The 41,599-nt window shown below is 45.1% G+C and carries 40 protein-coding genes and 2 pseudogenes (1 of these 42 only partly in view); 28 read left to right on the top strand and 14 right to left on the bottom strand.

Annotated elements, in window-relative coordinates; translation table 11 throughout:
- Positions 1 to 190, bottom strand: a pseudogene (locus tag ACST13_RS07615) (hypothetical protein); the annotation flags it as partial.
- Positions 191 to 249: 59 nt separating this feature from the next.
- On the bottom strand, positions 250 to 603 hold the full coding sequence (locus ACST13_RS07610; RefSeq protein ID WP_459522600.1) for a transposase: 354 nt from the start codon (positions 601 to 603) through the stop codon (positions 250 to 252).
- A gap of 154 nt (positions 604 to 757) precedes the next feature.
- Here ACST13_RS07610 and ACST13_RS07605 point away from each other — a divergent pair, with 154 nt between their 5' ends.
- The 9 genes from ACST13_RS07605 (at position 758) to ACST13_RS07565 (ending at position 10,168) form a co-directional block, all read left to right on the top strand.
- Complete coding sequence (locus ACST13_RS07605) at positions 758 to 1,678, top strand: helix-turn-helix domain-containing protein (RefSeq protein WP_459522599.1); 921 nt, start codon at positions 758 to 760, stop codon at positions 1,676 to 1,678.
- A gap of 76 nt (positions 1,679 to 1,754) precedes the next feature.
- Positions 1,755 to 2,834, top strand: coding sequence for a Fic family protein (locus ACST13_RS07600; RefSeq protein ID WP_459522598.1), 1,080 nt, complete (start codon positions 1,755 to 1,757; stop codon positions 2,832 to 2,834).
- Positions 2,835 to 2,963: 129 nt separating this feature from the next.
- Positions 2,964 to 4,148, top strand: a complete 1,185-nt coding sequence (gene uxuA, locus ACST13_RS07595) for a mannonate dehydratase (protein ID WP_459522597.1) — start codon at positions 2,964 to 2,966, stop codon at positions 4,146 to 4,148.
- Positions 4,149 to 4,157: 9 nt separating this feature from the next.
- On the top strand, positions 4,158 to 4,916 hold the full coding sequence (locus ACST13_RS07590) for an SDR family NAD(P)-dependent oxidoreductase (protein WP_459522596.1): 759 nt from the start codon (positions 4,158 to 4,160) through the stop codon (positions 4,914 to 4,916).
- Entirely contained in the window at positions 4,916 to 6,181 is a 1,266-nt protein-coding gene (locus tag ACST13_RS07585) for an MFS transporter (protein ID WP_459522595.1), read from the top strand. Before ACST13_RS07590 ends, ACST13_RS07585 begins: the two co-directional genes overlap by 1 nt.
- A gap of 4 nt (positions 6,182 to 6,185) precedes the next feature.
- Complete coding sequence (locus tag ACST13_RS07580; protein ID WP_459522594.1) at positions 6,186 to 7,121, top strand: 3-keto-disaccharide hydrolase; 936 nt, start codon at positions 6,186 to 6,188, stop codon at positions 7,119 to 7,121.
- Positions 7,121 to 8,368, top strand: a complete 1,248-nt coding sequence (locus ACST13_RS07575; protein ID WP_459522593.1) for a YeiH family protein — start codon at positions 7,121 to 7,123, stop codon at positions 8,366 to 8,368. The genes ACST13_RS07580 and ACST13_RS07575 overlap by 1 nt, the downstream gene beginning before the upstream one ends.
- On the top strand, positions 8,352 to 9,413 hold the full coding sequence (locus ACST13_RS07570) for a formylglycine-generating enzyme family protein (RefSeq protein ID WP_459522592.1): 1,062 nt from the start codon (positions 8,352 to 8,354) through the stop codon (positions 9,411 to 9,413). Before ACST13_RS07575 ends, ACST13_RS07570 begins: the two co-directional genes overlap by 17 nt.
- A 50-nt stretch (positions 9,414 to 9,463) precedes the next feature.
- Positions 9,464 to 10,168, top strand: coding sequence for a DUF2490 domain-containing protein (locus tag ACST13_RS07565; protein WP_459522591.1), 705 nt, complete (start codon positions 9,464 to 9,466; stop codon positions 10,166 to 10,168).
- Here ACST13_RS07565 and ACST13_RS07560 read toward each other — a convergent pair.
- Both ACST13_RS07560 and ACST13_RS07555 read right to left on the bottom strand, forming a co-directional pair.
- Positions 10,165 to 11,646, bottom strand: coding sequence for a DUF1593 domain-containing protein (locus tag ACST13_RS07560; protein WP_459522590.1), 1,482 nt, complete (start codon positions 11,644 to 11,646; stop codon positions 10,165 to 10,167). The two genes, ACST13_RS07565 and ACST13_RS07560, sit on opposite strands and share 4 nt — an antisense overlap.
- A gap of 1 nt (position 11,647) precedes the next feature.
- On the bottom strand, positions 11,648 to 12,208 hold the full coding sequence (locus tag ACST13_RS07555; RefSeq protein ID WP_459522589.1) for a pentapeptide repeat-containing protein: 561 nt from the start codon (positions 12,206 to 12,208) through the stop codon (positions 11,648 to 11,650).
- Positions 12,209 to 12,257: 49 nt separating this feature from the next.
- Here ACST13_RS07555 and ACST13_RS07550 point away from each other — a divergent pair, with 49 nt between their 5' ends.
- Together ACST13_RS07550 and ACST13_RS07545 are read left to right on the top strand one after the other, a co-directional pair.
- On the top strand, positions 12,258 to 13,364 hold the full coding sequence (locus tag ACST13_RS07550) for an alpha/beta hydrolase family protein (protein WP_459522588.1): 1,107 nt from the start codon (positions 12,258 to 12,260) through the stop codon (positions 13,362 to 13,364).
- Between the two features lie 5 nt (positions 13,365 to 13,369).
- Complete coding sequence (locus tag ACST13_RS07545; protein WP_459522587.1) at positions 13,370 to 13,990, top strand: alpha-ketoglutarate-dependent dioxygenase AlkB family protein; 621 nt, start codon at positions 13,370 to 13,372, stop codon at positions 13,988 to 13,990.
- On the opposite strand, the gene ACST13_RS07540 is transcribed toward ACST13_RS07545, so the two are convergent.
- Entirely contained in the window at positions 13,936 to 14,751 is an 816-nt protein-coding gene (locus ACST13_RS07540; protein WP_459522586.1) for a 1-acyl-sn-glycerol-3-phosphate acyltransferase, read from the bottom strand. The two genes, ACST13_RS07545 and ACST13_RS07540, sit on opposite strands and share 55 nt — an antisense overlap.
- 44 nt (positions 14,752 to 14,795) lie before the next feature.
- On the opposite strand from ACST13_RS07540, the gene ACST13_RS07535 reads away from it, so the two are divergent.
- Complete coding sequence (locus ACST13_RS07535; protein ID WP_459522585.1) at positions 14,796 to 15,650, top strand: bile acid:sodium symporter family protein; 855 nt, start codon at positions 14,796 to 14,798, stop codon at positions 15,648 to 15,650.
- Here ACST13_RS07535 and ACST13_RS07530 read toward each other — a convergent pair.
- The 3 genes from ACST13_RS07530 to ACST13_RS07520 are packed head-to-tail and all read right to left on the bottom strand — an operon-like array spanning position 15,647 to position 16,910.
- Positions 15,647 to 15,892 (bottom strand): VF530 family protein, encoded by a 246-nt coding sequence (locus ACST13_RS07530; protein WP_459522584.1) that lies wholly within the window; start codon positions 15,890 to 15,892, stop codon positions 15,647 to 15,649. The two genes, ACST13_RS07535 and ACST13_RS07530, sit on opposite strands and share 4 nt — an antisense overlap.
- Positions 15,889 to 16,410, bottom strand: coding sequence for a gamma carbonic anhydrase family protein (locus ACST13_RS07525; protein WP_459522583.1), 522 nt, complete (start codon positions 16,408 to 16,410; stop codon positions 15,889 to 15,891). The genes ACST13_RS07530 and ACST13_RS07525 overlap by 4 nt, the downstream gene beginning before the upstream one ends.
- On the bottom strand, positions 16,401 to 16,910 hold the full coding sequence (locus ACST13_RS07520) for a KdsC family phosphatase (protein WP_459522582.1): 510 nt from the start codon (positions 16,908 to 16,910) through the stop codon (positions 16,401 to 16,403). Before ACST13_RS07520 ends, ACST13_RS07525 begins: the two co-directional genes overlap by 10 nt.
- Positions 16,911 to 16,944: 34 nt before the next feature.
- Between ACST13_RS07520 and ACST13_RS07515 the strand changes: the two genes are divergently transcribed.
- From ACST13_RS07515 to ACST13_RS07470, 10 genes and pseudogenes are all read left to right on the top strand, one after another.
- Positions 16,945 to 20,901: a hypothetical protein gene (locus ACST13_RS07515; protein WP_459522581.1), complete on the top strand. Its 3,957-nt coding sequence runs from the start codon at positions 16,945 to 16,947 to the stop codon at positions 20,899 to 20,901.
- An 85-nt stretch (positions 20,902 to 20,986) separates the two neighbouring features.
- Positions 20,987 to 21,691, top strand: a complete 705-nt coding sequence (locus tag ACST13_RS07510; RefSeq protein ID WP_459522580.1) for a lysophospholipid acyltransferase family protein — start codon at positions 20,987 to 20,989, stop codon at positions 21,689 to 21,691.
- Positions 21,681 to 22,358, top strand: a complete 678-nt coding sequence (gene recO, locus ACST13_RS07505; RefSeq protein WP_459522579.1) for a DNA repair protein RecO — start codon at positions 21,681 to 21,683, stop codon at positions 22,356 to 22,358. Before ACST13_RS07510 ends, recO begins: the two co-directional genes overlap by 11 nt.
- A complete protein-coding gene (locus ACST13_RS07500) occupies positions 22,358 to 23,728 on the top strand; it encodes a M61 family metallopeptidase (RefSeq protein WP_459522578.1) in 1,371 nt (456 codons plus the stop codon). The genes recO and ACST13_RS07500 overlap by 1 nt, the downstream gene beginning before the upstream one ends.
- Positions 23,729 to 23,809: 81 nt before the next feature.
- Entirely contained in the window at positions 23,810 to 24,145 is a 336-nt protein-coding gene (locus ACST13_RS07495; protein WP_459522577.1) for a helix-turn-helix domain-containing protein, read from the top strand.
- A 62-nt stretch (positions 24,146 to 24,207) separates the two neighbouring features.
- Positions 24,208 to 25,179, top strand: coding sequence for a porphobilinogen synthase (hemB, locus tag ACST13_RS07490; RefSeq protein ID WP_459522576.1), 972 nt, complete (start codon positions 24,208 to 24,210; stop codon positions 25,177 to 25,179).
- Positions 25,180 to 25,191: 12 nt separating this feature from the next.
- On the top strand, positions 25,192 to 26,361 hold the full coding sequence (locus ACST13_RS07485; RefSeq protein WP_459522575.1) for an AIR synthase related protein: 1,170 nt from the start codon (positions 25,192 to 25,194) through the stop codon (positions 26,359 to 26,361).
- A gap of 120 nt (positions 26,362 to 26,481) precedes the next feature.
- Positions 26,482 to 26,796: a 50S ribosomal protein L21 gene (gene rplU, locus ACST13_RS07480; protein WP_459522574.1), complete on the top strand. Its 315-nt coding sequence runs from the start codon at positions 26,482 to 26,484 to the stop codon at positions 26,794 to 26,796.
- Between the two features lie 56 nt (positions 26,797 to 26,852).
- Positions 26,853 to 27,110, top strand: a pseudogene (gene rpmA / locus ACST13_RS07475) (50S ribosomal protein L27); the annotation flags it as partial.
- Positions 27,111 to 27,403: 293 nt separating this feature from the next.
- Positions 27,404 to 27,997 carry a NifU family protein gene (locus tag ACST13_RS07470; protein ID WP_459522573.1) on the top strand — a complete coding sequence of 198 codons (594 nt, stop codon included), beginning with the start codon at positions 27,404 to 27,406 and terminating at the stop codon, positions 27,995 to 27,997.
- A 187-nt stretch (positions 27,998 to 28,184) separates the two neighbouring features.
- Here the strand turns inward: ACST13_RS07470 and ACST13_RS07465 are convergent, their stop codons facing one another.
- Positions 28,185 to 28,865 carry an HAD family hydrolase gene (locus ACST13_RS07465; protein WP_459522572.1) on the bottom strand — a complete coding sequence of 227 codons (681 nt, stop codon included), beginning with the start codon at positions 28,863 to 28,865 and terminating at the stop codon, positions 28,185 to 28,187.
- 186 nt (positions 28,866 to 29,051) lie between these two features.
- Positions 29,052 to 29,813: a triose-phosphate isomerase gene (tpiA, locus tag ACST13_RS07460; protein WP_459522571.1), complete on the bottom strand. Its 762-nt coding sequence runs from the start codon at positions 29,811 to 29,813 to the stop codon at positions 29,052 to 29,054.
- A gap of 135 nt (positions 29,814 to 29,948) precedes the next feature.
- On the opposite strand from tpiA, the gene ACST13_RS07455 reads away from it, so the two are divergent.
- The 6 genes from ACST13_RS07455 to ACST13_RS07430 are packed head-to-tail and all read left to right on the top strand — an operon-like array spanning position 29,949 to position 38,409.
- On the top strand, positions 29,949 to 33,062 hold the full coding sequence (locus ACST13_RS07455) for a glycoside hydrolase family 3 N-terminal domain-containing protein (protein WP_459522570.1): 3,114 nt from the start codon (positions 29,949 to 29,951) through the stop codon (positions 33,060 to 33,062).
- Position 33,063: 1 nt separating this feature from the next.
- Positions 33,064 to 33,954: a TIGR01777 family oxidoreductase gene (locus ACST13_RS07450; protein WP_459522569.1), complete on the top strand. Its 891-nt coding sequence runs from the start codon at positions 33,064 to 33,066 to the stop codon at positions 33,952 to 33,954.
- The gene (locus ACST13_RS07445; RefSeq protein WP_459522568.1) at positions 33,947 to 34,528 is read left to right on the top strand and encodes an LOG family protein; all 582 of its coding nucleotides are present in this window, start codon (positions 33,947 to 33,949) and stop codon (positions 34,526 to 34,528) included. Before ACST13_RS07450 ends, ACST13_RS07445 begins: the two co-directional genes overlap by 8 nt.
- Positions 34,471 to 36,270 carry an OmpA family protein gene (locus ACST13_RS07440; RefSeq protein WP_459522567.1) on the top strand — a complete coding sequence of 600 codons (1,800 nt, stop codon included), beginning with the start codon at positions 34,471 to 34,473 and terminating at the stop codon, positions 36,268 to 36,270. The genes ACST13_RS07445 and ACST13_RS07440 overlap by 58 nt, the downstream gene beginning before the upstream one ends.
- 1 nt (position 36,271) lies before the next feature.
- Positions 36,272 to 38,008 (top strand): single-stranded-DNA-specific exonuclease RecJ, encoded by a 1,737-nt coding sequence (recJ, locus tag ACST13_RS07435; RefSeq protein WP_459522566.1) that lies wholly within the window; start codon positions 36,272 to 36,274, stop codon positions 38,006 to 38,008.
- A gap of 35 nt (positions 38,009 to 38,043) precedes the next feature.
- Positions 38,044 to 38,409, top strand: a complete 366-nt coding sequence (locus ACST13_RS07430; RefSeq protein WP_459522565.1) for a hypothetical protein — start codon at positions 38,044 to 38,046, stop codon at positions 38,407 to 38,409.
- Here ACST13_RS07430 and thrC read toward each other — a convergent pair.
- The 4 genes in view from thrC to ACST13_RS07410 are tightly spaced (at most 3 nt apart) and all read right to left on the bottom strand, a layout consistent with a single transcriptional unit that may run on beyond the window.
- Positions 38,401 to 39,705, bottom strand: a complete 1,305-nt coding sequence (gene thrC, locus ACST13_RS07425; RefSeq protein WP_459522564.1) for a threonine synthase — start codon at positions 39,703 to 39,705, stop codon at positions 38,401 to 38,403. The genes ACST13_RS07430 and thrC overlap by 9 nt on opposite strands.
- Complete coding sequence (locus ACST13_RS07420) at positions 39,702 to 40,406, bottom strand: 2-phosphosulfolactate phosphatase (protein ID WP_459522563.1); 705 nt, start codon at positions 40,404 to 40,406, stop codon at positions 39,702 to 39,704. Before ACST13_RS07420 ends, thrC begins: the two co-directional genes overlap by 4 nt.
- A 1-nt stretch (position 40,407) precedes the next feature.
- On the bottom strand, positions 40,408 to 41,493 hold the full coding sequence (gene gcvT, locus ACST13_RS07415) for a glycine cleavage system aminomethyltransferase GcvT (protein ID WP_459522562.1): 1,086 nt from the start codon (positions 41,491 to 41,493) through the stop codon (positions 40,408 to 40,410).
- A 3-nt stretch (positions 41,494 to 41,496) separates the two neighbouring features.
- Positions 41,497 to 41,599 carry the 3' end of a M28 family peptidase gene (locus ACST13_RS07410; protein WP_459522561.1) on the bottom strand. It continues 893 nt past the right edge of the window, so only the last 103 of its 996 coding nucleotides appear in the window; its start codon lies off the right edge, out of view; its stop codon occupies positions 41,497 to 41,499.

The raw sequence follows: 41,599 nt of genomic DNA, 5'->3' as shown, positions 1-41,599 counted from the left end.
CTAATTCAACCACCAGGTTCTTTTGCTGTGAGGGAATCACATTCCAATGACGCCTGCCACAACGCTTGTTAGGACTTAGCCCATCCACCCCAAAATCACTGTATAATTTATACCATAGATAAAAGGTACTTTTATTCAAACCCAATTGCTTGAGTGTTCGATTAATCCCTATATCTGATCTTGTGACCATGTGAATGATTTCTTGTTTTTCTGATGCTGTCAATCGCATATATCGTTTGAGCTTTTCGCTTATTCCAAGGCGTTTAAACTTTTTTTTACGATGTCATAGCGAAGAACTAAATCAGCTAAGGTCTCTTTAAGTTTAAGGTTCTCTTTGCGAAGATCAGCGACCTCATCACTGGTGGCTTCTCGGGTTAGATCTCCTGATAATCGCTTCTTGCCCGCTTCCAAGAATTCTTTGTTCCACTTGTAAAAAGTAGACTCTTGGATCGAATGTTTTCTACATAGTTCCGCTATCGAACTCTCGGCTCGTAAAGCCTCCATAATGATTTGAATCTTCTGCTCGGAACTAAACAGGCGACGTGTCTTTCGACGGATGTCTTTGATGTAATTTTCTGCTGATTGTTTTTTTCTTGTTTCCATTTTGTTAAGTTAATAATTGTTTGGAAACACTCCCTAAGAAATAACCTCTATCGGTCCACTTTTTGCTGACGATTTACACTTTACCTTGGTTTACCATTTGTCGCCTTTAATTGTTCTCCAGGGGCCCTTCTTTCTTTACTATCTGAAGAGTATTATGAAAGGGGAATTTGTTTGGGATAAGTACTTGCTGCTACTTTCAATCCCTTCACTCATTTTTCTGATTAATTTAATTCCATTCTACTTTTTACCCTTTGAAAATAGGGTGGATTATTTTAGTACACCTATTTTTAATCAAGACCTCAATGCCTACTTTTTTCTCACACTTAAACAACAGTATTTATTTATATCTATTTATAATACGGCCTTTATTATTTATGGTATCTGGTTTATCAATCAATTGAAAGCAGCTGGTGGAATCTATATTAAAAAGAAAGTGACCGTCCTTTTCACGCGTATTTTTATTGTGACCTTATTGACGATTATTCCTAGTTTATTCGTCGTGTTTATATTGAGTTTGAATTCAAAACAACCAGGGATGATCAATTTTTTAAACTCTGATGCGGTCAATACGAATTACCTATATTTTCAATCGCTGGTATTGCCTTTAAGTTTCTTTTTTGTTCCTAACTGGTTGTATAATGAAAAGGAGCCCTTGTCTTTTTTAGATAATTTTATGCTGACCTGGAAAAGAGTAACTTCTGAGAATGCCAAAACCTCAACGGAAGATTCCTTCGAAAAATCATCCGACTACGAGCGCATCATTGCCTACATCGAAACCCAAAAACCCTACGTCAAAACCCAATTCTCCCTGCACGACATTTCGCAGGCATTAAACATCCCCCATAACCGGGTCACGAACTTTTTCAACAAGCAATTAAAAGTCCCCTTCCCCACCTACCGCAACAAATTACGTATCGAACACGCGACCTCCTTGTTGCGCTCCGGAACCCACCTAACCACGTCCATCGAGGGAATCGCGGAGATGTCTGGCTTTAAGAGCAAATCCATTTTCTACAAGACCTTTAAGGAGGAATACGGGACGACGCCGGTGGATTGGATTAGGGAGAATTTGTAAATGAGTCGATTAATTTCGCTAATCGACTCAAAATTTAACTATATTTGAGGCGATTAGACTTATTAATCGCCTCATCGTGTACAACTGGCAACGAGATTCTTGGCCCCATTTTGAGTTTGATACGAATCGTATCGAGCCACAAATCTTTGCATTTATGCAGAAATCAGGTGAATTGAGCGGTAAATTAGCCGCTTTGCCTCTGGAGGATCGGACGGAAATGATGATTCAATTGATGGTAGCGGAGGCTTTAAAGACGTCCGCCATTGAGGGGGAACACTACAGCGAATTAGATATTATGTCTTCGGTTCGCCGGAATTTAGGTTTAGCGAGTCCGCACTTGCCCAAAAACAAGGATGTCATTGGGCTGAGTGAGATGTTGATGGATGTGCGGAATTCGTTTGCTGAGCCATTGACGGAGGAGCGGCTGAAGCTTTGGCATACAAAATTAATGGGAAATACGCCTCAAATAAATGCTGGCGAATGGCGGACGGATGAAGCGCCCATGCAGATTGTTTCTGGGTCTTTCGCTCGGCCTACCATTCATTACGAGGCTCCACCGTCTTCGCGTGTTCCACCCGAAATGGCGCAATTTTTACAGTGGTTTAACGAGGCCGCTTGGATGGCGCCACCGGTTAAGGCGGCGGTCGCTCACTTGTATTTCGAGGCGATTCACCCATTCGAGGATGGCAATGGCCGGATCGGTCGCGCCATCGTGGAGAAAGCGCTTTCGCAGGGTCTTCAATGTCCTTTGCCTTTTAGTATTTCCAAAGCCATTGAGGCAAACAAAAAGGCCTATTATCAGGCCCTCCAGCAAGCAGAAAAAGGCCTTAACATCACAGATTGGATTGAATGGTTTGTGCAAACATTGTTAGAAGCCCAAACCTTCGCCGACAAACTCATCCAGTTTACCATTTCGAAATGGCACTTCTTCGCGGTCTTCGAACACCAACTGAACGAGCGCCAAAACAAAGTCATCAACCGCATGCTAGCAGCCGGCCCCGACTCTTTCCAAGGCGGAATGAATGTCCGCAAATATGTGGGAATCACGGGAACCTCCCGTGCCACCGCCTCGCGTGATCTTCAGGAGCTCGTTTCAATGCAGGTGTTTACGCCAGTGGGAGCGGGGAGGTCGGCGAGGTATGAGTTGGTGTTTTGAGAGAAAAATATCCGCAAATATCTGATAATATATCCGCAAATACGCTTCCAACTATCCCTCTAACCCCGCAGGTTTTTCAGTAAATTTTGTGCATTTTCGCTTTACTATTTAGTTTCTAAACTAATTTACATGATACACACGATGCGTTGGTTCGGTCCGAACGATCCGGTTTCCTTGATGGATATTCGTCAAGCCGGATGTACAGGAGTCGTTACCGCATTGCACCAAATACCGGTGGGGGAAGTTTGGCCTATTGAATCCATTCAAGAACGTATTGCGATGATCGAAACGGGGAATCAGGATTGGACGCCTTTGCATTGGTCAGTTGTGGAATCGCTTCCGGTACACGAGGGGATTAAGAAAGCCTTAGTGTCACGCGGTCAACTCATTGAAAATTACAAGACATCTTTACGAAATCTAGTGGCTTGTGGCATCAAAACGGTGTGCTATAATTTTATGCCTGTGCTCGATTGGTCGCGGACAAAATTGAACTTTGAGATGCCCGATGGGGCACGCGCTTTGCGTTTTGTTTGGACGGATTTCGCGGTGTTTGATTTGCATATTTTGCAGCGACCAGGCGCCTCGAAAGATTATACGCCAGCGGTTCAGGCTGCGGCTGCTCAGCGTTTCGCATCTATGTCAAAAGAGGAAAAAGCAGAGTTGAAAAACACCGCATTATTAGGCCTTCCCGGCTCAGAGGAAGCTTTTCATTTAGAAAATTTCCAAAGTTTATTGGATGAATACAAAGACATTTCAGCGGATCAATTACGTGAAAACCTGCACTATTTTGTGCGATCGATCGCGCCTTTGGCACAGGAATTAGGGATTAATCTTTGCATCCATCCGGATGATCCTCCATTCCCCTTATTGGGCTTGCCGCGGGTGGTGAGTACAGAATCGGATTTGGCATTTTTAATGTCCGCTTCACCAGAGCGCGCGAACGGAATTACATTTTGCACGGGTTCTTTAGGAGTTAGAGCGGATAATGATTTGCCTGGGATGGTTCGCCGCTTCGCTGATCGCATTCACTTCTTGCATTTGCGCACGACTTTTAGAGAACAGAATGATCCGTTGATTTTCCATGAGGCGCCTCACTTAACAGGTGATGTGGATATGTTCGAGGTGGTGAAAGCGGTGGTGGAAGAAGAGAAAAGAAGAGGAGGCGAACAGATTCCGATGCGCCCAGATCACGGTCACCAAATGTTAGATGATTTGAAAAAGAAAACCTATCCAGGCTACTCGGCAATCGGAAGATTGCGCGGTTTGGCAGAAATACGTGGACTCGAATTAGCGATTCGCACCACTTTAAATTAGATAAAAAAGATGCAACAACCATTCTCATTGCAAGGGCGCGTGGCGCTCATCACGGGCGGCGGAACCGGAATCGGATTCGATATCGCGAAATGCTTTTTAGCGTCCGGCGCCACGGTCGTGATCACGGGTCGCCGCGAAGAGGTGCTGAAGGAGGCGGTTGCGAACTTAGGGGCTGGGGCGCATTATGCGGTGAACGATGTGGCTGATTTAAGCTTGACAGCTCAGCTCGTAACGGGTCTCGTAGCGAAACATGGCGCCATCGACATCTTGGTAAACAACGCGGGCATCAACATGAAACGCCCGGCCGTAGAAGTTTCAGATGACGATTTTGCAAACATTATTAACGTGAATTTGAACGCCGTTTTCTCGCTGACGCGGGAGGTAGGAAAACATATGTTAGAACGCGGAAAGGGTTCGATCATCATGATTTCTTCGATGGCAGCATACTACGGAATCGATCGTGTAGCAGCTTATGCTTCGTCTAAAACCGGTATTTATGGTTTAGTGAGAGTGCTCGCATCTGAGTGGTCTGGCAAAGGCGTTCGTGTGAATGCGATTGCCCCAGGATTTATCGAAACGGCGATGAGTAGAACCGCGATGAATTCGGATCCGGATCGCAAACACAAGGCGATGGATCGCACGCCGATGGGCTATTTTGGGAAACCAGAAGACATCGGTTGGGCGGCAGTTTATTTAGCCTCAGATGCAGCAAATTACGTTACAGGCGTCTCAATCCCGGTTGACGGCGGGAATTCAATCGGATTCTAATGAAAGGAAATTACCGCTGGGTGGTAGTCGCCCTCTTGTTTTTTGCGACGACGATTAACTATTTAGATCGCCAGGTGATTGGCTTGTTGAAGCCCACGCTAGAGAAGGAATTGAACTGGTCGGAGACGGATTATAGTTTCATCGTGATGTGTTTCACCGCGTCCTATGCGATCGGATTGTTGGCTTTTGGGAAGGTGATAGATAAGATAGGTTCTAAAACGGGTTATGCCATCTCCATCGTCATCTGGTCCGTCGCGGCGATGGCGCACGCTTTGGCAAAGACTACGTTTGGGTTCGGCGCGGCACGCGCCGCTTTAGGAGCCGGCGAAGCGGGGAATTTTCCGGCGGCGATTAAGACGGTGGCGGAGTGGTTCCCAAAAAGAGAACGCGCCTTAGCGACTGGTATTTTTAATTCCGGCGCAAACATCGGCGCGATGGTCGCGCCCATTATGGTGCCTTGGATTTTAGGAGCGTATGGTTGGGAGGAAGCCTTCCTTATAACTGGAGCGATTGGATTTATTTGGTTGATTTTATGGTGGGTATTTTATGAAATTCCTTCGAAGCATACTTCTGTCACGAAAGAAGAATTAGCGCATATTCAGTCGGAGGATGAGACGACCGACGTGAAGCCCATCGCGTGGAGCAAATTATTCGGTTACCGCCAAACCTGGGTATTCATCGTAGGTAAGTTCTTCACGGATCCCATCTGGTGGTTTTTCTTGTTTTGGTTACCGTCGTATTTCTCCACGACTTTTGCATTAGACTTGAAAAAGCCCAGTCTACATTTAGCGGTTCTATTTACTTGCACCTCTATCGGGAGTATTGGCGGAGGTTATATTTCAGGCTGGTTAATGAAGAAAGGCTGGCCGGTGTACAAGGCTAGAAAATACTCTTTGTTCTTTTTTGCGCTTTGTGCGGTGCCCATTATTGGGGCACGCTGGGCGACGGATATTTGGCAGGCCGTATTCTTAATTTCCATCGCAGCATCCGCGCACCAGGCGTGGTCGGCGAACATATTTACGACCGTGTCAGATATGTTTCCCAAACACGCCGTTTCCTCTGTCGTGGGGATAGGTGGTTTGGCTGGTTCGCTGGGCGGTGTTATTTTTCCGTTTATCATCGGAGTGGTGTTGGACGCGTACAAGGCAGACAATGCATTATCTGAAGGATATAATCTTATATTTGCAACATGTGGCTGCGCGTATTTGTTTGCGTGGTTACTCATTCATTTCATCTCGCCTAAAATGGAGGCGGTTAAATCGTAAGACTATGAAAAAATTACTATTTGCTCTATTCGCTTTTGCTTCAAGCGCCTATGCTCAGGATGAGCACCATCCTCTAGAAGGAGCGTGGGATTTAAACGTATCCATGGAAAACCGCAATGGCGGAGTTTCTACCGCACCCTCTTGGTTAGAAGTGCGTCACTCAGGGCTTAAAACGCTTACCGGACGTTTTGTGGGAGATGGCGGTTCTGCTAGACCTATTTCAGAAGTCTTTTTTAAGGACGGACACATCTCCTTTAAAATTCCACCACAATGGGATAAGTTTGATCCCTATATGTCCTTTGAGGGAGATCTAAAAGACAGGAAATTGTCTGGAACGATTGTAAAACCAAACGGTAAAGCGATGGCCTTTACGGGCGTTCGCGCTCCCTCTTTATGGAGAGGTGCGGAACCGGTTTGGGACAAACCGATCACCTTATTTAATGGAAAAGATTTAACAGGATGGAAAGCTTTAGGGCCTAAGAACCAGTGGATCGTAGAAAATGGGTCATTGAAAAGTCCAGAATCCGGTGCCAATATTTGTACGGATCAAAAATTTAACGACTTCAAATTACATATCGAATTCCGTTTGCCTCCGGGAAGTAATAGCGGCGTGTATTTACGCGGACGCTATGAGGCTCAAGTAGAAGATAGTTACGGAAAAGCGCCATATAGCATCTATTTAGGCGGCATTTATGGCTTTATCGATCCACTTTTCCAAGCCGCAAAATCGGCTGGCGAGTGGCAAACCTATGACATTACTTTAGTGGGTCGCAAGGTTTCAGTGACTTTAAATGGCCAAAAAGTCATCATCGAACAAAACATCCCCGGCATCACGGGCGGCGCAATGGACAGCGATGAAGCAGCTCCAGGTCCCATCATGATGCAAGGCGACCACGGTCCGGTGGAATATAGAAACATTGTGTTGACTCCAGCTAAATAATGAAAAAGAGCATTTTAACGGAAGATTGGACGGTAGTCCTTTTGGGTTTTTTAATCATCGGAGTGGCCCTTTTAGGGGTGAAAATTCCATCCCCTTCTTTCGGCTGGGAAACGACTAGTGACTTAACGGAAAAGGTAATCACGTCCGGCAATCTATTAAAGCTGGGTCAGATCTTCCTTTTCTCGTATGTGATCGCCATTCTCGCAGCTAGTGTATTAGGTAAAAGTGTCGCAGGTACTGCCAAAGGTTTCCCCATTGTTTTCGTACTTACCTCGCTGGCTTTAGTGCTAGCGGGCAATGCCTTCTTGAAAAATTGGAATTTAGAAGCGGTGATTTTCAGCTTGACTATCGGGCTAGTTTTGAGTAATTTCTTCACGCTTCCGGCGTGGTTAACGGAATCTCTTTCGACGGAATTGTTCGTGAAAATCGGTTTGATCTTATTAGGTACGAGCGTGATTTTTGGCGACATTTTAAAGGCTGGATCACTCGGCTTGATACAGGCTTTGATAGTGGTTATTTCGGTTTGGTATTTCGCTTTTTGGATCTCCAAAAAAATGGGCATCGACGAAGAATTTGCCATCATGATCTCCAGTGCGGTATCGATTTGCGGTGTTTCAGCGGCGATTGCAACCTCTGGAGCCATTAAGGGCGATTCTAAAAAGTTATCTTATGTGATCTCGATTGTGTTGATTACTGCCATTCCGATGATCATCTTTTTGCCATTTATTGCGCAGGCTTTGGGTCTTTCGCAGGCGGTTACGGGTGCTTGGTTAGGCGGAACGATTGATACGACGGGAGCGGTAATTGCGTCCGGAACGATGGTGGGTGAGGAGGCTTTGAAGATTTCGACGATTGTTAAATTCTCCCAAAACGTTCTTCTAGGTTTCGCCGCTTTCGCGATTTCTATTTACTGGACAATGACAAATAACCAGTCGTCAACAGTGAAGGAAGCCAAGCCAACTTGCGCCGTGATCTGGGAGCGCTTCCCTAAATTCGTCTTGGGTTTCATCGCAGCATCGCTGCTTTTTTCCTTCGTGATTTCCCCGGATAAAATCGATGAAGTTAAGGGAGGTTTCAAGGCTTTGCAAGGACTTTGGTTTGCCTTGGCATTTACGAGCATCGGTTTGGAAACCAAATTTTCAGATCTGTTCTCGAAGGAAGGCAAGAAGCCATTATACGCTTTCTTAATCGCCCAGTTATTTAATGTGTTTGTGACACTGGCGGTGGCTTATGTACTATTTAACTAGTTTTTTAACATTGATTAGTCTGGCTGTTTTCAGTCAGGCCAAAATCCCTGTTTGCCACGTTCCTACCCCCACGCGGCTAAAACAACTTAGCAGCCCTAAGCCTAAACCGACCTTGAAATCCTATCAGGGGATGAAGCGAATTCCTGCTGGAATCTATGCCATGGGTTCGCATGATGCACAGGGTCGTGTAGATGAATATCCGGTACATCATGTTCATGTTAATGCTTTTTGGATGGATGAAACCGAGGTGACGAATGCGGCGTTTGCTGCTTTTGTCAAAGCCACAGGCTATATCACGACCGCAGAAAAAGCGATTGATTGGTCCGAATTAGCTAAGCAGGTTCCTGCCGGAACACCTAAGCCAGCCGATTCGCTTTTAGCCCCCAGTTCTTTGGTCTTTGTTCCCACAATAGGTCCAGTTAGTTTGACTGATTATAGCCAATGGTGGACGTTTAAGCGTGGAGCTGATTGGAAACATCCGGAAGGTCTAGGGTCAACTAGTGTAGGTCGCGAAACCCATCCAGTAGTCCATGTTTCGTGGGATGATGCCGCCGCTTATGCTCGTTGGGCAGGAAAAAGATTGCCTACAGAAGCCGAATGGGAGTGGGCCACTCGCGGTGGTTTAAAGAATAAAATCTACCCTTGGGGGGATGCGTCGGTGAATAAAGCCCCCTATAAAGCGAATAGTTTTCAAGGCCATTTTCCATACGAAGATCAAGCACTCGACGGTTATAAAACCACCACCGCACCCGTAAAATCTTTTCCTGCAAACGGTTATGGATTATATGATACTGCCGGAAATGTGTGGGAGTGGTGTTCGGATTGGTACCGCCCTACGTATTATAAAAAGAGCCCCGTTTTTAATCCCAAAGGTCCATCTTCCAGCTATGATCCCGATGAGCCGGGAGTCCCTAAACGCGTCATGCGCGGAGGATCTTTTCTTTGTAATGATGGCTATTGTTCCAGCTACCGCAGCTCCGCTCGGATGAAGTCAAGTCCAGATTCTGGCTTGCAGCATACGGGTTTTCGCTGTGTGAAAGATTAAAAGAATATAAAGTCTATGGTTTTTATAGAATAAGATTTTATATTTGCCAAATGAAGTATGTGTTTTTCTTTTTGGCCCCACTTTTTACTCTTTCTGCACAGTCCACTATTGAGTATCAATCCCAAATTTGGTACGGATATTATGTGTCCTTTCCCATTAACAATCAATGGTATGTTCAAGGCGAAGTCCACACCCGTCATTTTGTAGATCCTTTAGTACATCACCAAAATGCATTTCGGGCACATGTGCATCTGACAATTGGAGATAGATGGGATTTTTCCGCTGGAACGGCACTTTTTTTGAATACCCCTAATGATCCTCGTTCGACTAGTCGATTAGCTATTCCAGAATACCGACCGCACGTAGATATCGCATACAGGCATAATTGGCATTCGATTCGGATTGATCACCGCTTTCGATCGGAGATGCGCTTTAACCGAGAAACGAATGTGAGCCGCACCGAACTTACCGATGCCGTTAGCTTCAATAATTATCGTCTTCGCTACCGAATTCAGGCTTTAGTCCCCTTGTTTAAATCCATACAGGGTAAAGTGAATACAGAAATTTTATTGAATGCTGGGCAAGAAAACCCAGCAAATACGTTAGACCAACATCGGATGTTTGCTGGTTTAAGTATTCCTCTGCGGGATAATTTAACGGTTGATGTGGGTTATTTACATGCCTTTCAGCAACGTCCAAATTTGAATTATTATGACCGAAGTATTTTGAGCATTATGGTATATCACCGGCTTTAATAAATCTTCACCACCACTCTTCTATACCTTGTCAATGCCGGGGAACCTGTATCGGTTCCTTCCACCACGACGTGATAGGTATCTCCTTTTTTTGAGTTTGCTGGAATCTGTATTTTTACCGTTGCGTTTTCTAGTGTCGCGTCCGCTTTCCCGGATCCTGCCTCCGGATAAGGCCAAACCTTCAGCTTCACCGCGTTCCCATCCGGGTCTCTCGAGGTTACATTCAGCGTTAGTTTCTCACCCGCTTTCGCGCTCACATTCATCCCTTCTTTCACCGTAATTTGCGGTGCGTGATTCGCGTCTTTGAATGATTTCACACACCAATCTGTGCGGGCAGCGAAGTCTTCTTGTGCAGCGATTAACCAACGGGTTTGGGAATAATTAATGTCTAATTTCCCTGTCTCTGGATTGAAATCTGCGGCCTTTTCGTTGTCCTCAAATCGATAGGGATTTCCCTCCGCTTCCACAAATCTTCCGCCCCATCCACCAAAGGAAGGATGGTTCAGATTGTTCAATCCCACATCCACCAGGTGCAAGAAAGCAGGAGAATCTCCCTCTGAAATGAAGTCATAAGGACTAAAAGATCCCCATTGCGCATCCTTCAGCTTGGTAGGATCGCCGTGAATGTGCTCGTCGTCGCCGGGCTGCTTTTGGCCATCCCCATAGGAATAATACATCTGTAAAAGGGGCCCGTGATTCAGGATGATTTTTGGACCCATATAGGTCCCCTCGAAATAAGGTTGCGTCGCCTTAGGCATTACGCGCTTCCAAGGATACGCAAAACTCGCAAACTGCTGCGCATTATAAAACACTCGAATCTCTGGCCATTGACCAGCGATGTAATTTTTCAAGGTCGCATCCTGGTCCATCACGGTGTAGATGATGGCTTTTTGGGAGATTTTTTCTTTGATTTTTGTCCAATCTGACGCCGTCGAATATTGCTCTTCGATCGACTTCAAAGCTCTGGCAATCGTATTCGTTCCACCCCAAGCTTGTAAATAAATGGGTTCCGGATCCTTATCTAAAAGTTTCGCTTTGATCCATTCTGAACCTTCTGTCACTTGCTCCATCTCTCCCTCGAAATCGATATTCCCCACCTTCACTAAGCTGTTTAAATAAGCAGGACTTGGGTAGTTTTTATCGTGTAAGATCAGGTTCGAATGCACCTGGCCATAAGCTTTCAACAAGTCTTGAATCCAATTAACACCCGGCCAGCGCAAATCCGTTTTTGCGCCGTACATTTTGCGCGTCATTTCCATTTCGGAGGTAAATTTCGTTCCTTTTCCGTCACCCTTATAATGCCACATCGAACTCGAATATACTAAACCTTCTAGTTGGTATTCATTCGAATACAAGAGCATCCGGATGAAGGTATCTACGTCATCGATTTCGCCGTCCGTCGTGACAATTGTACGAGGAAGGCGGCCTTTCGCGAAAAGAGACGTGCTCAGCAGGAGCAGGAATAAGATTTTTTTCATATTAGGAGATACTGATGTCAAAGCCTTGCAATAAACCCGCTAAACCATCCGGCGAAAACTTCGCTTTCTTGATCTGATTAATGCTCGGATGAATCACATAATTAAAGGCGCTGCGGAAGTCCGCCTTGCTCACATTGGTCTGGTCAAAAAGAGCTCCAGCCAAATCACAATCATCGAAAACCGCTTCTGAGAAATCGGATTCCGTGAAGTCGACTTCGTGCAAAGAACAGCCCGCGAACTTTGTCTTTTTCCCCTTGATTTGGTAGAAGGATGACAGGTTTAAAACGCAGGATTCGAAACTCACTTCGAATAGAAAAGGATTGCAAGCCTCGAAGCGAAGTCCTTGCATTTTGCAGTCTTTGAAATGTACTTTTTGGAGGGACGCGCCGCTAATTTTAACTAAGCTGAGATTACAGGATTCAAACGTACAGTCGGTGAACTGAAAATTTTGAAAATCGGCAGATTCGAACAAGCAGTTTTTGAAATTGCAATGTTCGTATTCGCCGATGGCCAGTCTGCTTTGTTTCTCGAATTTTTGGTCGACGATATAAGGCTTTTCCATGCCGCAAATTAGCATTTTTTCCCTATTTTGCTTTCTATTAACTTGCACTATGAAAAAACTATTCCTCTTCCTCGCATTCACCACAACTATTTTCGCACAAGAAAAAATCGATTTAGGCACCCTAAAAGGCGGGGGCTATCAAATCTTAATGCCTAAAAAATGGAACAAAAAACTCGTGATGTATGCCCACGGTTACCAGTTTATGGGAACTCCGGCGGCAAGTGCGAATGCAGGATTAGATAAGCGCTTACAGGTTATTTTAGATCGGGGTTTTGCAATTGCGGCCTCTGATTATCCTATTCAGGGATTTGCGATGGCAGAAGGGGTAGACGCGACCGAAGAATTACGCCAAGTCTTTATCAAAAAGATGGGCCAGCCGGACTCAACCTTTATGATGGGGCACTCGATGGGCGGTGGCATCACGTTCGCGACATTGGAGAATTTTGGCCAACACTACAATGGCGGATTACCACTTTGTCCATTTTCCTCACGTCCCTATTTACAGTGCAGAAAAGAGTACGATATGTATGCCACGATGAACGGTTTGTTCCCGGGCATCGTGCCCTCTTTAAAAGATATTTTTGACGTAAATAGCTCTGTCGGATTTGTATCTTTTGCGACGGCAGGTCAACGAATGATGGAGATTAAAAAGGCATTATTGAAAAAGGATTCCGTTTTAGCCGTAGCTTTTGCTAAGCGCTTTGACTTGAAATTCGATGACCTTCCAGGTGCCTTATTTTTTAACCAAAACGTGTTACGCGACATCGCCCTCAAGCTAAAGGGTAACCCATTCGACAATACCGAAACGCTGTACTCTGGCTTTCCTGATAACTTGAAAGTGAATGCGGTAGCGGAACGCTTACCTGCCACGAAGGATCAAGCACAGCTTTTTGCGCGCTACGACCGCACAGGAAAAATCGACAAGCCAGTTGTTTTAATGCATACGATCTACGACCAGTTAATTCCTGTGAATTATGCGGTGACGAACATCGAAAATATGATTCACGCGCAAGGTCGCGACAAGTTTTTCGCAGTTAAATACACAAATGGACAAGCGCATTGCCAGTTCACGGATGCTCAGACGGCGAAAGCTTTCGATGATATGCGCGCATTTGTAAAGACGGGAATTAAACCGGCGATTGAGTTTTTACCTTAATTAGTATGCAACTATTCGATTTCCCTTCTGACCCTTCCCTAAACCTGCTTCCAGGTGACGGAATCGTGCACTATTACGGGAAATTGATGACTTCTGAAGAGGCAGGCGCTATGGCTGAGGCGCTACTGAATCGCATCGAATGGCGAAACGATGAAGCAGTCATCTACGGCAAACGTATCATCACGAAACGCAAGGTAGCTTGGTATGGTGATCAACCATTTTCCTATACCTATTCGAAAACTACGAAGACGGCCTTGGCATGGACACCAGAGTTGCTAATCTTGAAAAACCTCGCCGAAAAACATTCCGGCGAAACCTATAATTCCTGTTTATTGAATCTCTACCACGACGGTTCCGAAGGCATGGCCTGGCACAGTGATGGCGAAAAAGATTTGCGAAAAAATGGGGCGATTGCCTCACTAAGTTTTGGCGCAGAAAGAAAATTCTGTTTTAAGCACAAACATTCCGGCGAAAAAATAGACGTCTTCCTAGAAGCTGGAAGCCTGCTCGTGATGAAAGGCGAAACGCAAACCCACTGGCTACATCGTCTGCCGCCCAGCACGAAAATTTATCAGCCTAGAATCAATCTGACTTTCAGAACAATCGTCACTACCAGCGCCACATAGACTGGAAAGGTAAAGAGTAAAAGCGCAAAAAGTACCGAGTCATAAAAGACGGTCCCTTTCGTTTTCGCATAGGCAAAAGCCCGCACCGGGATATACAAAGGCAAGGCAAAATAATAGAGTAATCCACGAGGGAATCCGGGATGCTTAGGAACCTCAATCAAGCGTTCCATTTTCTCAAAAACCGTCGCATTAAACCGCACGCGATCTACGGCATCCGCGATCGGCTGAGGCCACGTCAAGTTCTCAAAAGCCAGATGAATTCCTTTCCCAAAAGCCGTAAAACTCGAATAACCTAGTCCCACAATCTGAACAGTAGGGAAGATTCCTTCCGCGTGTGCGCTCTCTAAAATCCGACTCGCCCCCTTCTTAAAAGGCTGTAATTCGTGGGTATTGAGGCAAATTCCTTCGATGAAAATCAAGACTATTCCGTCTTTGCGGAGGCATTTCACCGCCTGGCGGAAGGTATTAGAGTTTAGGTGGAGATGCTCTTTGCCTTCTCTTTGGCGAAATACCGGAAGCAGGTGAAGTTGCCTTAACAAAAACCCGAAGACTGGATTTCTGAACACATCTCCCCTGGCTAAATAGTTGATTTTCCGCGGATACAAGGCACCGATAATCACAGCGTCCAAAAACGAATCCGGGTGGTTTACCACTAATAGGACGGGACCTTTCGTGTTCATCAACTCCGCATTTTTCACCACGATGGACGGGCAAAAGATACGCAGCGCAAAACGAACCAATATTTTTAATAGAAAGATCAAGTATTTTTATAATTTTAAGCACCGCAAGGTTTAAAAAATATCGCATGCAAGCAAACTTTCTCTCTGTCGTTTTAATGCCCATCGCCCTCGCCATTATCATGACGGGTTTAGGCTTATCGCTTACCATCGCAGATTTCAAACGGGTCTACGAATACCCTAAAGCTGTTCTCATAGGACTGGGCACTCAGATGATTCTCTTACCTATTCTCTGCTTTTTCATAGTGAAAGCCTTAGCGCTTCCGTCCGAATTAGCCGTAGGTTTAATGCTATTAGCAGCCGCTCCGGGAGGTCCTTCCGCGAATCTTTATTCGCATATTGCCAAAGGCGATGTCGCCCTCAATGTCACCCTCACCGCCCTAAACAGTATTCTTTCTGTCATCTCGATTGCCTTTATCGTGAATCTTTCGATGAAGCTATTGATGCAACAGGATGCGTACATACCCTTGCAATTCTCGAAAGTGTTAGAAGTTTGTATGATCGTGATTTTACCCGTTTCGATCGGAATGATCATTCGAAAAAAAGCACCTGGATTCTCCGCTCGATTAGAAGCTCCCGTGAAAATTTTATCGGCCATTTTCCTCGCCTTGATCATCTTTTTAGCCGGATGGAAAGAACGCGATCACCTGATGTACGATATTCAAACCGTAGGCTTAGCCTGCCTTTTATTTAATGTGGCCTGTCTTTCGATCGGGTATTATTTGCCTCGTTTATTGAATCTAGATAAGAAACAAGCCATCGCAATTGGGATGGAAATAGGCATTCATAATGGAACACTAGCCATTTTTATTGCCTTAAATGTGATAGGAAATGGAACGATGACGATTCCAGCTGTGATTTATAGCATCATTATGTTTATAACGGCGGCTATTTTTGGGTGGCTGGTGAATTTGCGAAACTAGTCTGCGGACTCCGAGCTAGCTTTTTTCTTTTCGATTTTTTTAACATTCCAAATATACAGCGTCTCCACCTTCGACCTCGCCCAAGGCGTCTTGCGTAAGAAAGTCAAACTCGATTTAATGCTCGGATCACTCGCAAAACAATTAATGCGAATCTTCCGCGCCATCTCTTCCCAGCCTAATAAATCGACTAGATCAGTTAGGATTGTTTCCAGTGTTACACCGTGTAGTGGATCGTTGCTCATGTAGTAGGATTAGAAAACCAAGAGGCGTACTCCACATAATTATAAGCGGTGCGTTTAAAAACTTCCGCTGCATCCGGGCTTACCTCTTTTAAATATTTGGCGGGATTTCCCGCATAAATAGTTCCCGCTGGAACTCGGGTTCCTTGGGTCACTACCGCTCCAGCCGCGACGATACTTCCGGATTCAATGTAGGCATTATCCATCACGATCGCCCCCATTCCGATGAGCACATTGTCTTCAATCGTACAACCATGCACGATCGCATTGTGTGCGATGGAAACATAGTCGCCTATGGTAGTCACCGTTTTTTCAAAGGTGCAATGCACCACGGCACCATCTTGAATGTTCGTATAATTTCCAATACTGATCGCATTCACATCCCCACGTACCACCGCATTAAACCATATCGTACAATGATTTCCGGTGCGCACATCGCCCACAACGGTGGCATTAGGAGCAACCCAATTTTCTTCTCCGAAAGAAGGCGATATTCCTTTTACAGGTAAGATTAAGCCCATTTTCCTTGGAGTTTTAGTACTTTTTCTATCACATCTCTCACCGCACCGCGGCCACCATGGAACGGGGAAACGTATTTCACGACTTGATGCAATTCGGGAATCGCATCCGCCGGGCAGGTACTCAAAATATCCGGACGCGAAAGGATTTTTAAATCCGCCATATCGTCCCCCATATAGAGAATTTCATTTTCTTTGACCCCTAGTTTAGACAATAATTCGAGGTAGGTTTCTAACTTATCTTTCCCGCCTAAACCGAAATAGATGTGTTGAAACTTGAGATTCTCTAAGCGTTTTTTGACCCCCGGATGACTCCCCCCTGTGATCACGCATAGTTGAAAATTCGCCTCACGCGCCTTTTCTAAAGCATAGCCGTCGCGGATGTAGAAAGTGCGGAAGTGTTCACCCGTTTCGAGCACGTGAACATTGCCGTCCGTCATCACGCCATCGATGTCAAAAATGAAGGCTTTTATATCCTTGAATAGGGAAAGTACGTTAGACATAGGGAGTATTTTGACCCAAATATCTGAATATTTTATGTATTTTTATCCGTTTATGCAGAATACGTCGTCTTTGTTTCGCATCCTATTTTTTATCCTCGCCCTGAGTTTTGGCCTTTCTGCGCAAAAAATTCAGGTAGGACCCTATTCTATTCGGGTAAATGGAACCCAGGTAGAAAAAAATCAGTGGGGCCCATCTGAAATCTCCTACCGTATAGCAAATGATAGTCTCGTTTTCCAAGTGACCGAATTTCAATGGGACGAAAAAACGAAAACAGGATCAGCTAAAGGCGGCGAAATCACCGGTGATAAACTGGGTCACAAAAAAGCGCGTCTACAAATCGATGCTCTTCGCTTCGAGCCTGCGAGTGGAACCATGCGATTCATTTCAGCAGATTGGGTTGAAAACGACCGCGAGACGAATGGGGAAGGTTCGCTCACGCTAAGAAGAAAAGAGAAACATTTCAGCTTTGAATTTAGAGCCACCGAACAGGCGGAAATGAAGGGAGAGGCCTGGGAAGCGGAAGGAAAACCTTTCTATAAAGACTTGCGCAAAGGCCTAACAGGCGACGCCCATTTACATTTCGGTAAATTAGGAACGATGTCTGCTCCGCTGATTTGGTTCTTACCCGACTCGTCTATTTTAGTCCCAGCAGGTCGCTGGAGCAGCGCATTAAGCAATTCAGATTCCCTATCTAGAGGACAAGTAAGCGGTCAGTGGTACCCTAAAAACCAGACCTTCCATTTCAAAAAATTACCCGGCGCCACTAATCGTGCTTTGTTCGAAGACAGCTTCCATGAGATGCGGATGTCGGTAGATTTAGGGGTGTTGCGCGTGAAAGAAAAGCGAATAGATTTTTACCAAATTTCAGGGCGAAATCAGGTGCCCGCCTGGCTCGAATCGAAGGATTATTATAATTACGGCCGGATCCAAGAATTGCAAGGTTTACTTACCTATAGCCCCATACGAATCTTATACCGCTATTTAGTCGAGAATAAAACGGAGTCAGCCACGATCGGGGATCTAGCGGTCCTGGTGAATCGCAAGCCGGAACAGCTTCAATCTGGTTTTCAGTCTTTCGTGGAGGCGGGTTATATGAAAATAGAGGATGATCAAATTTCTTTCACGAGCCAGGGGAAGTATTATGCGCGGGTGGCTTATGAGAAAAAGGATTTTGACACCTTTTATGCGGCCTCGATGGGGAATCTTTTAGACGCAGATTCGGCCTCGATGTCCCTCGATTTAGTGGACAAGAAATTGCGCATCCGAGGTATTCAGCAGGTGATGATTTCGGACTCCTTGAAGGCGGAATTCATTCCCTATGATGAGGCTTTGACCTTCCAAAAAGGGCGCGATTTCAATTTCCTAGGGGAAATCAAGATCGGGAATTACCGTTTCCGCGGCCCAGATTTTGCCTTTAAATTCAATGATTTTACCGCACAGTTCACGAAAATTGATTCTATTACCTTCATCCCAAAAGGCCAATCAAAAGAATTTGGCGGCCAATTTAGATACGAATCGGGATCCATCATTTTGAGTGCTCCCGGAAACAAGTCCGGCCGTTTTGGGGTCGCAGAATACCCTAAACTACTCATCCCGAATGGAATGACGGCCCATTTTGATGAGCCTTGGCGGGCAAAAGGAGTCTATGAATCGAGATACTATTTTAAAGTTCCCTCCATCGCATTAGATAGCCTAACTCAAAAGGCCCCTGTTTTCATCGGTACGTTTAATTCCCCCGGACTTTTGCCTCCTTTAAATACGCAATTGGTGTTGAAGCCGGACCAAAGTTTTGGCTTTACTTATTTTCAAAAATCCCCCTTATCCATTTATCAAAAGAAAGGAACGTTAGTGCTAAGTGAGCCTCTCGAAATGGATAAAAAAGGCTTGCACACGGCTGGAACTTTTTCAATAGCGGGTTTTCAGTCAGTTACGAAAGAGGCTTTCTTGTATCCAGATTCGTTAATCAGTACGGGCCTAGGAGGAAAATTAGGCGAAATGGCGAACAAAAAAGGCCCCATCGCGACCCTTCCGGGGCATCGCTTTACTTGGCTACCTAAGGAGGATTCGCTTGCTGTTTATCCGGAGAAAAATTCTTTCGCATTGTATGGGAATCAATTGCAATTAGAGGGGCCGGTTTGGATGCATCAGAAGGAGGTATTCGGGAAGGGGGAGATAACTTTAGGGGACGGGAAATTACAATCGGAATTGTTTTATTTCCAGCCGGCTACGTGGAAATCGAAGGATGCCAGTTTGTCGATAGGCCTAAAGAAGCCCGTATTCATCGCAGACAGAATCGCCATCGAAGCAGCACCAGGCGCGGTGAACCTTGCTTTTAAACCGGTAGAGGAGACGCCAGCCACTTTACCCATTCAAGGTTATAAAACGACTTATTTAGGAGCTATTTGGGAGCAAAAAAACCAAAAAATCAAGCTCCAAAAACTCGAATTGCAATCGCTGGATTCTGCTGTGAAATCAGGGCCCATCACTGCGAAATCCGGCGTACTGGATCAAGTTTCGGAGGTGATTTCGCTGGACGGAGTGAAGGAAATTGAAATAGGACCGGCCACAGTTTATCCAGCAAAAGGTTTGTTAGCTATCGCGAAAGGTGGGCAATTTAAATCATTAAGCGGTGCGAGGGCAACCGTAAATGGCCATGTTTTGGCAAACATCAACACCGTCACAGCGAATGCGAATCGCTTCACGGGAACCGCGTCCTATTTGCTACCGGTGGAAGGAAGCGATAGTCTGGTGATCCCTATGAAAAATTTCGATTTTCAGCCGGAAGGAATTCGAGCGGAGGCGCGCTACATCGAAAAGACGCCGTTGAAACTGACCTCGCATCAAGAATTTAAAGGCGATGTATTTTTCCTTTCGGAGAAACCGAGTTTGGAATTTAAAGGCTCGATTCGCCCTTTATTAGGGACTTTGAAGTTTAAAACCGCCTGGATTCCGTTCGCAAATTCAAAAGGAATTGTGGTGAACGACGAGTTAAAAGATGAACTTGGTCGATCGGTTACCGCCGGAATTTTTGTCAATGCGGATAATAAATTATACCCTTCTTTCTTAGGGCCTATGTCGAATGAAGACGATCCGGTTCTCTTTAAAGCAGCGGGGGAAGTGACGGAAGCATCCGAAGTGTATAGCATCAAAAATGCCGAATCTCAGATGCATTTATCCATCCCAAAAAAGCGCGTGGACACAGACGGGATGGTGCAATTATTTACGGGGAATAAGTTGGTGCGGTCTTTTGGCAAGATCTCCATGTCCCTAGATACTTTAATTCCACGTATCGAATCCTGGCTGAGTTTGCAATTCCAGGTGCCTATTCCTATTCTCGCTAAGATGGGCGATCGAATCGTTCGTTATAATTTAGATGAAGGATTACAAACGGCGGCGGCGGATGAGCCGGAGAATCGGGATGAATATTTGAAAAGGGTGGAACCTATTTTAGGTAAGAAATTGACAGAAACGGTCAAAACCAAGATGGATCGCGAGCACATTGCCCTGGATAAAGTGGATCCCGAATTCGCGAGTATGATCAATTTCTCCTCCGTAAAATGGGCTTGGTCACCTAATTTGAGCGCTTTTTACTCGATTGGCGATTTGCCCTTAATTAACGTGGGGCCAGTAGATGTGAATGCAACGGTGAAGGGAATGATGGAGGTGATTAAGAAGCCTAATAAGGAGGAGTTTTATGCCTATTGGGAATTATCCGAAGATCTTTGGTATTATTTCGCTTATTTTGAGGGCGAATTAGGCGTTTATTCTTCAGATAATTCCTTCCTTGCCACGGTAAGGGAGTCGATGAAAACCCAGAAAAAGGGCGGAATAAAAGTCGTGGAGGCAGCTGCGGAAGAAAAGAATGCTTTTGTGAAACGATTCACATCGTATTATAAACCGCTAATTCCGGTGAAGAAGGCGCCAGTGAAAAAAGAACCAACAAAAACAAAACCAGCCACAAAAGGCAAAGAGAAGACCGGTGGATTTTAAGAGAATTCGATATTTAAAGCAGTTTTTTGATTGCCTTGACCGCTGGGGTTTGGTACGTCGCGACCCCTTTGGGAATCCAATCGGCATGAAACGAATTATCGTATTTATTTTAGGATGGCTGACTTATGCCCGCTTGAGTATTTATAATCGTACGGAAATTAAGGGAACAGAAAAGATTGTGGATTTGCCGCGCGAAGGCGTCTTATTCCTTTCGAATCACCAAACCTACTTCATGGATGTGATCTGTCTATACCATATCTTCTTCTCCGTAAAATGGCGTATTAATAATAGCATTCGCTTTCCTTTTTACCTTTTCGGTCCGCGGTCGCGCCTGTTTTATGTGGCGGCCTCTGAAACGATGAAGGAAGATGGATTTTTACCTCAGGTTTTATCTTTAGCAGGGGCCATTTTAGTGAATCGATCTTGGCGCGCACACGGTCAGGATGTAAAGCGCGAAGTGGATTTAGAAGCCCAAGATAAAGTGAGCAAAGGCTTGGCTTTTGGTTGGGTGGTTAGTTTCCCACAAGGCACCACTCGTCCTTTTGCTCCTATTAGAAAAGGTACGGCGCATTTAATTAAGGCGACTAATCCCATTGTAGTTCCCGTTCAAATCAACGGTTTCAGACGCGCTTTCGATAAGAAAGGCCTCTTTCTGAAGAAACGTAACACGACTTTGAGCGTCGAATTCAAGGACCCGATTCGCTTCAAAGAATCGGACACAATCGAAGAGATCTTACAGCGAATTTCGGCCGAAACCGGCATTCCGATGGTTGATACCCATGCTCAGTAAAACTCAAGGCATCGTCATCTCTTACATGCGCTATCGAGAAACCTCGATTTTAGTGAACGTGTATACGGCGGATTTTGGGATTTGTTCTTACATTGAAAATGGGGTTCGTTCTGCCAAAGCCAAGCATAAAATGGCCCTCTTCCAGCCACTCACCCAGCTCGATTTAGAGGTATATCATAAACCAGGAAAAGGCCTTCACCGCATCTCTGAAGCGAAATGTTCCTTTCCCTACCAGGGAATCCCCTTTGATATTGCGAAGTCTTCTCTGGCTCTTTTCTTATCTGAAGTATTAAGCAAAGTCTTAAAAGAAGAGGAGGCAAATCCAGTGCTTTTCGAGTTTTTATGTCAATCCTTGCAATATTTAGATCGGGCCAAAGATCACTTTGAGAACTTCCATTTACAGTTTTTATGGCAGCTGGCTGCTTTTTTAGGCTTTGGGGCAAGTACTTCCGCGGAGTTTTACCACCAATTAAAAGTCGCAGGTTGCATTGTTCCCACCTTTCAAGGATTGGATGCGCTGATTCACGCTGATTACGGGCATCAAATCGTGCTGCACCGATCTGAGCGAAAAGAATTATTGGCTGGAATGCTACATTATTATCAATTACACATGGAAAACTTCGGAGAGATTCGTTCCTTGCAAATATTACAAGAAGTATTAGCCTAATGCGTAATCTTTACACTCTGAAGCCCTCGGCACAGCCGAGTAATGATATTGAAATCACCTTTCAGTTTACGCCGTTCAAACCGGGCAAACAGGTGATTCAGCTACCTATTTGGCGACCAGGACGTTACCAAGCCCAAAACTTCGCAAAAAATATCCCTGTTCTAAAGGCATTTAGTGCGGGTATTTCTATTCCGATTCGTAAAACTGCGTCCTCCACTTGGGAACTCGAGGCCACCGAACCCGTCGAAATCCGTTACAGCTATTATGCGAATCAACCCGATGCTGGAGGGTCAGTCGTAGAAAGCGATTTGATCTACATCAATTTCATCAATTGTTTGCTCTATGTAAAAGGGCGCGAAAACGAGCGATGCGAAGTACATGTTGAAAAGCCGGATGGCTGGAAAAGTGTGTGCACCTTTAAGAACGGAGGAAAATTCCGCGAGCTCGTGGATTCTCCCTATATCGCTGCTCCCGCTATTTTTCAACACAAATGGAAATGCAATGGCGTGAAATTTGCCATCGATGTGGTGGGTTCGCGTACGGCTTTGACAAAAAAACTCATCGCCGCTTACGAGAAATTCACCCAAACCCAACTCGACTGGATGGGCCATTTCCCCGTGAAAGAATACCATTATATGTTGTGGGTTTGTCCGACCCCGTATTACCACGGCGTGGAGCATACGAAATCCACGATGATGGTGATGGGGCCACCGGACCGCGATGCCTATGAAGACTTGATCGGATTAGGCTCGCACGAACTGTTTCACGTTTGGAACATTGCGACGATTCGCCCTAAAGAATTGTTTCCTTATGCCTACGATCGCGAAATTCCATTTTCTACGGGTTGGGTGGTCGAAGGAATCACGACTTATCTAGGGGATTGGTTCTTGTATGAATCGGGGGTTTGGACTCGGCAGGAATACTTGGCGGGTTTATTAGGGAACCTGAAATTGCATTTTGACCGCGATGCTCAGGCTCAGCAGTCTCTAGAGGAAAGTTCGATCGATTTATGGCTGGATGGCTATGGGACCAGTTTGCCGAATAAGCGCGCGTCGATTTATTATAAAGGGGCGGTGGTCGCCTTGGCTTTAGACCTACAATTACAATCAAAAAACGGCAAATCGCTAAAAGAGGTGATGCGCGCCATGAACGCAGAATTCGGCCAGCTAAAAAAAGGTTATACGAAGGCAGATTTCATCCGCATATGTGAGGAAATGTATGGCGGATCATTGCAGGATTTCTTCCATAAATACGTCGAAACCTCTGCCGATATTAGCGCTGATTTACCAGGAATTATCGCCTTATCGGGTTCGAAGTTTGAGCAGGGCCCTCTTAAAGGGTGGACTTTAAAGGATTATAACGCAATTTAATTGCGCGTATTTTCTTTTTAGTATATATTTTGTCTTTTTAGTGGCTATTAATTTTCCTGAATTTTTAGGAATTTTACTGTGATGAAAGAATTTCATACATTAATTCGAAAGACAAGATTAGACAAGGGCTACAGCCAAGACTACGTTTCCTCACGGGTGGGTATTACTTTGTCCGCTTTTTCTAAAATTGAACGAGGGATTACTAACCCCTCTTTAAGTCGAATGAAGCAAATTGCAGAAGTGCTTGAAGTGGATTTATCGATCCTATTTAAGCCAAAAGATTACCCCCATTTTTCTGGCGTCGCTGATCCCGGTGGTGCAAATACCCCTGTCTCGCGTTACGAATTCGATGCCTACGTAGCTCTAGTTCGTGACCTTCAAGAACGATTACGTGATTTAAACGACCGCCTCCTTTAATCCTCCTTTTTTATTGCGGAATCAGGGCTTATGCCTAAATTGCAGGTTCAAAATCAATTGCTATGTTGAATAGACCGCGTCGTAACCGTTCCAGTGCCGCTATCCGTACGATGGTGGAGGAAAATCGCCTTTCGGTGAAGGATTTGCTCTTCCCTCTTTTTGTGATGGATGGGTCTGCCACTAAAACTGAAATCAAGTCGATGCCGGGCATTTACCGCTACACTACCGACCTTTTATTGAAAGAAATCGAGGCGTGTTTGAATCTAGGAATTACCTCTTACGCGCTTTTTCCACAGGTAGCTGAAGACCGCAAGGATACCTTAGCGACGGAATCACATCGGAAGGGCAGTCTTTATTTAGAAGCCATTCATGCGGTGACGAGCCGTTTTCCGGAAATTTCGATGTTAACGGACGTGGCGATGGATCCTTACAGTTCGGATGGACACGATGGGATCGTTAAGAACGGAGAGATTTTGAATGATGAAACGCTGGATGTATTGGCCAAAATGGCGGTAGCACAAGCCCAAGCCGGATCTAAACTCATCGGTCCTTCGGATATGATGGATGGCCGCGTGGGTTATATACGCGATTCTTTAGACGATGCCGGTTTCACGAATGTGGGCATTATGGCCTACAGCGCGAAATATGCGTCGGCCTTTTACGGACCTTTCCGCGATGCTTTGGAGTCTGCGCCTAAATTTGGCGATAAAAAGACCTACCAAATGAACCCCGCAAACAGCCGCGAAGCACTGCGCGAAGCGGAATTAGATGAATTAGAAGGAGCAGATTTCTTGATGGTAAAACCGGCTTTGGCCTACTTAGACATCATATCGCTACTCCGCGACAATACCAATTTACCGATCGCAGCATATAACGTCTCTGGCGAATATGCGATGGTCAAAGCAGCCGCAGCAAACGGCTGGATCGATGGCGAAAAAGCGATGTTAGAAAGCTTGCTTTCCATAAAGCGCGCCGGAGCTCAGGTGATTTTGACCTATTTTGCTAAAGAATTTGCCCAGTTAAAAATATCCTAAAAATATCCTACGATGTCGTCAGACCGTTACATGCAACGAGGTGTTTCTGCCTCGAAAGAAGATGTTCATAAAGCCATTGCGAACTTAGACAAAGGTCTTTTCCCGCAGGCATTCTGCAAAATCTCCCCAGATATCTTGGGAGGCGATGCGGACTATTGCAACATCATGCATGCGGATGGGGCGGGGACGAAGTCGTCTTTGGCCTACTTATATTGGAAAGAAACAGGCGATATTTCCGTTTGGCGTGGTATCGCACAAGATGCGGTAGTCATGAACACAGACGATTTAATCTGCGTGGGCGCGACGGACCAAATGCTACTTTCCAGCACCATCGGCCGCAATAAAAACTTAATTCCAGGCGAGGTCATCGCCGAAATCATCAACGGAACCGAAGAAGTCTTACAAATGCTTCGCGATAATGGCATCGGCATTTATTCGACCGGCGGCGAAACCGCAGATGTTGGCGACTTAGTGCGCACGATCATCGTGGATAGTACGGTTATCGGTCGCATGAAGCGTTCGGACGTCATTTCAAATGGCAATATCCAAGCAGGTGACGTGATCATCGGTTTAGCTTCAGACGGCCAAGCCAATTACGAAACGACCTATAACGGCGGAATGGGCAGCAACGGTTTGACCTCTGCACGCCATGACGTGTTAGGAAAATACCTGGCGACGAAATACCCCGAGAGTTTTGACTCATCGGTTCCCTCTGATTTAGTCTATTCCGGCTCTCGTACTTTAACGGAAGCGGTTCCTGGAACCCCTTTAAATGTAGGTCAATTAATCCTTTCCCCTACGCGCACCTACGCGCCAGTGGTGAAGGCTTTATTAACTGAATTACGTCCTCATTTGCACGGAATGGTGCATTGTTCTGGCGGAGCGCAGACGAAAGTCATGCACTTTGTGAACGATGTGCACGTGATTAAGGACAATTTGTTCCCGATTCCACCGCTGTTTGATTTGATCCAAAAAGAGAGCGGAACCAGCTTCAAAGAAATGTACCAAGTATTCAATATGGGCCATCGTTTAGAAGTGTATGCGAATCCTGCACACGCGGATGAAATCATTCGCATCTCCCAGTCCTTCGGTATTCCCGCCCAAATCGTGGGTCGCGTAGAAGCCTCAGCGACTAAGAAGCTGACCATCAGCAGCCCTTACGGAGAATTTATTTATGAATAGTGTTTGCTATTAAGCGAATTATTTTTTAGATTTGCACCCCCATTTAAAGGGCTTTTAAAAGTTTTTCATTTGTCTTGAATCACTAGCCTCGTGGGATTGTTTCACTTAAATACAGTAAAAATGTACGCAATCGTAGAAATTGCCGGGCAGCAGTTTAAAGTAGAAAAAGACCGTTCTGTTTACACCCACCGTTTGGCGGGAGAAGAAGGCGCTGCACTGGTTATCGACAAGGTATTACTTGTTGACAATGACGGAAAAATTTCCGTAGGAGCTCCCTTAGTAGCTGGAGCGACTGTTACTGCTAAAATTGTTGCACACCTTCGTGGCGAGAAAGTTTTAGTTTTCAAGAAGAAGCGTAGAAAGACCTATCAGAAAATGAATGGTCACCGTCAAAATTTGTCAAAAGTATTGATTGAGTCAATTAACCTTAAATAAGGGTAAAATAAGTTTTAAACTAAGCGATTCTTCGGAGCGCATAAATAAATAATACCATGGCACATAAGAAAGGCGCCGGATCATCTAAAAACGGTCGCGAATCACATTCTAAACGATTAGGCGTTAAGTTATTTGGAGGTCAAGCAATCATTGCAGGAAATATCATTGTTCGTCAACGTGGTACTGCTCACAATCCTGGCTTAAACGTAGGAATTGGAAAAGATCACACATTATTTGCTTTAGCAGATGGTGTTGTTAAGTTCAAAAAAGGTTTCAAAGGACGTTCATTCGTTCACGTATTACCTATTTCAGCTGATGCAGCTCCTGCAGATGCACCAGCGAAAGCTCCAGCTAAGAAAGCGGCTCCAGCTCCAGCAGCTGAGGCAGCAGTTGAAGCAGCTCCAGTAGCGGAGGCTCCAGCTAAGAAAGCTCCTGCGAAAAAAGCAGACGCTCCAGCAGCAGAGAAAAAAGCACCAGCGAAAAAAGCAGCTAAGGCTGAGTAATTTTCCACGGTAGATATAGAGAACCCGGCATGAAAATGCCGGGTTTTTTTGTTTTTTGGAAACCAAATAGGACGTACCTTTGTTCTACTTTTAAATACCCCCTCATGAACACGACTACATCTATCCATATTTATACAGAATCTACGCCTAATCCGCATTCCATGAAGTTCGTCTTCAATATGGAATTACTGCCAGAAGGATTGTCATTCGATTACACCCAACCGGCAGATGGACTAACGAAGGAGAAAAATTCCCCTTTAGCAGTTGCTTTATTCGGATTTGATTTTGTATCCCGCGTTTTCATCACGAACAACTTCATCACCTTAACAAAGACCGAGTCAGTGGCTTGGGAAGATGAATTATTTGGGATTAAGACCTATTTAAAGAAGTATTTCGAAGAGAAACAACTCGTTTTCTCTTTACCAGAAACGGCTATTGCTGACGATCAGTCAAACGACACGCCAGCCATCAAGCAAATCAAACAAGCCCTAGATGAATACGTTCGGCCAGCGGTAGAATCCGATGGTGGCGCCATCACATTCCACTCGTTTGACGAAACAACAGGACAAGTGAAGGTATTATTACAAGGTTCTTGCTCAGGCTGCCCATCGTCTACGTTGACCCTAAAACAAGGTATCGAAGCGCTATTAACGCGCATGGTTCCGGGTGTGAAGGAGGTTGTGGCGGAAGGGGTTTAAAATTTCCGGAGGAAATTTTAAACCGAAAGAATAGAGCACAAAGCACAAAGAATAAAGTTGGAATAAAAAATGGGGCCGAGGCCCCATTTTTTATGTGCTTTTTAACATTTCACGAAGGTTATCGCCGCAGGCGATACCATCTCTATTCTTTATGCTTTATTCTTTGTGCTTTACTTTACGATTTATGCTAAATGAAATTTAGCACAAATCGTAAATCCTCCACTTCCCTAAAATTCTGATGCTCCACCTTGTGAGAAACCACCTCGTGAGCCCAAGTCGTGTGAAAAGGAACGTGAATTCCGTGCCCACCTACTGCGAGAACAGGAAGGATATCTGATTTTAAGGAATTCCCAATCATCGTGAAATGCGCTGGATCTACATCCAAGTGTTTGATTAGTTTCAAATAATCGCTTTCCTGCTTATCAGACATGATTTCGATGTGGTGGAAATATTGCTCTAAGCCTGATTTAGCTAATTTGCGTTGTTGATCTAACAGGTCGCCTTTGGTGGCTACGACTAATCGGTATTTGCCTTGCAAGGATTGCAAAACTTCGACTACGCCAGGCAAAATTTCGATATCTCGTTCAAGTAATTCTTTACCTAGGTTCAGAATCTTTTCGATTCCATCTAAGCCCATGGTTCCACCGGAAATCTGAATGGCTGTTTCGACCATGGAAAGCATAAAGCCTTTGACCCCATAACCGTAAAGTGCGAGGTTATTCATCTCGACTTTGAACAACTCTTGACCGGTGGTGTGAGACGGCAAATAGTCTTCCATTAATGCGCAGAATTTATCTTCTGTTTCCTTAAAGTAAGGTTCATTCACCCAAAGGGTGTCGTCTGCGTCAAATGCGATTACGTGTTCCATGATTCAAATTTAAATAATAAAGCATAAAGCATAAAGTAGGAAGCGTCGCAGGCGTCGCGTGTATGAAATGTTTTTGTACCATATTTCCTGAACACAAAAATGGGGCCGAAGCCCCATTTTTAACCATCTTTATTCTTTATGCTCTATTCTTTATGCTTTAAATTTCAATGCGAGACGCATTGAAATTTAGTATGAAGTAGCTATCGTAATAAAATCAGCCGCCACTAGCGAAGCGCCACCGATTAAACCACCATCTACGTCTGGGCAAGCGAAAAGTTCTTTTGCGTTTTTCGCGTTGCAGCTTCCGCCGTACAGGATAGAGCAATCGTCGGCTACGCTTTGGCCATATTTTTTAGCAATGTGTGCACGTAAATAGGCATGCATATCTTGTGCTTGTTCTGAAGAGGCAGTTAAACCTGTTCCGATGGCCCAAATAGGTTCGTATGCGATGACCACTTTGCCAAATTCTTCCGCCGAAAGGTGGAATAAGCTTTCAGTTAATTGTTGTGCTACGTAGGCTAAGAAATCACCGCCTTCGCGTAGTTCTAAGCTTTCACCGCAGCAAAATAGGGGAGTTAGTCCGTTTGCTAAAGCAGCATCTGTTTTAGCGGCTAATTGTTCGTTCGATTCAGCGAAGTATTGACGACGCTCTGAGTGTCCTATGATGACGTATTGTACGCCTGCAGAAGCTAACATGGGTGCAGAAATCTCACCTGTGTATGCGCCAGAGGCTTTTTCGTGGCAGTTTTGGGCTGCAACAGCTAGGTTAGGAATGCCTTCAATTACTTGATTCACACCCGTTAAATACAAAGCCGGTGCTGACATAATCACCTGAACATCCGCGGAAACGCTAGACTTCACTAATTCTGCTACTTCAGTAGCTAAAACGAAAGCCTCTTGCGCCGTTTTGTTCATTTTCCAGTTACCTGCAACAATTTTTTTTCTCATACGTTCATCATTTAAGCCCCAAAATTACAACACCTTTCGGTGGAAAGAAAATTACCTATAAAAATTCGGCCCGATATTTCAGAAGATTCCCACATTTAGCGTATTTTCACACCTTATATGAACGTTAACCTTGCTATGAAAAAATTCAGCACCGGCGTACTGCTTTTCCTTCTTCCTTTTCTGTCCTTTTCACAGGATTTATTCCCGCATACTCAGTCTAATTGGGTCGATTCTGTTTTTAATTCCTTAAGTGTAGACGAGAAGATCGGGCAATTATTAATGCCTCGGGGAAATGTGGCAGACACCTACGATACAACACGTTTGTATTCGATTGTGAAAGAATACCATGTGGGAGGCTTTGTCCTATTTAAAGGGCATCCGGTGAAGCAGGCGCTTTTAGTGAATGAATTACAAAATAGAACGAAGGTTCCGCTATTTATTGGGATGGATTTAGAGTGGGGATTGGCGATGCGTTTGGACTCGACGTTCCGTTTTCCGTACCAAATGACTTTGGGCGCGATGCAAGGAAATACATCCTTGATCGAGAAGATGGGGATTCAAATAGGGGAGCAGTGTAGAAGAATGGGAGTACACATCAATTATGCGCCGGTGGTGGATGTGAATAATAATCCAGCGAATCCGGTGATTAATTTCCGCTCGTTTGGGGAGAATCGGGAGGATGTGACGGCGAAGGCTTTGGCCTATATGAAAGGTCTTCAAAAGGCTGGAATCATTACCTCAGCAAAACATTTTCCTGGTCATGGCGACACGGGTGTGGATTCTCACTTAGATATTCCGATCTTAAATCACTCGCGGTCACGTCTGGATAGTTTGGAATTATATCCATACAAAGAGTTGATTGCGAATGGACTGCAAGGGGTGATGGTAGGTCACTTGAATTTACCTGCTTTAGATACGACGGCGTCCTTAGCTTCGACGCTTTCGAAGCCGATTGTTACTGGTTTACTTCGCGATGAAATGAAGTTTCAGGGCCTCGTGTTTACGGATGCGATGGATATGAAGGGCGCGACCAAAATGTTCCCAGAGGGTACGGCGAATGTGAAAGCGATCCTGGCTGGTAATGATATTTTAGAAACATTTGTGGATGTTCCAGCGGCTTTTGATGCGATTAAGAAGGCCTTAACAAATGGTGAAATCTCGCAAGAAGATATCGATAGCCGCGTGAAACGTATTTTGAATGCCAAAGCTTGGTCAGGATTAGCCCACTATTCTCCCATCGTAGTAGCTGATTTAATTAAGGATTTGAATCCGATTAAGAGCGAGGTGCTAAATAGAAAGTTTGCGGAGAAGACGATTACCTTGATCAAGAATCCGAGCGAACTAGTTCCTATTCGCGCTCTCGACAAAACACGCATCGCAACCTTGGCTATCGGGAAGCCGTCTTACGGTTCGACTTTCCCTACGGAGTTCCAAAAAATGTCCAACAACTACCTCGAAATGCCTCACTACTATCTAGATGAAACGAGTGCAGATACGACGATTGCACGCATCGAAAAATCGCTCGCGAGCTATGATGTGGTGTTAATGGGTATTCACAGTATTTCGATTCGCCCGGCGAATAATTATAGTTTGAAGCCGGCGATTAAGGCTTTAGTGAATCGTTTTGCCACGGCTAAAACGGTGGCGATTCACTTTGCAAACGTGAACACGCTGACACAATTTGATAGTTTAAAGAATGCAGGAGCCTTGTTGACGGCCTACCAAGATGGTATTTCCCAGCAAGAAGCGGCAGCGGAGATTGTGTTCGGTGCGATTCCGGTGACGGGGAAATTACCCGTTAGTTTGAATGCGACTTATAAGCAGGGGATGGGATTGACGACCACTTCTTTAGCTCGATTGCAATATAATTTGCTGCCTGAGTCAGTGGGAATTTCATCTGCGTATTTGAATGCAAAGGTGGATTCGATGGCGAATTTAGCGATTGCAGTGAAAGGCGCTCCGGGGGTGGTGGTGTTGATTGCTAAAGAAGGGAAGGTCATTTACCACAAAGCTTTTGGCAACCAAATCTATGAAACCACGGTTCCTTTAAAGACATCTGATATCTTCGATTTGGCCTCTATTACTAAGATTTCTACCTCCATTCCAGCGCTAATGAAATGGCAAGACGAGGGGAAATTCTCATTAAAAACTACGATGGGACAACTGGTTCCGTCCTTCGTAAAATCGAATAAATCCGGACTTTTATATGAAGATGTGTTAACCCATCAATCCCGCTTAAAGGCTTGGATTCCCTTCTGGATGGACTATGTGGATAGCACGGACATGATTTTCCACAGCAAGAAATTCCAAGAAAAATTCACGAAAGACGATGTGAAATACAAATATGTAGAGCGTTTCTTAAGCCCAGCTTCTGGGGAAGCACGTTTGAAGAAAAATATCAAGGATGAAAAGGCGATGTGGAAAGAATTCGTGGATATCACGAAAGATGTGACGCGTTGGAAACCATTCACTCTTTCTTATGCACAATCGGAGGAATATCCGACGTCGGTAGCGCCTAATTTATACGCGCACAAAACGATGAAAGATCGGATTATGGAGGCGATTAAGGAGAGTCCATTGCGGGAGAAAAAGGAATATGTGTATTCGGATTTATCCTATTATTTATTGCCGTCGGAATCGCCGCGTTTGACAGGAAAGCCGTGGACAGATTTTTTAGCGGACACTTTCTACAAACCTTTAGGGGCGTCGACCTTAGTGTATCAAGCGGAGAAGCATTTTCCTCTTGCGCGCATCGTCCCATCTGAATATGACTCCCTTTTCCGTAAGACGTTGATTCAAGGTAAGGTGCACGATGAGGGGGCGGCGTTATTAGATGGTATTTCGGGTCACGCAGGTCTTTTCGGTAATGCGAATGACTTAGCTAAACTGATGCAGATGTACCTCCAAAAAGGCTATTATGGTGGCCAGCAATTCATTCAAGAATCGACCATCAAACAATGGACATCCTATCCGTTTAGCGTAGCAGAAAATGCACGTCGTGGCGTCGGTTTTGACAAAGTGGATCGCAACAAGGCAGGCATTTCTGCGGCGGCATCTGCGAGTCCGGAGAGCTTTGGGCATTCGGGTTTCACTGGAACCTATACCTGGATCGATCCATCGTCTGATTTAGTCTATGTGTTTTTATCTAACCGGGTATATCCGACGCGGAATAATTCCAAAATTTCGGATATGAACATTCGTACCGGAATCAATGAGGTGATTTACCAAGCGATTAAAAAAGGCAATTAAGATGCGTATACTTATCACGGGGGGATCGGGTTTTGTGGGTGGTGCACTGAAGCAATTTTTGCTTGCTCAGGGCCATGAGGTCGTGATTTTATCTCGCTCTGGTGGCGATTTTCAATGGGATATTGCCTTCGGGTATGTAGACCCGGCTGCCTTCGAAGGAGTAGATGCCATTGTGCATTTAGCTGGAGCAGGTATCGCGGAGGAACGCTGGTCTGCTGCGCGCAAAAGAGAATTAGTGAACAGCCGCGTGCGCGGGACAGCGGTTTTATACCAAGCTTTGTCGACGATTCCACATTCGATTAAGACTGTTATTTCCGCCTCTGCCATCGGGTTTTATGGGGCAGATGCGGGCGAGCAGGAATGTCTGGAAACCTCTCCAGTTGGCTTGGATTTTTTAGCGGATTGTACGAAGCAATGGGAAACAGCGGTAGACCAAATAGCGTCCTTAGGTTTGCGCGTAGTGAAGGTCCGCATCGGATTAGTGCTGGGAGCTACAGGGGGAATATTTCCTGTGATATCGAAGCCGATTCGCTGGGGTCTAGGCGCAAATTTGGGTTCGGGAAAGCAATGGCAATCCTGGATACATATTACCGATTTAGTGAGAATTTTTAACGAGATGTTGGTAAATTCTGCTTTGTCTGGAATTTATAATGGCGTGGCTCCGGAACCGATTCGGGCGGGAGAAATGAATAAGCAAATTGCCAAAGCCTTGCATAGGCCCTTCTTTTTACCTTCCATCCCCGGATTTTTACTTCGCCTGGTTTTAGGGGAGATGGCCTGTTTAGTGTTAGGGGGTAGTCGAGTGTCTTCGGCAAAGCTTGTGAAAGACGCCTCCTTTTCGTTTACCTTTGTCCGCTTCGATGAAGCATTAAAAGAACTAATACATGTCTAAAAAAATATTGATTTATTGTGGGTCTTCGAAAGGCCATAATCCAGTTTACACGGAACAAGTGGTCAAGTTAGCGCAGGCTTTGCACGCACATGGATGCCAGGTTATTTTTGGCGCAGGAAGTGTAGGTCTGATGGGGGTTTTAGCGGATGAGTTCTTACGTTTAGGCGGACATGCGATTGGTGTCATCCCTAAGTTCATGGAGCCTTGGGAAGTGAAGCACAAAGGCTTACCAGAATTGCACGTAACAGATACCATGCACACGCGCAAGGCTTTGATGGCCGATATGGCGGATGGGGTGATTGCCATGCCAGGAGGTTTTGGGACTTTAGACGAATTGTTTGAAATTCTGACTTGGAAGCAATTAGATCTGCACGAGATGCCTGTTTCGGTATTTAATATCAACGGCTATTTTGATCTACAATTGAAGCAAATTCAACACATGGTAGATGAAGGTTTCTTGAAGCAACCGAACATGGATGCTTTACAAGTGGAATCGGATCCGGTAAAATTAGCGGATTGGATGATGGCCTACCAGCCAGAAAAGATGGAGAAAAAGTGGATTTACGTGGGATGAGAAAACTTTTGTTCTTCTTTTTGATATCGATTAGTCTGTTAGCGCAGAAGGCTCCGGAGAATCTGGGATCTGCTGTGAACTCAGAGTATTCTGAATTAAATCCGGTGATTTCTCCGGATGGAAGGACGCTGTATTTTGGCCGGAAAAATCATCCGTCTAATCGCTATGGAGTGAAAGGTTCTGAGACGATTTCGGGCTCACAGGATATTTGGTTCTCTGAAAAAGTAGGGGACACCTGGAGTTCTGCCAGACGCCTTTCTGAGGTGCTGAATCGCGATCAATACAACACGATTTTATCGATTTCCCCAGATGGCCAAACCATCCTTCTAAAAGGGGCCTACGTGAACGGAACCTATGAAACGCGCGGTTTTTCGATCTCTAATAAGACGACGGGTGGCTGGAGTGTTCCAGTGAAAATCGATATTCCAGGTTACGAGCAGTTAAGTAAAGGCAAAAATGAATATGGCTATTTAACGATGGACGGGAAGGCCATTCTTTTAGCTTTTGCGCGGAAGAAAAATAGTGAAGACGACGATTTATATGTGAGTTTTTATGAGGACGGTCGCTGGTCTCGTCCCATGGATTTAGGGGAGGGGATTAATACCAAATATTCAGAGACAACTCCATTCCTATCGGCGGATGGGAAAACACTTTATTTCTCCTCGGATCGTCCGGGCGGGCAAGGAAGTCAAGATATTTACCTGACACGCCGACTTGACGAAACCTGGCAAAATTGGCGTAAGCCCCAAAACCTAGGTTCCCCCATCAACACGGAAGAATACGATGCCTATTATTCAATCGCAGCGAAAGGCGATTACGCTTATTTCATGTCTGGGAAGGCGTCGCTGGGGAAGAAGGATATATTTCGACTTTCAGTCGAGTCGCCTCCTGGCGGAGGCTCAGTCAATCAGTCGTCACAAGTCGGCGGTGCCGCCAGTGACTTAGTCAAAGAGTCCGGAGGGACTGAGGCCGGGGTTAGTCCGGAGGGAACGAGTCCGAAGTCCGGAGGGAAGGACTCAGGCGGGAAAATGGGTAATGCGCCGGCGGATGCAGCGATGGGTGATAGTCGTTTTGGGAATTCGTCTACTCGTTCGGTTACTTCACAAGAATCGGATCCAGTGGTTTTATTATCAGGAACGGTTTTGAATCAGCAAACAGGAAAGGTTCCCGAGGATGCAACGATTACCTATGAGGATTTATCGAATGGAAAAGTATTGGGGCAGGCGAAGCCTGATCCGTCCTCGGGTAAATATAAATTAGTGCTTCCTTATGGCAAGAATTATGGAATTACGGCGAAGGCCAAAGGCCTAATTCCAGCTTCCACGAACCTAGACTTATCTACAATGAAAGGCCGTTACCTAGAATTAGACGACTGCGATTTATCGATGGTGCCACTAGTGAAGGGAAATACGGCGACTATCAATAACCTCTTCTTTGACCTAGGAAAGGCGGCATTAAAACCAGAATCGGAACCGGAATTAAAACGAATTTTACAGGTAATGAAGGAGAACAAAGCCTTGGTCATTGAGATTAGTGGTCATACGGATAACACGGGATCGGATGAAATCAATAATAAATTATCCTTAGAGCGCGCAAATGCGGTGAAGGATTACTTGTTAAATGGATTGATTGAATCAACTCGTATTCGAACTAAAGGCTACGGTAAGTCGAAGCCAAAGGCCGATAATGCTACAGAAGAAGGTCGTCAAATTAATCGTCGCGTCGAAATAGAAATTTTATAAAATGGAGCCAAATAAGAATTGGATTTACGTGCCATCACCACCGGCAGTGGAAGTGGAGGCTTTAGGGGAGGCTTTGGCATTAAAGAATCCGTATTTTTTATCTTTACTAGTTTCGCGGGGCATTAAAACCTTCGATCAGGTAAAGGATTTCATGGTTCCAGAGATCAGCCAGCTGCATGACCCATTCCTCATGAAGGATATGGACAAAGCGGTGGAGCGCGTCAGTCTTGCACTAGAATCAGGCGAAAAAATCTTAATTTACGGTGATTATGACGTGGATGGAACCACAGCCGTTACCCTAGTTTACAGTTATTTAGCGGGTATTCTAGGCGCAGATTGTGACTACTATATTCCTGATCGCTACGCGGAAGGTTATGGGGTGTCTCAGGCAGGAATTCAATATGCAAAAGACAACGACTATACCCTCATCATCTCCCTGGATTGCGGAATTAAGTCGCAGGATAAGGTAGCCTGGTGCAACGATAATGGAATTGATTTTATTATCTGCGATCATCATTTGCCTGATGCGACTCTTCCAGATGCGGTTGCGGTTTTAGACCCCAAACGCAAAGATTGCCCTTATCCCTTCAAAGAATTAACAGGAGCTGGTGTCGGGTTTAAATTGATGATGGCTTTTGCCATCGCGAACGATCTAGAACTTGATCCTTTATGGGAGTCGGTAGATCTGTTAGCCTGCAGTATTGCGGCTGATATTGTGCCGATGAATGGGGAAAATCGGGTGTTGGCCTTTTTTGGTTTAGCTAAATTAGGATCGAATCCATGCCCAGGTTTAGGCTATTTATTGAAGAAGGCCATGAAAAAAGCGCCTATTCAAATTTCAGATATTGTATTTTCGATTTCCCCCATCATCAATGCGGCGGGTCGAATGGATCATGCGCATGGGGCGGTGAAATTAATGCTAGCATCAGATGATCAGGAAGCGGAGGCATTAGCGGAAGCGGTTATGCAGCAGAATTTGGATCGCCGGGTGGTGGAGAAAGAGATTGTTTCGCAGGCTTTGGCGATGTTTGAAGGGAATGAATTTTTGTTGTCTGCTCGAAGTACGGTCTTATTTAATCCTGCTTGGCATAAGGGCGTCGTAGGAATTGTGGCGAGCAAAATCCAGGATCAGTATTTTAGACCTACCATTATTTTAACCGAATCGCATGGGCAGTTAGTAGGATCAGCGCGTTCTGTGAGGGGCTTCGATGTGCACCACGCTTTAGAACAATGTGCGGATTTATTGGAGCAATTTGGCGGGCATACGCACGCTGCGGGATTACATTTGAAGCCGGAGAATTTGCAGGCGTTTATTGAAAAATTTGAGGGGATTGCGCAGCTGGGTTTAGCGAATATTTCGCCAAGGGCGGATTTGCCTGTTGATTTGCAGGTTCCTTTAGAGGCTTTAAGTCTGTCGTTTTATGATAAATTATTAGTTCGCCTGTCGCCCTATGGGCCGGGGAATATGTTGCCAAATTTTGTATCAGGGCCTGTTTTTGTAACGGCAAGGCCATTTGTGATGAAGGAAGAGCACCTTAAGATATATGTGGGATCGACTCCCGATGAGCGCGGTTTAGAGGTGGTGGGTTTTGGGATGAAGGCGGATTTTTATGAAGGGTTGTGTGCGGCTTATGAGCAAAGATTGCCTATCCAATTAGTGTATCATTTGGAGGTAAATGAATACAAGGGAAATCGGACTTTGCAATTACGGGCATTGGACTTTGCGACATTCAAATAAAAAGTATAATTTTAGGTATAACCAAAATAATCAAGATGAAAAAAGTACTCAATTTTTTACCTTCAGTTCTCTTAGGAGCCTTGTTCCTATATGGAGGATTAAGTTATTTTTTACCCATCGGAGGAACACTACCTTTTACAGGGGATGCCGCTTCTTTTTATAAATTATTAGATTCTTCTGGAATAATGAAGGTGGTAAAAGTGCTTGAAGTGCTAGGTGGAGCACTCCTCTTTGTCCCTAGCAAACGCGCTTTAGGTTTAACCATTTTAGCACCTATTATATTGAACATATTCTTGTTTGAACTTTGCTTTCTGGGCACGGTGCAAATAAGCTTTATCACCATCCTGATATCAGCCATTATCGCTTACCAAGAAAAAGATAAATTCAAGGCGCTATTGTAATAAATATGCCTTGAAATCAGCGAAGTCCGTCCCCATAGGGATGGACTTTTTGGTTTTATCCAAAAGCTCAGCAAGACGAGCTGGCACCGGAACAGAAACACCTAATGTCCCTTCCACGGTAGGTAAGAATTTCGCATAATGTGCGGTAGATAATAGAATTCCCGTGAATTTACCTGGGTATTCTGCGGCGTATTGTTGTAAACCATCGTAGCCTACAGCCGTATGTGGACACATCACGAAAGCGTTACGCGCATATATGTCCGCCATGATTTCCTTTGTTTTCTGGTCGTTTGTAAAATAGCCTTTGACAATCTCCCGCACTGCTGACCATTCTTCACCTGCTAAAAGACGCATGCGAATGAAGTTCGAGGGACTGCCCACATCCATGGCATTGGAAATTGTTTCTACCGATGCCACAGGCTTGTATTCTCCGGTGCGCAGGTAATCTGCCACCGGGTGGTTCTCATTGCAAGAAGCCACGAACGCTTTTACCGGAAGACCCATTCTGTAGGCCATTAAACCAGCGCTTAGATTGCCAAAATTTCCGGATGGCACACTAAACACAACAGGGGCTGTTAATCCTTTCTTTTTCGCTTGCGCGTAGGCAGCGAAGTAGTAGAAGGACTGAGGAATTAAGCGGGCAATATTGATGGAATTAGCGGAGGCTAAATCGAAAGCTGCGCGTAATTCGTCGTCGAGGAAGGCTTGTTTGACGAGTCTTTGGCAATCATCAAATGTGCCATCAATCTCTAAAGCGATTACATTTCCGCCCAAAGTCGTCAATTGCTTCTCCTGAATATCGGATACTTTTCCGGTCGGATATAAAATAGTCACCGAGATACCCGGGGTATTGAAAAAACCCTGCGCCACCGCTCCACCCGTGTCGCCAGAAGTGGCCACCAGAATACGAATTTCGCGCTTCGACTTCAGTAAATAATGGGACATAATCGCCGCCATGAAGCGCGCGCCAAAATCCTTAAACGCCATCGATGGGCCGTGGAATAATTCCAATACCTCTATACCCGGCTCCAAAGAAACAATGGGAGCCTCGAAGGTCATCGATTGATCGATAATTTGCTGAATATCTGCCGAACTCAAGCTATCCCCCAATAAATTTTCACACACCGCAATCGCAATTTCTGGCAAGCTGCGGTCCTGAATCGTTTCGAAAAACGAAGCCGGCAAAGGCTTGATTTCTGTAGGCATATACAAGCCATTGTCCGGGGGAAGACCACGGAAAATAGCCTCTTCTAGGCTTACATTAGGACTTTTATGTTCTGTGCTGTATAAAATCATACTAATCGAAGGGCATCTCCCTCTAGTTTAGGAAGCACCGAATACCTGTCAAATTCCAAGCAAAAGGCGATATCTTTTTCAATGCCCAAACCTAATAACCGATTCACGTGAGAAGAATTCTTCACCGCCGTTAATAAATCAGTGGAGGCCACAGTATATTGTTTCAAGGCCATTAAAGCGGCATCATCCGCCACTTCATAATCGCCAGTTAAGGCATCTATTAAAGCTCCTGCAAAAAGCGTATCTTCTAAATTAGGTTTCCCTTTCCAGCCGGCGCAAACTACTAAGGCGTTTCCGTTCCACTCTTTCAGCGCGGAGGCAACACGGGAGATATTTAAAAAGGCACCCACATAAACGGCAGGTGCACTGCTCGAGCGACGAATGGCGACCGTTCCATTCGTGGTGGTGACGCAAATTTTGGCCCCTTTCACCTTCTCTACCTGATAGGAAAAAGGCGAATTATCAAAATCAAAACCTGCTGGTGTAATTCCATTTCTTTCCGCCGCTGTCAAATAACCTCGAGATCCGTATTGCTGGCAAAGCTCCACTTCTTCCACCGGAACTATTTCGGCTGCGCCGCTCGCAAAAGCAGTGACCATACATGACGTTGCTCTAAAAATATCCACTACAACGACAGCCAAAGCTGATAAATCATACAAATGGATCAAATCCGGCGATAAACAGACGTCGATTTTTTTCATGTTATAAGAAAGGTAATTTGACGATTTCGGCTTTGATGGCTTTGTCGCGAATCGAAATAAATATTTCCGAACCCACGTGATTTGTGCTCACATAACCCATTCCGATTCCTTTCGAAAGAGACGGGGATTGCGTTCCAGAAGTCACTTCACCGATCGTTTCGCCAGCCGCATTTAAAATCGGATAGTGTTGACGAGGGATGCCGCGGTCAATCATTTCGAAGCCGACTAATTTTTTCGAAGGACCATTCGCCTTGATCGCTGCGTGGTGGTCTTTCATGATAAAATCTTTGTTGAACGAGGTGATCCAGCATAAACCTGCTTCGATCGGCGACGTCGTATCATCAATGTCGTGACCATATAAGCAATAGCCTTTTTCGGTACGAAGGGTGTCGCGCGCGCCTAATCCCACGGGTTGAATACCGAATTCTGCTCCAGCTTTGAAGATCTCATTCCACAATGCCAGCGCGTTTTCGTTTTTCACATAGATCTCGAATCCGCCCGCACCGGTATAGCCCGTGTTCGAGATGATGATGTCAGAGAAACCAGCCATTTCACCTATTTTGAAGCTATAATACGGCATATCTGCTAAGGTCACAGACGTTAATTTTTGTAGTGCCAAAATCGCCTTAGGCCCCTGCACCGCTAATAAACTATATTCATCACTGCGATTTACCATCTCTACCCCGAAGGTATTGTGTGAGGAGATCCAGTTCCAATCTTTCTCAATGTTCGATGCATTCACGACCAAAATGTATTCGGTTGAGTTCACGCGGTACACTAATAAATCGTCCACGATTCCACCCTCGTTGTTTGGCAAACAGCTATACTGCACCTTTCCGTCCACTAATTTAGAAGCGTCATTCGAGGTAACATATTGAATGAAATCTAATACGCGATCCCCTTTCAAAAAGAATTCGCCCATGTGACTCACGTCAAATACACCTACGGAGTTACGAACGCAAAGATGCTCTTCGATTAAGTTGGTGTACAATACGGGCATATTAAAGCCAGCAAAGGGTACCATTTTAGCGCCTAGCGATACGTGAAGGTCATTTAAATGAACGTGTTGTAAGTTTGTTTCTTCCATGGATTATTCTCGGTATAGAACCTGTAAAAGTGTTTGGCCGACCGCTTTCAGGGTCGATTTGTCGATGTTTTCTAAATTATCTGCATGCGTATGGTGGAAGCTCCCA

The sequence above is a fragment of the Aquirufa sp. A-Brett2-W8 genome (assembly GCF_054558755.1).
The sequence above is the reverse complement of the archived record's forward strand: the minus strand, read 5'-3'. Positions and strand labels throughout refer to the sequence as shown.

Coding starts and splice junctions, on each gene's coding strand:
- ACST13_RS07610 (WP_459522600.1), bottom strand. CDS start 603: ATGGAAACAAGAAAAAAACAATCAGCAGAAAATTACATCAAAGACATC.
- ACST13_RS07605 (WP_459522599.1), top strand. CDS start 758: ATGAAAGGGGAATTTGTTTGGGATAAGTACTTGCTGCTACTTTCAATC.
- uxuA (WP_459522597.1), top strand. CDS start 2,964: ATGATACACACGATGCGTTGGTTCGGTCCGAACGATCCGGTTTCCTTG.
- ACST13_RS07590 (WP_459522596.1), top strand. CDS start 4,158: ATGCAACAACCATTCTCATTGCAAGGGCGCGTGGCGCTCATCACGGGC.
- ACST13_RS07585 (WP_459522595.1), top strand. CDS start 4,916: ATGAAAGGAAATTACCGCTGGGTGGTAGTCGCCCTCTTGTTTTTTGCG.
- ACST13_RS07580 (WP_459522594.1), top strand. CDS start 6,186: ATGAAAAAATTACTATTTGCTCTATTCGCTTTTGCTTCAAGCGCCTAT.
- ACST13_RS07575 (WP_459522593.1), top strand. CDS start 7,121: ATGAAAAAGAGCATTTTAACGGAAGATTGGACGGTAGTCCTTTTGGGT.
- ACST13_RS07570 (WP_459522592.1), top strand. CDS start 8,352: ATGTACTATTTAACTAGTTTTTTAACATTGATTAGTCTGGCTGTTTTC.
- ACST13_RS07565 (WP_459522591.1), top strand. CDS start 9,464: ATGAAGTATGTGTTTTTCTTTTTGGCCCCACTTTTTACTCTTTCTGCA.
- ACST13_RS07560 (WP_459522590.1), bottom strand. CDS start 11,646: ATGAAAAAAATCTTATTCCTGCTCCTGCTGAGCACGTCTCTTTTCGCG.
- ACST13_RS07555 (WP_459522589.1), bottom strand. CDS start 12,208: ATGGAAAAGCCTTATATCGTCGACCAAAAATTCGAGAAACAAAGCAGA.
- ACST13_RS07550 (WP_459522588.1), top strand. CDS start 12,258: ATGAAAAAACTATTCCTCTTCCTCGCATTCACCACAACTATTTTCGCA.
- ACST13_RS07545 (WP_459522587.1), top strand. CDS start 13,370: ATGCAACTATTCGATTTCCCTTCTGACCCTTCCCTAAACCTGCTTCCA.
- ACST13_RS07535 (WP_459522585.1), top strand. CDS start 14,796: ATGCAAGCAAACTTTCTCTCTGTCGTTTTAATGCCCATCGCCCTCGCC.
- ACST13_RS07530 (WP_459522584.1), bottom strand. CDS start 15,892: ATGAGCAACGATCCACTACACGGTGTAACACTGGAAACAATCCTAACT.
- ACST13_RS07525 (WP_459522583.1), bottom strand. CDS start 16,410: ATGGGCTTAATCTTACCTGTAAAAGGAATATCGCCTTCTTTCGGAGAA.
- ACST13_RS07520 (WP_459522582.1), bottom strand. CDS start 16,910: ATGTCTAACGTACTTTCCCTATTCAAGGATATAAAAGCCTTCATTTTT.
- ACST13_RS07515 (WP_459522581.1), top strand. CDS start 16,945: ATGTATTTTTATCCGTTTATGCAGAATACGTCGTCTTTGTTTCGCATC.
- ACST13_RS07510 (WP_459522580.1), top strand. CDS start 20,987: ATGAAACGAATTATCGTATTTATTTTAGGATGGCTGACTTATGCCCGC.
- recO (WP_459522579.1), top strand. CDS start 21,681: ATGCTCAGTAAAACTCAAGGCATCGTCATCTCTTACATGCGCTATCGA.
- ACST13_RS07500 (WP_459522578.1), top strand. CDS start 22,358: ATGCGTAATCTTTACACTCTGAAGCCCTCGGCACAGCCGAGTAATGAT.
- ACST13_RS07495 (WP_459522577.1), top strand. CDS start 23,810: ATGAAAGAATTTCATACATTAATTCGAAAGACAAGATTAGACAAGGGC.
- hemB (WP_459522576.1), top strand. CDS start 24,208: ATGTTGAATAGACCGCGTCGTAACCGTTCCAGTGCCGCTATCCGTACG.
- ACST13_RS07485 (WP_459522575.1), top strand. CDS start 25,192: ATGTCGTCAGACCGTTACATGCAACGAGGTGTTTCTGCCTCGAAAGAA.
- rplU (WP_459522574.1), top strand. CDS start 26,482: ATGTACGCAATCGTAGAAATTGCCGGGCAGCAGTTTAAAGTAGAAAAA.
- ACST13_RS07470 (WP_459522573.1), top strand. CDS start 27,404: ATGAACACGACTACATCTATCCATATTTATACAGAATCTACGCCTAAT.
- ACST13_RS07465 (WP_459522572.1), bottom strand. CDS start 28,865: ATGGAACACGTAATCGCATTTGACGCAGACGACACCCTTTGGGTGAAT.
- tpiA (WP_459522571.1), bottom strand. CDS start 29,813: ATGAGAAAAAAAATTGTTGCAGGTAACTGGAAAATGAACAAAACGGCG.
- ACST13_RS07455 (WP_459522570.1), top strand. CDS start 29,949: ATGAAAAAATTCAGCACCGGCGTACTGCTTTTCCTTCTTCCTTTTCTG.
- ACST13_RS07450 (WP_459522569.1), top strand. CDS start 33,064: ATGCGTATACTTATCACGGGGGGATCGGGTTTTGTGGGTGGTGCACTG.
- ACST13_RS07445 (WP_459522568.1), top strand. CDS start 33,947: ATGTCTAAAAAAATATTGATTTATTGTGGGTCTTCGAAAGGCCATAAT.
- recJ (WP_459522566.1), top strand. CDS start 36,272: ATGGAGCCAAATAAGAATTGGATTTACGTGCCATCACCACCGGCAGTG.
- ACST13_RS07430 (WP_459522565.1), top strand. CDS start 38,044: ATGAAAAAAGTACTCAATTTTTTACCTTCAGTTCTCTTAGGAGCCTTG.
- thrC (WP_459522564.1), bottom strand. CDS start 39,705: ATGATTTTATACAGCACAGAACATAAAAGTCCTAATGTAAGCCTAGAA.
- ACST13_RS07420 (WP_459522563.1), bottom strand. CDS start 40,406: ATGAAAAAAATCGACGTCTGTTTATCGCCGGATTTGATCCATTTGTAT.
- gcvT (WP_459522562.1), bottom strand. CDS start 41,493: ATGGAAGAAACAAACTTACAACACGTTCATTTAAATGACCTTCACGTA.